Below are 57,391 nucleotides of genomic sequence, written 5' to 3'. Positions count from 1 at the left end.
GTTGGGCGTCATCTTATGACGAAACACTTGACGCTGATTATCCTCCGAATTCCGGATTCAAGAGCGATGTGGATGAGTCCAATTTCAGGCGAGAGGCTGAATCGCTGCTCAAATGTTTGAGGGCTGAGCTCGGTCCAGACGTCGACATTTCGTACACGGAAAATTGAATTGGCAGGCTGATCATTGCCGATGACGGGAATGTTGGGTTCACGGTGGGTAATGAGCCCCCTGCCAAGACCAGTGGCGGCCGCATCGACACCGAGCTCAGCAGCGGCGGTGGCATCAGCAACCCACTGGGCAGCGTGGCCGGCGCAGGACTGAGCCTGCTGGGCGGCACGAAGAAGAACGACAGCAGTACCACGCGCTCGGACATCGCCGCCGGCACGGTGGTGGTGCGCGATGGCAATGAAAGCGCCCTGACCGGACTTGATCGTACGGCCACTGGGTTTGATACCGACAGTGCACTGTCGGCCGTTGATCTGCGCAAGATGCAGGAGCGCGCCGAAGTGATGCAGTTGGGCGGGCAGCTGTTGTTCAAGGGCGTGGGTGACCTGGGCGGCTACCTGAGCCAGAAGGCGGAGACCGAAGAAGGCAAAGCGTTCTGGGCCGACGGCGGCAATGGCCGCGCGCTGCTGCATGGTATGGCCGGTGCAGCACTGGCCGCGCTGGGGGGCGATGCGCTGAAGGGCGCAGTGAGTACTGTTGGTGCGGAGAAGGCCACGAAGGCGATTTCGGAATTCCTAGTGCACGAGAAGGGTGGCTTAAGCCGGCAGAATTACCAGTCGCTTTCGGGGGAGGGCGGTCACGACATGTTTGAAGGAAAGATGGCACTGCGGATGGACCAAAATTGAGGCATGTCCAGGTTGTGAAAGAACGCCGAAATTAATGTGGGGATCTATGCTACCTGATGGTTCCATTGTTGGCGGTGGTGCAATAATTACGTGGTTTGCCATTGATATTAATGGGCGAATGGCAATGTTCATTAATAACCGATTTGGATCAGTGCCGAAGTGCGTTCAGGAGCTGGGAAATGTTTGTCAGCTGCTCCGGGAGCTTGGCGAGTTTGCTTGGGGGGACTCGGGTAATTACCCTTCATTCACAGTGGGGCAAGGCGGTGGATTCTCGGTAGACATGTATTCGTACTGGCTGAATAAGGATGCTTCGAGGTCCGATTTGACACGGGAGCTCCAGGAAGAATTTGATCGCTATGGAGTTAATTCAGATGCGTCAATTGCAATTGAAAGAGGTATGTATCTCTTCTTTGCAGTTGAGGGGAATAGCGTTGGAGATGATTGCCCGGTTGGTTGCGATCGCCCTGTAAAGATGGGGGACTACTACAGATACCTGGTCCCTGAGGTATGCTCGGGAATCAATAGCATTCCGGAAGAGCTCAGGGGCACATTCGCCCGCACTCGATCAATAGACTTCTCGAAGGATAGACTCCTGGTTAGAGAACTGATTGACGTGTACTTTCCGGAGGTATTTCCAGCGCCAGATGGAGTGGGCAGGGTAGCGGCAGCATGTGAATAGCCTTGTTGACTTGCGAGGCCAAGGCGTATTTTCCTATCAGCTTGTTTCACGACAGCTGGAGTCAAGTGCTGAAATTCCTTCGAACAATGCGTTCTCGCACGCTGGGGCTCAGGCAGGCTCGGGCTTGCAGTGATTTGAAGTGGGATTGCTTCCGTGGAGCCTCCTGCTATGTGGGAGTCATTGCTGAAGCAGCACTCAAGCAATGCGCTGTCTGCCCGCAGGAAGAATCCCTAAAGGAGGTTTGGCGATGAATGTTGGCGGGGCATCCATTCAGAAGATATTGGACGGAGAGATGGCGATATGCTTCTTCGTTCACCGCTCTGCTTTCTATTGGGTTATGGATGATAGGGCCAACTTCAGTCTTGATGCGGAAAAGGACTATAGGGCCTATCTTGATCGGGGCCATATAAGTGCAAGCCAGTACGACGCGGCCTGTCGTGAGTTCCGTGGTGGAATTCTGAGGCTCGACGAAAACAACTTTCTCGAGTACCTGCGCGCTGCTGGTGGCGGGCACACCACAGATGAAATGGCGGCGATGTTCAAAACCAACGACGCCGACGTGGGTGATCCACTTGGACTACATGCGAGGGTGGAGCGATTCAACGTATCGGGCTCCGGTCTTGCGAAGGGTGACTTTATGGCAGCTGAGCGCCTTGCCGCTCGGCTTCCAGGGTTCTATGTGAACTTCGACCGGAAGGTATTCTTGCATATGGAGTCGGATCGCTTTCACGAGGATCTGGCTTACCCTGACTGGGAAGCTGGATTCGGAGACTTCTGCCATCTTGTACCTGACGGCGCGCGCTACTGGATGGATGGCGCAGATTTCTGGAAGGTTCGATTTATTCATGGCTGAGATGAACGACTGCCAGCGCGTTGACGGCGGGTGCTACCAGTGTTTTTGCGAGTCTCAGGGTGGGTTGTACGGTGGTGGGAGGCAGCAAACTGCAGTTCAAAAAAACCTGGTTAATTGACGGGGTCCAAGTAATCAGTTCGAGTCCGCTGAAATGAAGATCAAAAATATTGATTCTACTCTTAAGCGAATGATTGAACTTCTTCGCATGGGCGGGGACGTGGAGGGGTGGGCGGTGGCTCTTGAGGGAATTCGGGCGGACTTTCACAGCGATCCTAAGTATGCCTCGTCAAAGTTGATGTCTATGTATGGTGGGATGGGCTCTCTGAATGATCTAGTTCTTTATGGCGATGGTCAGGCGCTGGTTGTAGAGAATAATGAATTTGACTTTCTGAGGGCGCAGCTTTATGAGCTTGCAAAACGTTAGCTTGATGGTGCAAAAGGTGTAGCAACAGCCGAAAGAGCCGCATTGCCAGCGGGATATCGCGAAGGATCGTCGGCAGGTTCTGGCTTTGCAGAGACTGCAGGTTTACCGGATGGTATCGCAGGGTAATCAATACCAAGGCCGGCAACACGGAGGTGCTGGCAGCAGATGGAAACTGTACCTGGAAACAGGCAATGGACTACAGCCAAAGGCGGGAGGATATCTGGCGGGTCTGGTTGAGGCGGGGAAAAGTATTGCGGCTGGCAAGGAGCCAACCCGCTTCATTGATGGCGTTACGGTTGTTGATAAGAAGGCCGGTAACGTCCTCCAAGGTGCTGTTGATCCTGCTCCAACTCAAGATTGGATAAAGTCAGGTGGATCCTACCCTCACAAAAACGATGGTTCTATATTCCAAGATCGTGCAGGAGATTTTCCGATTAAGCCAGCTGGCTACTATGCGGAGTATGTGCACCCTACCCCAGGAGTCACGGGGCGTGGAGCTCATCGTATGGTCGTCGGAAAGGGGGTGAGATGTACTGCGCTGCAGATCACTATAAGGCATCTATTCCGACCAGTAAGTGAGGGTTAATTAATTGTCGATAAAGTATTATGAGTCGATGCCGTCATACAGTGCTGCGGAAGTGTTTTATGTGAGGGTTGATCCTGGTATATCTGTTCCGGACGAGTTGTTGAAGGCTCTGTATTATTTGCTGTGGTTTCCAGGGTATTTTGGGTTTAATTGGGATGCTCTGTATGATTGTTTGAATGATTTTGAGTGGATTCCCTGCAAAAAAATTGTTGTTGTACATGAGCGTCTTCCGGATTTTGCGGACGAAGATTTGAGAATTTACTTGGAAATCTTGCGTGATGCAGTTGCCAGTTGGTCGGGAAGTGAAGCTCATGAGTTCGAAGTTTTCTTTCGAGAAAGCGATCAGCGTAGAGTGGAAAGTATTCTGGCTAGCTAGCTGGGGCAAAAGGTATCGAAATTGCGCCGGGCAAAATTAACCACCTATTTGGCAGAGTAGCCAGTAACTCCCATAATTCCGCGCGTTCGAATCAGCTTGCGCTGGAAATGATGAGGCTTGGTGTTCCCGGCAACGCTACTGGTCGGCAGATGTTAACGGACCACTTGGCCATTTCGGCTAAAAATGAAGGTAATGTGGTAGATACTTTCTCGAACCAGTGCTGTTCAAAGGGGGCCTGGGCGGCTACCTGAGCCGGAAGGCGGATACCGAAGAAAGCAAAGCGTTCTGGGCCGACGGCGGCAATGGCCTCGTGCTTCTGCATGGTATGGCCGGTACAGCAATGGCCGCGCTGGGTGGTGCGGATGCACTCAAGGGCGCGGTGAGTGCTGCCGGTGCGGAGAAGGCCAAGATCGCTATCTCGGAATTCCTCGAGAACAACAGGGGCAGCCTGAGCGGGCAGGACTACAAGTCGCTATCGAAGTCGGCAGCGCGATGGTGGGTGGGCGCTGGGTGGAAGCACGGGCGCAAACATTGCAGTGACCGGGGACCGGTTCAATCGGCAGCTGCACCCGACGGTAATACGGCAATTGCTCGTACAGGTTGGATATATGATCCGGGCTCTGCCACACCTGGGATGACGACCCTCTATGTCAAGTAAGGAGTGTAAGGTGGGCTATTCAATTCTTGATGTAGTTGTATTAATCGAGGATATCCCGGGAGAGGAGCTGCGAGCTGGTATGAAAGGGGCGATTATTGAGGTCCATAATCAGCCAGTTGAGGGCTATGAAGTAGAGTTTTGTGACGAGCAGGGGCGCACAGTTGCGCAATTGGCATTATCCTCTGATCAATTTCAACTCGATAAGTAGGTGCAAAAGCAACAGGTGGTGCAGTAGAGCTAACATTTGACAAGGCTGCCCGGACTTGGACAGCTCCAGCAGGTCTAGACTATGGACAAGGATCGGTTCAATGAAACAGAGTTTTGTATGTTTTAGAGCATGCAGAGCCGAATCCGGCCATGACGACGCATAGCGTCTTTAGTATGGACAGAAAAGAAGCTTTAGGCGCTGTTGATGAGGCATGGCTCAAGAAAGGTAGTCCCGTGGTAGGTGATCCGTGCGCATATATTGTCCCGATGGATCGTGCGATTGGTGCTTCTGGGAAAAGCGGGTACTAAATATTATTCGGCCAGGGGATAATAAGGTCATTGCCGCCTATCCTGTTAAATAGAGATATTTAATATGCTGTGTCCAAGGTGTGATCAGGGGGATGTTGTCAAGGCTAGAATTGTAGCTAACGGCACTTGCCTATTCGTATGTCAGGAGTGCGAGGCTTCATGGTTTCTGTACGAAGAAATTGGGGTTAAGGCATTTGTCGACTATGGTACTTATATGGGAAGTCTAGGGCTGAAACCACTATGGAGTGAGTTGGAAGTAATTCCTGAGTAGGTGCAAAGGGCTCTGAGCAGTCATTGAAGACCCACAGCGGCGGGATTGCTCTATCAGCCCGTTTGCGGTGAAGGAGTCGCGCGGAAAGGCAGTGACAATAGATGGCATGGCGACATTCGAGCTATCCCCCCTCAGAAATCAGGGAATTCTGGTTGTGAACACGAAAGGCAGCCTTGGAATATTCTGGACGCTTGTGGGCGATTCAGGTGATTGCTATCAGGACGAAGTGCCTGGGCTTATCTTCTACGGATACGGGTCTGGTGACCTGGGTAGGCAGCCTGTCGACAGTAGATGCACGTTTGAGGCCATCTGGAACGGTTGCGCTGACGTAAGGTTTAGGGATTGGGATGGCGATCGCATGAGTAATATGTCGGCGGAGGTAAAAATACACTCTTGGCCTGATGAGGCCGAGTGGTCGTCACTTGTCAGGCGATCGCTGGAGTGGTTTGTTGACGGTGGTGCAGCCGTTTCCTGGTGCGGGTCGGAGCTGAGTAGTCCCTCATTGGGCGTGTTCTCTCCAGTGAAGGGCTGCGGCTCGGTATACGCCGCATACAGCAAGTGTGTAGGCTTTGTTTGTGGTTCTGGATTGGGGGATGAATATCAGGATCTCAGTCCATCCCAACTTGATGGATTCAGTAAAGCAATCCTTGATTGCATGTAATGCTTGTCCAGGACTGCGTGTGACAGTGGACGTATCGTGGGCTCGAATCCACGTAATAGGTGGTTGAGCTGTGGCTGGCCTGCCACTCGCTGACATGCAATGCTGCTGAAGTCGATGTGGCGGTGCGATATCGTATGGCGGATATGGAAGTGACGTAGATCCGATGAGCATCCTCCTCGAGGCTCAGTAGTCACCACATGGGGCAAGCAATGGCGATGTACATATCCATAGGCGACGGGAATGGGCCGCCAGGGGTTGGCTGGTCCACTTCCGGCGGAGTGTTTGACTGCATCGTAGAGTCAACACGAATGCTCCTTCAGCCGGACGAACAGTGCTGCCTCAGAGATATCTATGCTCCGTTGGATGAGCAGGGACAGAATTTCATTGTCCTCGACTACGTCGATGAGAGCTGCTTCAATTTATTCTATTCACGGTGCAAGCAGGCGATGGAGGGATTTCCTTCATCGGATCGGGCGAAGATCGTTCCCGAAAGCCACATCCCAGGAATCGTGTGGAATTGGTCCGAAGTCCTGAGGATCATGCGAGAGGATCCTCGTTATCGTGAGTCCTCGTAAAAGATGATGGACGCTTGGACGAAGGTGGATATATCGAAATTGCGCCGGGTAACTTCGACTGCCTCTCACTGATAAGTTTTGTAATTTGAGGGCTACTCTGGTGGGGATTAAATGAAGCTGATTGGAAGCCTTACGGAACAATCCTATCGTGAGGGGCTATCTGCGTCATGGACTGAGCTTAGAGAGCCGGGAAATCAGTTGTTCTCTATCATGGTGGGCAGGCTCGGCTTGATTCATAGCGCTTTTGTGCTGAATTGGACGCCTGAACAATCTGAGGATCTATACACGGTCCTGGTCAATGGGGTGGAAGTGATTCGGCTTGAAGTTTCAAGACCTGGTGGGAAGGTTGTGGATTTTCAAGCTGCTGGTGTGAAGGACTACGAGAGATCGCTTCGTTCGCGACAGGGTAGGATTAAGCTGGCGGTTGCTCTTGATTTGGCAGGCAAGCGTTGAAAGCAGTCCTGATCCCGGGGACGATCCGATCGCTGGTGTAGAGGATTCGCCGAGAGGTAGGCGGTAATCTGCTGCGACGGCGGCCAAGCCCCCAGTTCTGGTCGTGACTTCCCTATGATCGGCCTTTTTCATGCTGTCAACGTAAGTACTCAAAATAGTCCAGTTCAACAGTTAATGAATTTGAAGGGGGTTTGCTGTTGAAGAAATACAGATTTGTCTATGAGCATGGAATGTTTGATGGGCTGAGCGCGCTTTCAATGGTCATTGACGTGCTGCGTGCTATGGGCTGCCCGCCTGCGTTCTCCCTGCGCGGAAATGATGTTGGCCTGAAAGCCATAGAGAGAGAAACTGCAGAGAGAAAAGCCTGGCCAAGTGGCTTGGCTTCAAGTGGATACGACCTTCGTTTCGGCTTGATTCCGGCGTGGGGACAGTGCTTTGTTCTGATGCAGGAGACGGTCGAGCATGATCATGTAGATCTGGGATCGAAATTTGATCCACTTCTTGGTGTCAGAGGGATGGTTCAGGCGTGGGTTGCCGATGTGGATTACGATTATTGGCAAAATGCGACCGATCCGCTGCAGTACGAGCACGCCGGTCGAACTCTCTCGGGCCTCTCGCTGAAATCCAATGGGCTGCCCCCTCCCTTGCATCAGATGGAAATAGATACGTCTCTGAATCCTGGGCGAAAGGTATTCAGGCAGGGATATATGGAAGCTGTTGGAAGCCTCATGTGGTTGGGTGATGCCTTTTGGAGCAAAGTTGGCACTTCCCGCGGTCGAAGTTTGTCGATGCTGAAAGAGGCGGGTGTGAAGGTATACGAATCTGGCAACGTTGATAAGATCTTTGCGTCTGACGATGTTTTCCGTGATGAATCAACTTCGAAAACCCAGAAGCTCCTTCGGAGCGCGCTTTTTGGAGTGGATTGAGGTCACGCGAGGCTGGAGTTCAAATGGCGGCGTCGTCTGCAATGGCACGGCGAATTGGCTGGTACAAAAGTCATTCTGATCTGCTGGTGAGGCAGCTGCAGGAAGGGTGGCGAAAAACATCCCGACTCCAGGGAAGAGGGGCAGTGTCGAACCCAGCGTTGCCGTCGATATTCCTGTTGCAGGGCCGAGCAGAAGCGAGCGCTAGCTGGGGATGGGTCTCCAAGGCTGGCCCAGTGCTTGTGAGGAAGCTTACGTGCGTCTAGGCGTCAACGAATTTGTGAGCTTGTTGGAGGATGTTCCTTCAGCGAGCATCTGTCGTGGCAGCCTTGGGGTGGTAGTTGCCGTGTTCTCCGAGCCGGCGGAGACTTATGAGGTTGAGTTCTGCGATGGGGATGGTACGTAAATTGCGCATAATTGTTCTTCGTGATGCCGCGAGATCATGGGTGTTACTGGGCTTCGTGATGGGTGGGTATCGACCCAAATTCGTTGTCGAGCATGCGAAGTCTGGAGGAGTTTGGTTTGATTAATCTGCTGGAAGATTGGTGTTCCTTTTGCGAGGGTGTTGCTGTTTTCGACAAGTCCCATTTTCTGGGATTGTTGAAGGAGCACTCCAGTAATGATGAGCTCAATGTTATATTCAGCCATTTCCCATTTTCAGATATTCTCGCATCGAGGGCCGCGCAGGTGATTGCGTCCGGCACTATCGAGGGGTCCTTCTATCTTTTGCCCGCATCATTTGCATCCAGGGATGAGCTTGTGCGGCTTGGGGGCGAATGGCTGAGTGCGCAGGCGTTGATATGCGGAGAGATTGACGATGTGGAGATCTCCGAGATCTGTGCCGGTGCAAGTGTGAGATTTGTTTCAGTCGATGATCTGGACTCTGCGCTTCGCCAGGACATTCCGCAGCACTGGATTTTTGACGAGGTTGGGGATGCATTGAGAGCGAGCAGGATGTCCGATTCAGATCAGATGTATGCCTTGCTTGAGGCGCTTTATGGGCTGGCTGCTGACTATTATCTGGCTTGGTATATCGCTGGTCCGCTATTTAAAATTGATGTTGATCTTGAGCCTTACTTTCGCTTTTGGAGTGCAGGTGGGCGTTGTGCGCTCACACGTAAGGAGCTGATGGTCTCCAGCCGGGCGGCATCTCTCAACTAGAGCGTGTGTTCTGAACCCTGCCATATATCTCGCATGTGTCCATAACGAATGTTGGTTTGTCAATCGAGTCGGCGCTGGTTGATGCGGCGATCGCACGGCATGCTGCTTGCAAGGAAGCTAATTGACTAGGCTTCAACGTCTCTCATCGGAGATTTGAGTGAAAGGAAGGAATGAACGGGCTGCGGACTTTTCCGGGCGGGTGGGAGTGCCCATTGAGCGGAGTCATCTGTCTGATTTCATTGATGTCATGGATGGGCTTGTTAAAGGGGAAGGCTCGTATTTCATTTTCAAGCTGGATGGAGAAAGGTCTGGTGGTAGGCTCACGTTCGTCTTCTGTGATCGCACAAGGGATGTTGTACTGAGAAGGGATACCTCCAGCATTGAGGACGGGATGATGCACATGTTTGCTGGGCTGGAAGAGGCGGGTGGGTACGCTTGATGGCGGCGCGAGGATATACGTCCTTGTTTCGGCCAGGTCCCTCTATCGCCGCCGGCGTGATGGCGCGTGATGTGATGTGAACTTCATGATCCATGACTTCGTGGGAATCGCAGTCTCTCGTCCCGATGGGATACTTCAAGAATGAGGGATACGTACGATCTGTATGGCGCTGGAGGCTTGGACCTCTATTCGGCGAAGTGCGTGGCGGAGGCCGCGCTTGGCGTGATTTTTGAAGAGAGGGACAGCGCCTACCAGGGAGGAATGTACTACCGGTATGTGGGGCGTGATTCAGAAAATATGGTTCTGAAGATCAACGTTGACCCGATTGATGGGGCGCCGGCGGAGGTTGCATTCCCGCAGTACCCCGTCCTGCTGTATGTGAATTCGACACGAAGAGCATCTGGCCTTGAAGAGGCCATCGGGCGTTGCGGAATGTTTGAATTACTCCGGCGTGAGCGCTTGTAGGCGACATGGCTGGATGCTTGGCGCCTGATGGGCCTTCCATTCAAAAGCCGAAATTTCAAGCAATTCCCCGCCAGGATCACCGGCAGTGGCATCAGCCCCCCGGCTCAGCCTCGGCGGCGCAAGGGGGCGCAGGGCCACGCGAAGATAGCGACAGCTAGTGTCCATTGATGAGATCCGAGCAATGTCGCCGATGGCAGCGCCGGCCCACGACAATCCCACCAAAGAGCACCGTCATCTCCCTCTTCATCCCGAACGGCTAGGATGAACCCGGTTCCGGATCGAAGGAGTGGTCATGAATTCCCCCTTGTCTCCCCTGTTGTCGGCGGTTGGCCGTAGCTGGTGGATCCTCCTGCTGTATGGCCTGGTCGCTCTCGGCTTCGGCATCATCGCCATCGGCTGGCCGTTGTCGGCGGCCATGGCATTGGCCTGGACGCTGGGCGTGATGGCCATCGTCGAGGGTGTCATCAGCCTGTTCGCATTGATCAGTGGCGGCAGCGGCGCTTCGCGCGGCTGGCTTGCGCTGTATGTCATTGCTTCGCTGGGCTTCGGCATCCTGGCGGTGATCAACCCGCTGGCGACGGCCAGCGTGCTGGTGCTGTTCCTGGCGGCGTGGCTGCTGGTGGCCGGCATCTATCGCATCGTGTTCGCGATCCGCGTGCGCAAGCAGATCCAGGGCGAGTGGCTGCTGATCCTCAGTGGCGTGCTGGCGGTGGTGCTGGGCCTGTTGTTTGCGGCCAACCCGTATGCCGGCGTGGCGGTCACCACCCTGTGGATCGGTATCGGCAGCCTGCTGTACGGGCTGCTGCAGGTGCTGGTGGCGTTCAAGCTGCGGAAGCTGAAGTGAGAACGGCGCTTGCACCGCTGCTGGCGGCGGTGCTGGCCGCGGCCGGATGCACGCCCGGCGCCTTGCCGGCGGAGCCGGGCGGCAAGGGGCATGCGCCACGGCCCGGAGTGGAGGTGCGCTTGAGCGCGGTTGATGCAAGCGGCAAGGGCACGCCGGCGCAGTGGCGGGGCGAGACCCTGATGCTGCGCGAGCCGCCGATTGCCGGCAGCGCGGACATTGCCGATGTGCGCTACGTGCTGGATGAGGGCCAGCAGCCGCGTCTGCAGATACGCTACCGGCCGGAGGCACGCCAGCGCATCCACGATGGCACGGCGGCGCTGGTGGGCAAGCGCGCGGCGATCAGCGTGGATGGCCGCGTGCTGATGGTGGCGACGGTGCAGGGGCCATTCGGCGAATCGATGATGCTGAGCGGGCTGCCGAGCGTTGCCGAGGCGCGGGAGCTGGCCAGGCACATCACGGGCGAATGACGGGCGCGCCAATACCCCCGCGCTGCGCGCGGAGGTCGACCCAGGTCGACCGCTACCGGGCGAACCGCGCCTCGATCTCCTCCAGTGATTTGCCCTTGGTCTCCGGCAGCCAGAACGCGGCCACCAGGAAGAACACAAACGTGCACGCTGCCCAGAATACGAACATGCTGGCGTAGCCGTAGTGGCCAACGGTGGGCAGGAAGATCGCGGCGATGGTTGTCGACACGAACTGGTTGATCAGCAGTGCGATGCTCATGCCGTTGGAGCGGATGCGGTTCGGCATCAGCTCCGACAGTGCCAGCCACACGCACACGCCGGGGCCGACCGCGAAGAACGCGACGAACACCAGGATGCAGGCGGCCACCGCCCAGCCGTGCGCCGGCGGCGGCACCGGGCCGATGCGGGCCTGCTCGATGCGCAGCGGCGCCTGCGGGGCACTGGCCGGGTCGGCGAACGGGTTCAGGTGGAGCTTGCGGAAGAACGTGCCGATCACGCTGTCCGGCTGCACGGTGCCGGCGCGTTCGATGCGCAGCTCGCGATCAATCAGGTTGTCGCTGCGCAGGGCGCGCACATTGGTGAAATCGCCGTAGGCATAGGAAACGGTGAGCTGCATCGGCCGCTCTTCGCGGTCGATCCCTGCGCCCAGGCGCTGCCACTGCGCGTCATCCAGAACCAGTTGCAGGCCATCGCCGCTGACCGCGGCCTGCAGTTGCGGCTGCACGTCGACGCGGCCACGCTCGGCCTGGAAGAACAGGGTGGCGGCGGCCAGCAGGGCCACGCAGATACCGCCGCTGCCCAGCATGAGCAGGAACTTGCGGCCCTTGCGGTCGACCAGCAGCAGCGCGACCACGGTCATCACCGCGTTGAGCAGCTTGATGGCGACGTCGGCACCGTTGGCGACCGAGCCGGACAGGCCGGCCTGGTTGAGGATGTTGACCGCGTAGGCCAGCACCGAATTGATGCCGGTGGCCTGGGTGCAGGCCAGCACCACGCAGGCGAGCAGGAACGGAACCACATAGCGACGGCTGAGCAGCGGGTCACGCTTGCCATCGCTGCTGCTCGATTCCGGTGCCTGGATCTGCGCCAGCGTGGTTTCCACCTGGGCGGCCGGCAGCACGCGTTGCAGGCTGCGGCGGGCAGCGTCGACCCGGCCACGACGGACCAGCCAGCGCGGCGACTCGGACAGCCAGAAGATGCCGGCGCAGAACAGCAGGCCCGGCGCCAGGCAGCTCCAGAAGATGGTGCGCCAGGCATGGTCCTTTACCGTGAACAGTTCCTGCGCCTGCTGCGCCAGGGGTAGCGAACGCACGGCCTCGGCGGCGGCATCCACCGCATGCGCGTGGTACAGGCCGATCAATGCAGCCAGCACCAGGCCGATGGTCAGCAGCAGCTGGAACATCGCCGCGCCGCGGCCGCGCCGCTCCGGGCTGAGCACTTCGGCCAGGTACAGCGGCACCACCACGCCGATCAGGCCGCCACTGACGCCCTGCAGCAGGCGGCCCAGCAGCAGTGGCGTATAGCCGGACGCCAGCGCCATGATCGGGATCGAGGCGGTGAACAGCAGGCCGGCCAGCAGCATCGCACCGCGGCGGCCGATCAGGTCGGCCACCATGCCGGCGAACAGCGATGACAACACGCTGCCCAGCAGCACCGCGGCCACGACGAAGCCGAGCTGCTGGCTGCTGAGTTGCCAGGCGTGGCTGGCGGTGGCTTCAAGATAGGGCAGCGCGCCGGCGATGATGCCGATGTCGATGCCGTACAGCAGGCCACCGAGACCGCCGATGAAGAGCAGGTAGCGTACGGGCCAGCGCGGAGCGGTGGAAGCGGGTACGGCAGGTGCGGCGGCTGCGGTCATCGGCGTATTCCTGGAATAACGGGGATGGTGCGTGGCTGGGGCATTGCGCTTGTGCGCTGGATGTAACGCCGAGCCATGCTCGGCTGCGTTCCGTTCCGATATCGAGGTTGCCCATGCCGCGCTTCGCGCGCAGAGCCGAGCATGGCTCTGCCGATCGTCCTGATCGGCACCCTCCGGGCCGTCGCAAGCGACGTTGGCAATGGCGCCTGCCATTGCCTTCGGCTCTACAGATTCACGACTCGCCCGCCCACCACCACCTGCTGCAGGCGCAGCTCGGCGTCCAGCACCACCAGGTCGGCGCGGGCGTCGGGCGCGATGCGGCCGCGATCGTCCAGGCCCAGGTAGTCGGCGGGGAAGGTGGAAACACGCTGCGAGGCATCGGCCAGGTCCAGGCCGACCCGCACCAGGTTGCGCAGCGCCTGGTCCATGGTCAGCGCGCTGCCGGCCAGCGAGCCGGTCGCCAGGCGCACGCAGCCGCCGCACTTGTGCACGCGCTGTTCGCCCAGTGCGTACTCGCCATCGGGCATGCCGGTGGCGGCAGTGGCATCGGTTACTGCGTACAGGCGCGGAATCGCGCGCGCGGCCAGGCGGATCACGCCGGGATGGATGTGCTGCAGGTCGGGGATGATCTCGGCGTACTGCGCATGGGCCAGCGCCGCCGCTGCAATGCCGGGGCGATAGTGGTCGACGCCGGTCATACCGTTGAACAGGTGGGTGAAGCCGGCGGCGCCGGCCTGCAGTGCGGCCACGCCTTCCTCGTAGGTACCGGCGCTGTGGCCGAGCTGCACGCGGATGCCCATCGCCGTCAGCGCGGGAATCAGCGCGGTGTGCTCGCCGATTTCCGGCGCCAGGGTCATCACCCGGATCGGCGCCAGCGCGTGCAGCTGCTGTACCAGGGCCAGCGTTGCCTCGATCGTGCGGTTGGGTTGTGCGCCCAGCCGCTGCGGGCTGATGAACGGTCCTTCCAGATGCACGCCGGCGATGCTGGCCGCTTCTGCATCGGGCGCGGACATGGCGGTGGCAACCCCTCGCAGGGCGTGCTCGATCTCGTCCAGCCCGGCGGTCATGGTGGTCGCCAGCAGGGTGGTGGTGCCGAAGCGCAGATGGGTACGGGCGATGGTGCGCGCCACGTCGCCGCCCTGCATCAGGTCCACGCCGGCCGCGCCGTGCACATGCAGGTCGATGAAGCCCGGCAGGATCACCGGCAGCTGCGGGTCATCGCCGCCACTGTGATCGTCCACCTGCAGCTTGCGTACATGCGCATCGAAGTGGACGTGGCCGCGCCGCCAGCCCAGCGGGGTGAGGATGCGGCCCTGCAGGGAACGGGTGTCGGTCATGTGGCGGGCTCGGCGATGATCACTTCGATGCCCAGCCGCTGCAGTCCCTCACGGGTCGCGTCGTCGATGCCGGCGTCGGTGATGATGGCGTGGATCTGGTCCAGGCGTGCGATGCGGTGCAGGCTGACGCGGCCGAACTTGGAGGCGTCGGTCAGCACCACGATGCGCCGCGCGCGTTCGACCATGCGGTGGTTGAGGCGGGCTTCGGCTTCGTCGTGGGTGGTCAGGCCGAACTGCAGGTCCAGGCCATCCACGCCCAGGAACAGGGTGTCGAAGCTGTACGAGTTGAGGCTGGCTTCGGCCTGGCTGCCCTGCAGCGACAGCGACTGCTGGCGCAGCAGGCCGCCGGTCAGCAGCACGGTAACCCCGGCCGCATTGGCCAGTTCCCAGGCGATGTTCAGGCCGTTGGTCATTACCGTCACGTCGCGATGCGCGCGCAGGTGGCGGGCCAGGGTCATCGTGGTCGAACCGGAGTCGATGATGATGTTGTCGCCGGGTTGCACCAGGCGCGCGGCGCGCGCGCCGATCGATTCCTTCAGTGGCAGGTTCAGCGCATCCTTTTCGTGGATGTCCTGCTCCTGCGGTGGCGTGCGCACCAGGGTGGCGCCGCCGTGGGTGCGGTTGGCCAGCCCCTGCGACTCGAAGTGGGTCAGATCGGCACGGATGGTCACGGCCGACACGCCGAAGCGCTCGACCAGATCGGCGACCTGCACCGAGCCGTGCTCGATCAGCAGCTGCAGGATCTGTTGCCGGCGGGAGCGGGTGTTGCGCATGGCCATTCTCGGTTTCGCGGGTAAAGGTAGAGATTAGCCGTTCGCAGGAACGCCAGCAGCCGAACGTGCGTTCTGCTTGCGGGTGCCAGCCTGGTTGGCACTGCAGGCGCGGGCGTACTCGCCCAGGCACAGGCCGATACGGTGCTGCACCAGGGCGGTGGGGGTGTTGGCCAGGGTGCCTTCGCGCACGGCGCGGTACTGCTCCGGCAGGTACTGGCTGAGCAGCACCAGCGGCGGCGCGTGCTGTTCCAGGTTGGCGAACAGGGTCTGCACCGCCTGCAGCAGCGCAGGTTCGCCCCAGTAGTAGCGACAGCGGTCGCTGAAGGAGTAGCTGCGCAGCAGGCGCAGCGCGGCCTCATCACCCTGGTAGTAGGACTGCCAGTACTTCGGCTGCGCCCGCATCACCTCGTCCAGTACCTGCGGCAGGCGCGAGCACCGCGCGGCCGGCAGCAGCTCGGCCTCGATCGCGGCCAGCGCGAACAGCGCCTCGCGGTAGGCAAAGGTGGCGGCCGGGCCGACCTTGAGGATGGCGAAGTGGTCGCGCACCAGCGCGTGCAGGCCGCTTTCGCGCTGGTAGTCGGTGGAGTGGGCTTCGAACACGATGCGCGGCTGCTGCTCGAGGAAGCCGGCCAGCGTGCTGGCGGCAGCGGCATCGTACTCATGCACGCTGCTGTGGTCGAAGTCCACGCCTGGCTGCACCACCATCGCGATCACGCGCTGCCAGGCATCGCGCAGCTGCGGCGTGTCGAACGCCTGCTGGTGGATGGCCAGGGTCTGCGCGGCCGCGGCCGGGGTGGTGACCTGCAGGCCTTCGGCCAGCGAGGCTTCGCCACCGGGAATCGGCACTTCGGTGCCGATCACATAGACCGGCGGCGGCAGGCCGTGTTCGGCGGCCGTGCGTTCGGCGATTTCAGCCAGCTCGGCCGAGCGCGCAGCGACGATCGCATCCGGCAGCGGCACCGGATCATCGGCGCAGGACATGCTGCAGTCCAGGTGGATCTTGTGGAAGCCGGCGGCGACGTAGGCCTCGATCAGCACGCGCGCATGGGTCATGGCTTCGGCGGCGGGACGCTTCTGCCAGGCGTTCGGGCCGAGGTGGTCGCCGCCCAGGATCAACCGCTCGCGCGGGAAACCTTCCTCATCGGCCAGCGTGCCCACGTAGTCGCGGTACTGCGGTGGGGTCATGCCGGTGTAGCCGCCGAACTGGTCGACCTGGTTGGAGGTCGCTTCGATCAGCAGCACGGTGCCGTGCGCCAGTGCGACATGCATGGCTGCGCGCAGCACCTGCTCGTTGCTGCAGCAGACGCTGTACAGGCCGACGTTGGCACCGGCGCGGTGGGAGGCAAGCAGGGTCTGCAACGGGGACATGGTCAGGCTCCGGACATCAGGAAAACGAGGGTTGGCAGGCGAGCAGGGCGGCACCGCGTGCGCCGCCGGCATCGCCGAAACGCGGCGGCACGATCGGCGGCACCTGCACGCCCTTGAACAGATGGGCGGCGATCGCGGCCGGCAGCTGCTGGTACAGCGGCGCGTACTGCGAAAGGCCACCACCGAGCACGATCACGTGCGGGTCGAGGGCCAGCACCAGCGCCGCCAGGCTGTGGCCGAGCAGGTCGCGATGGATGTCCAGTGCAAGGCGCGCGCGCGCATCGCCGGCTTCTGCCAGTGCGATCACGGCACTGGCATCGGCCGCACTGCCTCCCAGATGGCGTTCGATCATCGCCACGCCGCTGCCGGAAACATAGCGCTCCACACAGCCCTGCAGGCCGCAGGCGCAGTCGATCAGGGGCAGGCCGTGGCGCTGCAGCAGGTGCCCGGGCACGCTCCAGTGGCCCCATTCGCCGGCCAGGCCGTTGAAGCCGGACAGCAAACGGCCCTGCAGGCAGAAGCCGCCCCCGGCACCGGTGCCGAGGATGGCGCCGAACATGCTGGGGTAACCATCGGCGGCACCGCCGTGGGCTTCAGACAGGGCGAAGCACTGCAGGTCGTTGCCGAAATGCAGCGGCCGCTGCAGGCGCGCCTGCAGGTCGGCGGCCACGCTGTGGCCGGTCAGCGCCGGCACGTTGGCACTCAGCTGACGGCCGCTGCGGCGATCGCGCACGCCGGGCAGGGCGATGCCGATGGCCGCATCACTGCGGCCCAGCGCGGCATCGGCCTCGGCGACCAGGCTCTGCACCGCCTGCAGGAAGCCGTCGTAGTCACCCTGCGGCGTCGCCACGCGGCGGCGCCAGGTGACCTGCATCGCCGCATCGCACGCCACCAGCTCGATCTTGGTGCCGCCGATGTCGATGCCGTAGCAGGCGTGGGCGATCAGCTCAGCCATGATGGATGGTGACGCCCTTGACGACGCGGTTGACGGTGCCGTCGGGGAACGGGTTGTCCGGCGTCAGGCCGAGTGCGGCCGAGCGCTGCAGCGCGAACAGCTGCGCAAAGCCCAGCCACACCGGTGCCAGCCACGGGTCGTCCAGTGCCGGCACGGTGAGGGTGTACTCGTCATCGGCACCGATATCCGAATGCGGGCCGATCGCCAGCACCTGGCCGGCGACGCCATCGCGGCGCAGTTCTTCCAGCAGGTCCTGCTCGTAGCGGCGCGCCAGCGGCTGCACGCTGCGCAGCACCACCACCAGGGTGTTGCCATCCAGCGTCGACTTCGGGCCATGGCGGAAGCCCAGCGGGGTGTTGGCCAGGGCCAGCACGCGACCGGCGGTCAGTTCCAGCACCTTCAGTGCGCTTTCGCGTGCCAGTGCTTCCAGCGGGCCGCTGCCGAGGTAGATCACGCGGTTGAACGGGCGCTGTGCCAGCGCGGCGACCGCGGCATCCCACTGCGACTGGCCTTCGCGGGCCAGTGCGGCGATCTGCTTCAGGCGCGCCACGCGGGCGTCCCACGGCGAGCGGTCGAACACGGTCAGGGCGGCCAGCAGCATGCAGGTCAGGCTGCTGGTCATGGCGAAGGCACGGTCGCAGCTCGCCGACGGCATCAGCAGGGTGCAGGTGTCGGCACGGCCAGCACCGCGGCGGGCCAGTTCGCCGTCGGCGTTGCAGGTGATGTCGAGGAAGCGCGCGTCATCCACGTCGCTGCGCACGCGATCCACTGCGGCCACGCTCTCCGGGCTGGAGCCGCTACGGCCGAACGAGACCAGCAGGGTCGGGCGGTCGCGCTGCAGGTACAGCGCCGGGTGGGTCAGCAGGCTGGTGGTGTGCACGACGCGCACCTCGGCCGGCCACTGCGCGTTGATCGCATCGGCCACCATTTCGGCGATGAAGCCGGAGCTGCCGGCGCCGGTGAACAGCACGCGCTGGTTGGGATCGTTGAGGCTGTCGCCGAGGAAGGCCTGCAGGCGATCGCGGGCACGCGACAGATCCTGGGCCAGGACTTCCCACAGCGCAGGCTGCTGGGCAATTTCGGTAGCGGTATCGGCTCCGCCCAGGCGCTGCCAGGCGGACACATCGGAAAGCAGGGTGACGTCCATTCGGAGGTTCCAGTTGGGCCAGCGCACCATCTGTGTTTTCTTTCGAAATGTCAAATACCGAAAGCAAAAAGAAAGAAAATAGGGTCAGGGCTTTCCCGTGCGCGGGGGGCTCAAGAAAACGAAAGTAACGGCGGAATGCCGTATCGCACAATGCTTAACAGGCGCCTGCAAGCGCTTACACAAAGTATTGCGGCGCAACAACTTTCGTTTCAATGGAATATATCTTCCTTTTTCCTTTCAATTTGTTGACATCTTTCGAATCGCTGCCCTAGAGTCGGCCCAATCGCTTTCGAAACGCCCGGTGAACGGGTTGGGAGTCCGCGTGGAAAACTGCGTTCGTCGCTCGCCGCTGATGCTGGCCCTGCTGCCGGCATTGATGCTGGCGTCCATGCCGGCCCGCGCCGAGCCGGTCGGCAACCTGCGTTCGGTCAGCGCCAGCGCCAGCCGCGACGGCGTGCAGGGCTGGGACCTGCAGACCGACAAGGGCGCGCGCATCCGCATCGAACTGCCGGCCACCGACATCCTCCGCGTGCAGGCCGGCCGCAACGGCAAGCTGACCGGTGCCGGCGACAAGGCTGCGCCGATCGTGCTGCCGCAGCCCAAGGCCAACGTGCAGGCGCGGCTGGAAGAAGACGCGCAGGAAATCCGCGTGCGTACCGATGCACTGGTGCTGCACGTGCAGCGGCAGCCACTGCGCCTGCGCCTGGAGCGCCTGGACAACGGCCAGCCCACTGCCCTGTGGCAGGAACTGCAGCCGCTGGACCTGGATGCCACGCAGAGCGTGCAGGTGCTGTCCTCGCAGGCCGATGAAGGCTACTTCGGCGGCGGCCAGCAGAACGGCCGCTACCAGTTCAAGGGGCGCGAACTGGAGGTGTCCTACTCCGGTGGTTGGGAAGAGGGCGATCGCCCGAGCCCGGCGCCGATGCTGCTGAGCAGCCGCGGCTGGGGCATGCTGCGCAACACCTGGAGCGATGGCAGCTACGACCTGCGCCAGCCTGACCAGGCCACGCTGCTGCATCGCGAAGACCGCTTCGACGCCTACTACTTCGTTGGCGCCGATCTGCCGAAACTGATCGAACGCTACACCCAGCTGACCGGCCGCCCGAACATGGTGGCGCGCTGGGCGCTGTCCTACGGTGATGCCGACTGCTACAACGATGGCGACAACGCCAAGAAGCCCGGCACCGTGCCCGAGGGCTGGAGCGACGGCCCGACCGGTACCACGCCGGATGTGATCGACAGCGTGGCCAAGCAGTACCGCGCCAACGACATGCCCGGCGGCTGGATCCTGCCCAACGATGGCTACGGCTGTGGCTACAGGAAGCTGCCGGAAACGGTGCAGGGCCTGGCCAAGTACGGTTTCCGCACCGGCCTGTGGACCGAGAACGGCGTGGACAAGATCGCCTGGGAAGTGGGCAAGGCCGGCAGCCGCGTGCAGAAGCTGGACGTGGCCTGGACCGGCAAGGGCTACCAGTTCGCGATGGATGCCAACCGCCAGGCGTTCAACGGCATCCTCGACAACTCCGATTCGCGCCCGTTCCTGTGGACGGTGATGGGCTGGGCCGGCATCCAGCGCTACGCGGTGGCTTGGACCGGCGACCAGAGCAGCAGCTGGGACTACATCCGCTGGCACGTGCCGACCCTGGTGGGTTCGGGCCTGTCCGGCATGGCCTACGCCAGTGGCGACGTCGATGCGATCTTCGGCGGCAGCGCTGAAACCTTCACCCGTGACCTGCAGTGGAAGGCTTTTACGCCGGTGCTGATGGGCATGAGCGGCTGGTCGTCGAACGCGCGCAAGCACCCGTGGTGGTTCGATGAGCCCTACCGCAGCATCAACCGCGACTACCTGAAGCTGAAGATGCGCCTGACCCCGTACATGTACGGGCTGGTGCATGAGGCCGCGCAGACCGGCGCGCCGCCGGTGCGCGGCCTGATGTGGGACAACCCGCGCGATCCGCATGCGCAGGATGAGACCTACAAGTACCAGTTCCTGCTGGGCCGCGACCTGCTGGTCGCGCCGGTATACCGTAGCCAGGCGGCCAGCCGTGGCTGGCGCCGCGATATCCACCTGCCGGCCGGTGGCTGGATCGATTACTGGGATGGCCGCCGCGTGCAGGCCGGCGCCGACGGCCGCCAGCTCGACCGCCAGGTGGACCTGGCCACGCTGCCGGTGTTCGTGCGCGCCGGTGCGATCCTGCCGATGTACCCGTCGATGCTGTTCGACGGCGAGAAGCCGCTGGATGAAGTGACCTTCGACCTGTACCCGCAGGGCGATTCGCAGTACACGCTGTACGAAGATGATGGCAACACCCGGCGCTACCAGCAGGGTGAGTCGAGCACGCAGCGGATCCGCGTGCAGGCGCCGGCACAGGGCAACGGCCCGGTGCAGGTGCAGATCGATGCGGTGCAGGGCAGCTACAACGGCCAGCTGGCGCAGCGCCGCTATGGCCTGCGCGTGCTCAGCCGGCAGGCACCGCGTGTGGTGCAGGCGGGAGGCCGCGCGCTGCCCGCGCTGGCCGATGCCGCGGCCTTCGACAGCGCCGGCGAAGGCTGGTACTTCGATGCCAAGGAACGCCGCGGCACCCTGCATGTGCGTACCACCGCCCAGGACATCCGCCAGCCGCTGCAGCTGCAGCTGGACTTCGCGGTGGCCACGGCTGCCGCCGACGATGCCTACCCGGCGGCACCGGTGCTGGGCCGCGAACTGCCGGCCGACAGCCTGCTGGTGGTCAACCGCCCGGCCGAAGAACCCGGCCATCCGCTTGAAAACGCCTTCGACGACGATCCGGCCACCTGGTTCCGCAGCGTACGCAACCAGGCGGTGCGCACCGGCGCCCACGAGTGGGTGGTGGGCTTCGGCGAGCGCAGGATGATCGACGGCGTCGAGCTGGCCCCGCGCAACGACCAGCACTGGAAGCACGGCCAGGTGCGTGACTATGAAATCTACCTGGGCGACAGCAATGGCGAGTGGGGTGAACCGATCGCCCGCGGCCGGCTGCAGCTGAAGGAAGGCATGCAGCGCATCGATTTCCCGGCCCACGCCGGCCGCCTGCTGCGCTTCCGCGTGCTGAGCGTGCAGAACCCGGAAGGCGACGGTGCCAGCGGTGCCGACCCGATGGTCACGGCCGCACAAGGCAGCGCCCGTGCCTTCGATGCCCTGCAGCCGCGCGACGTTGGCCCGATCGCCCTGTCCACCTTCCACATCCTCGAGCACCAGGAACCGGAGCGACCGGCCCGGCAGCGCTATCTCTCCGAGCTGCCGGTGCCGGCCGCGCTGGCCAGCCAGGTGCGCACCGACCAGTCGTTCCGCGGCGATGCCGGCATGCGCATGAACGGCCTGCAGTTCCGCCGCGGGCTCGGCGTTGGCGCCAACAGCCGCATCGACCTGCGCCTGCAGGGCGGCTGGCACCTGCTGCGCGCCGACCTCGGCATCGACGACGCTTGCCGCACCGCCGGTGGCCTGCAGTTCCAGGTCTGGGGCGACAACCGCCTGCTGTACGACAGTGGCCTGGTCAAGGCACCCGGCGTGGTCAAGCCGGAGCTGGACATCCGTGGCCTTTCCACCCTGAGCCTGCGCACGCTGGGTGCGCAGGGCAGCCAACCCGCCCAGGTCTGCGCCAACTGGGCCAACGCCGTGCTGATCGGCCAGGAGGGCGACTCCGCCAGCATCGTCGCCCCATGACTCCCTCGTAACACCGCTCCTCCCCCCGCCCATTCCGACTACGGCCCTCGTGGCCGTGGCCCGGGAGCGTTTTGCCCGCCGAACGCCCATGCGCTCACTTTTTGCGCTGCACCCCTGCCAGGAGAGAACCCCGATGTTGCCCGCACGCCACCACCGCCCCCCCTGTCGTTCGATTGCTCCGCTGTCGCTGGCCATCGCCGGCGCGCTGCTCTCGGTCGCCGTACCTGCCTTCGCCCAGGAGAGCAAGGACAAGGCCACCGACCTGGCCCGCATCGAGGTCACCGGCTCCAACATCCGCCGCACCGACGTTGAAACCGCCTCGCCGGTGCAGGTGATCAGCAAGCAGGACATCCAGAACATGGGTGCGCGCACGCTGCTGCAGGTGCTGGACAACCTGCCGGCTGCGCGCCCGGCGCAGCAGGATGCACGCTCGCTGTTCACCGGCTCCGACGGTGCGTCGCAGGCCAACCTGCGTGGCCTCGGCGCGCAGGGCACGCTGGTGCTGCTGAACGGCCGTCGCCTGTCCTACTACGGTGCACCGGCCGGCTTCCAGACCCAGTTCGTCAACATCGATGCGATCCCGGCCGCGGCCATCGAACGCATGGAAGTGCTGACCGACGGCGCCTCGGCGGTGTACGGCACCGATGCGGTGGCTGGCGTGATCAACGTGATCACCAAGCGCAACTTCCAGGGCGCCGAGGTCAGCTTCACCAACGACACCTCCTCGCGCATCGACTCCTACGGCGAGCGCCAGGCCAGCATCACCGCCGGTTTCGGCGACCTGGCCGAGAATCGCTTCAACATCTACGGCGCGGTGAACATGTACCGCCGCGACGCGATTCCGCTCAGCGATTTCTACGACAAGCGGCCCAGCCAGTACTACGTCAACAACCCGAACTACCTCAACAACCTGCGCCTGGGCGTGGGCAGCAAGCCGGGCGAGTTCAACCCGGGCAGCTACTTCGCCTTCGATCCGGTCACCGGCCGCCGCGTGCAGGAAGCGGCACCGGGCTGCAAGAACGTGCTGACCAGTGAAGCGGCCGGTCCGCGTTGCGTCTGGGAAACCTGGATGAACAACGAGATCGATGCCGGCGCCAAGTCCGAGCGCAACACCGCCTACCTCAACGGCACCTTCCTGGTCGGTGACACCACCGAGATCTTTGCCGAGGCGACCTACACCGACATCGACCTGCGTGCCAACGGTGGTACTCCGCGCACCTACGGCACCACCACCGGCAACCCGACCAGCTGGTTCTCGCGCAACACCGGCAACTCGGTCAACCAGTTCCTGTACCCGTTCCTGGGCCCGAACAACGAGTACAACCACGCCAGCCCGGCCATGAAGGCGATGATGGGCGGGGTGGTCGGCCTGAACTACCTGCTGCAGGACGCCGGCCCCAACTACTTCGGACAGCGCAACACCGACAAGAGCTACCGCGTGCTGGCCGGTGCACGTGGCAACGTGGGTGACTGGAACTGGGAAACTGCGTTCGCCAGCGCCGGTACCCACTCCACCACCTACCAGACCATCAACGTCAACACCAAGGGCTTCGAGAAGGCCTTCGGCCCGTACACGATCGATCCGGGTACCGGTCGCGTGATCATCTCCGATCACCCGGCGTACAAGTTCGGCGAGATCAGCGAGGCCAACGCTGCACTGATCCGCGAGGCGTTCCCGACCTTCGACATCCAGTCGTGGACCCGCCTGCATACCCTGGACGGCAAGATCGAAGGCCCGCTGTTCCAGCTGCCGGCCGGCGAGATGCGCGCCGCGTTCGGCTTCAATGCCAGCCGCGAAACCTTCTACACCCCGGGCAACGCCGATGCCGCCAACGGCCTGATCACCCAGCAGGGCGGTTCCTGGTTCGACGGCAAGCGCAACACCTATGCGCTGTTCGCCGAGACCGTGGCGCCGATCACCGACAAGCTGGAACTGGATGCGGCGGTGCGCGTGGACAAGTACCCGAACTTCAGCGCCAACATCGCGCCGAAGATCGGCTTCAAGTACCAGGCATTCGACCAGCTGATGCTGCGCGGTACCTACTCCACCGGCTTCCGTGCGCCGAGCCTGGCCGAGTCCGGCAATGGTGGCGTGTTCGCGCAGCTCGGTGGCTACCGCGATGAGCTGCGCTGCAACGAGACCAATGCCATCGCCAACCTGCTGCTGAAGTCGCAGCGTCCGGGTGATGTCGATCTGGGCAAGAACATGCTGAATGTCGACTGCAGCCGTACCGTGGCGCGCATGACCCAGCCGAACAAGGACCTGAAGCCGGAGAAGGCGAAGATCGCCACCCTCGGCTTCGTTTACGAGCCGGCGAACTGGCTGTCGGTGTCGGCGGACTACTGGTTCATCTACCGCAACAACGAGATCGTGGCCCCGGACTACCGCCGTAGCGAAGACATCATCTCGATGTCGCGCTCGCCGATCACCGACAGCGACCGTGCCAACCTGGCGCAGCTGGCGGCGATGTGCGCCGATCCGGCCAGTGGCGTGACCTGCCCGACGGCGTTGCCGGGCTACTCCGCCGGCAACGTGGCCAGTGTGGTCGGCCAGTACAGGAACCGCGGCAAGACGCTGATCGACGGCTTCGACATCGACGCGCGCAGCCGCTTCTCGCTGGGTGACTGGGGCAACCTGAACATCGGCCTGGCCGCCACCATTGCCAACCGCAACCGCTTCTACCTGGATGAGCAGAGCGGCTGGTACTACGGCGACGTGGTGGGCTACTACAACAACCCGCGCCTGCGTGCCACGCTCAATGCCGACTGGACCTACAAGCAGGTCACCACCAGCATGTTCGTCAACTACATCGGCGGCACCAAGTGGGCCACCGACCAGGTTGACGAAGTGAGCAACAACAAGGAAACCTGCACCGGTGGCTACCTGGCCGTGCAGGAGAGCAAGTGTGATGGTGCGCCGTCGTGGTGGACCGCCAACATGAGCGTCACCTGGCGCCCGGACGACGCCTGGAACCTGAGCTTCACCGTCAAGAACCTGTTCAACCGCCTGCCGTTCTACGATCCGAACAGCTTCCTGGGTGACTCCAGTGACTACGCGACCATCTTCGGTCGTGGTTACAGTGTGACCATCGGCTACCGGTTCAAGTAATTCCGTTTGCGTGACCTGGCGTGCCGGCTGCGGCCGGCACGCTGCCAAGAGGAGAGATGTTTGCCATGAAGCGTAGGGAATTCATCGCGGCCAGTGCCGCTGTCGCCGCCAGCAGCCTGCTGCCGCAGACCCCGGCATGGGCGCGCGGGCGCAAAGTGCGCCTGGCCATGATCGGCACCGGCATGCGTGGCCTGGTGCTGCTGAAGGAGCTGGTGCGCCGCGACGACGTCGAGGTCGTTGCGGTGTGCGATATCGAGCCGATCATGCTCGGCCGCGCGGTGGAGATGATCAGCAAGGCCGGCAAGCCGGCGCCGAAGACCTACGGCCAGGACCGTGACAGCAACGCCTGGAAGCGCCTGCTGGAACAGAAGGGCATCGATGGCGTGATCATCGCCACGCCGTGGGAGTACCACGCGCCGATGGCGATTGCCGCGATGCAAGCCGGGGTAGCCGTAGGCTGCGAAGTGGTGGCTGGCATCACCCTGCAGGATCACTGGGATGTGCTGAAGACCCAGCTGAGCACCGGCACCCCGTACATGCTGCTGGAGAACGTCTGCTACCGCCGCGACGTGATGGCGGCGCTGCAGATGGTGCGCCAGGGCCTGTTCGGCGAACTGGTGCACCTGCAGGCCGGCTACCAGCACGACCTGCGTGGCGTGAAGTTCAATTCCGGCGACCCCAACCAGCCGTATGACAGCGGCGTGGAGTTCGGCCCCAAGGGCTGGAGCGAAGCACGCTGGCGCACCGAGCATTCGGTCGAGCGCAACGGCGAGCTGTATCCCAGCCATGGCATCGGCCCGTGCGCGATGTACACCGGGATCAACCGCGGCAACCGCTTCACCCACATCAATGCCTTTGCCACCAAGGCGCGCGGCCTGCACGAATACACCGTGGCCAAGAGTGGCGGTACCACGCACCCCAGCACCAAGGTGAAGTTCAAGCTGGGTGACATCGTCACCACCACCCTGGCCTGCGAGAACGGCGAGACCATCCTGCTGCAGCACGACACCTCGTTGCCGCGCCCGTACTCGATGGGCTTCCGCGTGCAGGGCACCAAGGGCCTGTGGATGGACGTCAACCATTCGATCCACATTGAAGGACGCAGCCCGCCGCACCAGTGGGAAGAGTTCAAGAAGTACCAGGACGAGTACGAGCACCCGCTGTGGAAGCAGAATGCGGAGACCGCGGCCAGCGCAGGCCACGGCGGCATGGACTGGTTCGTCATCCATGCCTTCGTGGAAGCGCTGAAGGCCAAGGCGCCGATGCCGATCGACATCTACGACGCCGTGACCTGGAGCGCGATCACGCCGCTGAGCGAGCAGTCGATCGCCAACAGCTTCCAGACGCTGGAGTTCCCGGACTTCACCGCAGGCGCGTGGAAGCAGCGCAAGCCGATTTTCGCGTTCGACGGAAAGTACTGAGACTTACCCCCTTCCACGCTGTGACGACAACGCCGGGCATTGCCCGGCGTTGTCGTCTGCGCGGTGCGTGTGCACAATCACCCCTATCCTTGGCAGTACGGCTGAAGGAGTTCGCGGATGCCCTGGCTCGGATTCTCCTGTCCGCTCTGCGGCTTCCACGGGCAGCGCTTTCCCTTCCTGTCTGCACTGAAGCGGCAGGCCAAGGTGGCCTGCTGCGGATGCGGGGTTGTTCTGCGGTCGGACCCCCGATTGGGCACGTACACGCTCTATGTGATGTGCACGCAGGTCTTCGCGCTGCTGCTGGCGTTGCCACTGGTCTGGGCCGTTTCCGCCAGGGCATGGGGATGGCGGGGGCTGATCGTGCTGACGGGGCTGGTACCGTGCTGGATGCTGGGCGCGATCCGGCACGCGCGCAGCCCGATCGTTCGCGCCACGCGGGACCCCAACCGCAGCTATGCGCGCAGGGAATCCATGAGGGATGCGGAAGCACCGTCCCAGGACCAGAACGGCCCATGACGGCGTTCGACGCGGCCTTTCCAACCTGCATGTGAGCGGGGGCCATCCTGCCGAGCAGCCGGTTCCGCACGCTGTGGAGCGGTCGGCGACGATGATCGAGGCAGGGAAAGATGGCGCGCCCGGAGGGATTCGAACCCCCGACCAATGGCTTCGGAAGCCACTACTCTATCCGGCTGAGCTACGGGCGCGTTGTAGAACCGCCACGCCGTCGACCAGTGCCGGGGCGGGCATCGCAGCGCCATGAGGCGGTGCGGGATGGGCATTCTATCCAGTTTCGCCGAACAAATCTCCCCCCGCCGGGCAAAGCCCTGCCAGAGGGGCAGGAGTATCCTATCGCCATGGCTGATACCCCCCTCACTTCGCCGCAGTCGCCGGCGACGCCGCGTTGGCGGCATTACTGGAGTCTGATGCGCGCCGATCGCCCGATCGGCACGCTGCTGCTGCTGTGGCCCACCTGGTGGGCGTTGTGGCTGGCCGCCGGCGGCCTGCCGCCGCTGTGGACCCTGTTCGTGTTCACCGCCGGTGTGTGGCTGACCCGCTCGGCCGGTTGCGTCATCAACGACTATGCCGACCGCTGGCTCGATCCGCACGTGGAGCGGACCAGGACGCGCCCGCTGGCCACCGGCGCGATCAGTGGCCGCGCCGCGCTGGCGCTGTTCGCGGTGCTGATGCTGGTGGCGTTCGGCCTGGTGCTGACCCTGAACGGGTTGACCATCGGCCTGAGCTTCATCGGTGTGTTCCTTGCCGCCAGCTATCCCTATCTGAAGCGCTACACGCATCTGCCGCAGGTCTACCTGGGCATGTCGTTCGGCTGGGGCATCCCGATGGCGTTCGCCGCCGTGCAGGGTGAAGTGCCGATGCTGGGCTGGCTGCTGTACGCCGGCAACATCCTGTGGTCCACCGCCTATGACACCTGGTATGCCATGGTGGACCGCGAGGACGACCTGAAGATGGGCTCGCACTCCACTGCGATCCTGTTCGGTGATCTCGACCTGGTCATCCAGGGCGTGCTGTACGCACTGTTCCTGGCCACCATGGCGCTGGTCGGCGTGCGCGGCGGCCTGGGCGGCTACTACCTGGCAGGCGTGGCTGTGGCCACGGCGCTGGTGGTGTACGAGTTCTGGATCTGCCGCAACCGCGAGCGCGGGCCGTGCTTCCGGGCGTTCCTGCACAACAACTGGGTGGGTGCCGCCTTGTTCGCCGGCATTGCCGTGGATCTGGCGCTGCGCTGAGCACACGAGATGGGTAGAGCCGGCCGCTGGCCGGCTGCACCCGTATGCGGTACCGAGGTTGCCGGCCAGCGGCCGGCACTACCACCCTGCCACCTACGACCAATAGGTGGCTGACAGCCTGCATCGCACCGCCCAGAATCGAGTGATCGAACCTGGGAGGGTAGGCGATGGCCTCGACGGCAGCAGTACAGGACGGCTGGATGGCGCGCGCTGCGCTGCGCTCGGCCGCCTGGGCGGAAAAGTGGTTCCCCGACGCCTACGTGTTCGCGGTGCTGGGCGTGGTCATCGTCGCGTTGGCCTCGATGGGGTTCGGCGCCACCCCGCAGGCCACTGCCAGTGCCTTCGGTGACGGCTTCTGGAGCCTGATTCCGTTCACCATGCAGATGGCCTTCGTGGTCATCGGCGGCTACGCCGTGGCGACCGCACCGGTGGTTGCGCGCTTCATCGACTTCCTCGCGCGGGTGCCGCGTACCGGTCGTGGCGCGGTGGTGTACGTGGGCCTGGTCAGCATGCTGGCCTCGCTGCTGAGCTGGGGCTTCTCGCTGGTGTTCGGCGGCCTGTTGGTTCGCGCGCTGGCGCGCCGCACCGAACTGCGCATGGACTACCGCGCCGCCGGCGCCTCGGCCTACCTGGGGCTGGGGGCGGTGTGGGCGATGGGGCTGAGTTCCTCGGCCGCACAGCTGCAGGCCAACCCGGCCAGCATGCCGCCGGGCCTGGTCGAGATCACCGGCGTCCTGCCGTTCACCGAAACCATTTTCCTGTGGCAGTCGATCGCGCTGACCGCGGTGCTGATCCTGGTCTCGCTGCTGATTGCCTGGCTGACCGCACCGGCGGCCGGCAGCGCCCGGACCGCCGAGGACTTCCCCGGTGCCGCGCAGGCCGAGCCGGAACCGCTGCAGCGACGTACGCGTCCGGGCGAATGGCTGGAATACAGCCCGCTGCTGACCGTGTTGCTCTCGTTGCTGGCATTCGGCTGGTTGTTCAACGAGTTCGCCAACAAGCCGGTGGTTACCGCCATCGCCAACCTCAACACCTACAACTTCCTGTTCATCTCGCTGGGCCTGCTGCTGCACTGGCGCCCGCGCAGCTTCCTCAACGCGGTGGCCAAGGCGGTGCCGAGCACCACCGGCGTGCTGATCCAGTTCCCGCTGTACGGTGGCATCGCGATGATCCTCACCCATGCCGCCGGTGGCGATGGGCAGACACTGGCGCATCGGCTGTCGAGCCTGTTCGTGCACGTGGCCAGTACCGACAGCTTCGCACTGGTGATGGGCGTGTATTCGGCGGTGCTGGGCTTCTTCGTGCCCTCCGGTGGTGGCAAGTGGATCATCGAGGCACCGTACGTGATGCAGGCCGCCAACGAGCTGAAGGCGCATCTGGGCTGGGCGGTGCAGGTCTACAACGCGGCCGAGGCACTGCCGAACCTGATCAATCCGTTCTGGATGTTGCCGCTGCTGGGCGTGCTGGGCCTGAAGGCGCGCGACATCGTGGGCTTCACCTTCATCCAGCTGCTGGTGCACATCCCGCTGGTGCTGGGCCTGCTGTGGCTGCTGGGCTTGACCCTGGCCTATGTGCCGCCGGTGATGCCCTGAGGGCAGCGCCGGCCTCGCGGCATGCTCCGGAGGCCAGCCTCGTTTCGCGCGCGTTCGCTGTGGTGAATGCCATGAATGCGAGCGTTGCCCGTGCTGGAATGAGTACATGAAGAACCCGCATGAATCCTTCAGGGGCTTGTGCGACAAGGGCCTTCGCGCGTTCATTCACGCGCGTACACATGGATGTAGCCGCCCGCGAACGCGCGATTAACCAATCGCTGCAGACGATGGCCCCGTCCACCGCATTCCGCGCGTGGCGTTGGAGAATCGGACATGGCACAGCAGAACCAGAACCCGAACCAGAAGCAGCCGGGCCAGCAGAACCAGCAGGATCCGCAGCAGGGACGCGGCCGTGATCAGCAGCAGCAACAGCAGCAGGACCAGCAGCAGCGCGACAAGCGCAACCAGCAGCAGGGCGGCCACGACGAAGAAGAATGATCGCGCCGCGCACGCGGTGTGACCGGAGGAGCCCCGCCTTGTGCGGGGCTTCGCTTATTCCAGTACGCCGATACGCTGCAGGACCGGCGCGGCCGACATGTCGTTCGGATTGGTGCCGGGCTGATCCTGCGGCACGTCCAGGCCCATGCCGCGGTACAGGTCGATCCAGTGCTGCGCGATCTGCCCGGTCTGCGGGTTGCGGAAGTTCATCGGCTGCAGCGCGAACACGTGGTGCGCACGGAACGCGCGCTCGATGAAGTCCGAGCAGTAGTAGCTGTCCTCGTTCAACACGTAGGACGTGTTGTACGGCTTGCCCAGCATCGTACGCGCGGTGGCGACCGCGTCCCTGATCGCTGCCTGTTGCGGCGCGCGCAGGCGGTAGACCACGATCTGCCGCTGCTTGGCCCGGGCGTCCTGGCGGAACGCGGCCAGTGACTGCTGGCGCGAGCCTTTCTCGTCCGCATGCAGAACCTGCCAGCCCTCCGCCGCGGAGGCGAGCAGGGCGACATGGTCGAAGCTCTGCGAATCCTGCCGGGCAGTGGCATCGTCGATGGCCGCGCTGAGGCCGCTGTGGCCAGCGGTGACGAACAGCAGGTCGCCTTCGCGGACTTCGACGCCCTTCGCCATCGCGGGCGACAGGGCTGGCAGCAGCAGGGCGAACAGGAGCAGCAGGCGGCGCATGGGCATCTCGGCAGGCGGAATGCGGGAAGTGTAGGCGGCGCGGTAGCATGGGGCGAACGAACCGGATTCAGGATGAGCCCATGCGTCGATACCGTTCTGCTGCCGTGCTGATGCTGGCCCTGGTTCTGGCCCTGGCTGCCTGCAGGCCTGCGCCGCAGGCCGCGCCCGCAGCCAAGGTCGCGCCCGCCGTGCCGGCACAGACGGCACTGGCAGCGCCGCCGACCGCGGCCGGGCCGACGCCAGCAGCGGGCCGCAGCGAATGCCGCTACCCGGGTTTCGACACGTTCCTGAGCCACTTCGGCAACGAGATCACGCTGCAGGAACAGGCCACTGCCGATCCGTTGCTGGACAGCTACATCGATGCAGAGGCCGAGCCGGAACCGCGCAAGGTGGAAAGCCGCCTGGCGCTGGCCGATGTCGAGTGGCCGGTGATGCCCGATCCGGCCGCCCTGGCCGGGCAGGGCCGTGAGATGCAGGTCAGCTCTACGGCGGAGGGGCAGCGGCAGGTACAGGTGCGCACGCCGGACAGCAGCGACCAGCAGACCTACACGTTCGCGCAGACCCCCTGCTGGACGCTGGTCAAGCGCGAGGATGAGTCGATCTGAGGCCGCATCCGGCACAGTCATGGCGGGCTGCGGCTGCTAGGCTCGAGGCCTGGTCCAGGCAGGGAGACGCCGATGCAGGCTCGCAGGATGCGCACCACCCCCGTCGTTGCCGTAGTGCTGGCGATGATGCCGTTCACCGGCCTGCAGGCGCAGTCGCTGCAGGCCAACGATCGCGCCTACTTCGCCACTGCGGCGGCCGAGCAGAGCGCGCGTGATGCACTGGGCCAGCGCGTGGAGGCCCTGCAGCAGGCCTCCGCCGTCGATCCTGCGGAACGCTTCCAGCAGGCCGAGGCACTGGAGTCGCAGTGCCTGCGCCATCTCGCCTATCTGCACCTGCAGTCGGCGCGCAACGCGCGCGACCACCGCCCGGCACAGGCACTGGAGCAGACGGCGGGGCTGTGCAGCCGCATCGCGCGCAGCGGTCGTGCGGCGCTGCGCGAGTCTCCCGCAGATGCGGCGTGGGCAGCGCCGTATGCCTTCCTGCGCGCGCGTGCGCTGAAGGAGGCGGCCACGCCGGCCAACGCCACGCTGGATGAGGCCGTGGAGGCCCTGGCGGATCCGGCGCTGGACAGCTTCGGGCGCCTGCGCGGGCAGATCCTGCGCAGTGCCGACTACCCGCAGATCGAACGCGATGGCCGGCACTGGGATACCGGACGCGACAAGCAGGCATTGGCCCGGCAGTCGGACCGTGCGCTGCGCGAGGCGGGCTGGAAAGGGTACTGGCAGGGGCTGCAGTCGCGGCGTGAGCCGATGGCCACGGTGCTGCTGGGGCTGGTACAGGTGAACGACGCCAGCGCACGCCTGCAGGGCGATGGCTCGGCCCCGGCGCGTGGCTACCAGCGCATGGGCCTGGATGCCGCGGCGGTGGATGCCACGCTGGTGGCGATCGAACACCACGCGGGCGATCGCCGCGCGTACCAGGACATGCTGCTGCGCCACGCCGCGCGTTCCGGCATCGATGCGCCGCAGCTCTGGGATACCACCGTACCGGACGCGGGATTCACGCCACCGGTGCTGACCCTGGCGCAGCTGCGCGACACCGCTGCCGACGCCATGCAGCACCTGGGGCCGGCCTACGTCACCGAGCTGCACGCGCTGCTCGATCCGGCCAACCAGCGTATGGACCTGGCCAGTGAACGCGGCGACCGCAGCCAGGATGCATTCTCGGTGAGCGCTCCCGGCAGCCCGGCCATGCTGTTCGTCGGCGTACGCAGGGGCGATCTGGAAAGCGACGTGGAGATCGCGCATGAAGCCGGGCATGCGCTGCACAGCGAGTGGATGCAGCGCGACCATGCGTCGCCGCTGCAGCGCAACGGCAGCAAATGGCTGACCGAGGCGTTCGCCATCTACAACGAACTGCACTTCCGCGACCAGCTGTACCGGCAGGCACAGGACCCGCGCGCCAAGGCCTATTACCTGAAGTCGCTGCTGGACGACATGGTGCTGCAGCTGTTCACCTCGTCCGAAGAGGCTCAGCTGGAGCAGTCGATCTATCGTGGCGTGGCGGCAGGCACGCTGGGCACCGCCGATGATCTGGACACGTTGACCGGCCAGGTGCTGGCACGCTTCGGCCAGCAACCAGAGCGCTATCCGCAGCTGCGCGCGACCTGGATCAACAAGCGCCTGATGTATGAAGACCCGAACTACCTGGTGAACTACCTGTATGCGGGGTTGCTGGCGGTGCAGCTGTACGCGCAGGACCAACGTGACCCGGAGGGCTTCCGCCAGCGCTATCTCGGCGTGCTGGGCGAAGGCTTCGACCGCGCGCCGCAGGAGCAGGTGGCGCAGCTGCTGGGCCATGCTGCGGATTGGCCAGCGCTGGTTGACGCCGACCTGCAGGTGTTCCGGCAGACGGCCGCGCGGCTGCAGGCGCTGCACGCACAGATCGAGGCCGGGCAGGCCACGCGCACGCAGTAGCGTGCGTCAGGCCTGCGCCGCGGGCTCAGATCGCGACGACCCGCCAGCCCAGCGCATCGTCGCGGAGCTCGCCGGCGCCCGCCACGCCGCCCACCTGCAGCTGCAGGCCCTGCGCGTTCGGCAAATCCTTCTGCTCGGGGAACCAGCGTCGATCCGCCGCAACCACGATCAGCAGGCCCTCGTCGTCGCCCATTGGGGCGAACTGCGGCGAGGGTGGGCTGATCGGCTGCAGGCCGAACTGTTGCTGTGACTGAGCGCGCACGCTGTCGACATCATGGCTGGGCAAGCCGACTTCACTCAGGCAGGTCAGTTCGCTGCCATGGAACCGGCCCGGGTGGCTGCCGTGCGGCAGGCGTCGGCGGCCGATCAGCTCCAGGATCAGGCCGTCGGGACCGGTGAAGTACACCGACTGCGATTGCCAGCTGCTTTCCAGCGCGAAGTAGTCCAGCCCTGCAGGATTGCGCTGCAGCGGTGTGCGCTCGCGCAACCAGGTGATGGCCTCGCCGAAGCGGTTGTCCGGCACGTTGAAGGCCAGGTGCACGCCGCCGACCGGTTGATCCCCCGCCGGTTGCAGTTCGATCGTGCTCCAGCCGATGTGCACGTGATTGCCGACCACGCGCAGCTGCAGCACGTCGTGGAAGTAGGCCGCGGCGGTGGCCACATCGGATACCGGCAGGACGAGATGAAGCAGGCGCATGAATGATCCTCCATCGACATGCCCACTGTAGCGCCGGGCGATGCGCGGGAGCCACTAGCGCAGGGACTGGCCGAAGAAGCGCACGGCGGTTTCCAGCGCCTGCCGCTGGGTGTCGGCCTTCGGCACCGCGGTGGCGCACAGCGCCGGCAGCTGTCGCAGGCCTGCGGGTGCACAGGCGGAGAGGAAGTCGTAGTGACCCACTCCTGGCAGGCGCTGCAGTTCGGCGCCTGCAATCGACGCCTGCGCGGCCTCGCCATTGCTCTGCGGTGGTGCAACCGTATCCGCCTCGCCCAGCATGATCGACACCGGCTGCCGCAGCGCCGCCAGTTGCCCGGGTGGGAAGGCCTGCACGATGGCCGGGGCCAGCAGGAACACCGCGCGCACGCCGGGAATCGCGCGCGGATCGTTGGCATGCTGGACCCACGGCGCCAGCGCGGGTGACGCGGCGGCAGCGAGGCGGGCATCCATCGTATGCGTGGCGGCTTCCTGCTGGGGCCGGCATACGCCGTCATCCGGATGTGCGCCGCAGAACGCCAGCAGCCGCTGCAGGTCGGGCCGTGCGCCGGCCGCCAGCAATGCGGTGTAGCCGCCGGCCGAGAACCCAGCCACGCCCAGCCGCTCAGGATCGATGTGCGCAGCGAACGCCGGGTCGGCCTGCACCGCCGCCAGCGCGGCACGCAGATCGTCGGCACGCAGCCAGCTCAGTACGCTGCCGGGCAGGGTCATCGGATCGGCACCATTGTTGCCGGGATGATCGACCGCGATCACCAGGTAGCCGGCCCGCGCCAACCCCGTACCCAGCCAGCCCATCATGCGCGCGCTGCCGCCGTTGCCGTGCGAGAGCAGCAGCGTTGGCAGGCGACCGCCGGCAATCGGGGCATCCATCGCCGCGCGGCCGACCTCGAACAGGGGCGCATCGGGCGGGCCGATCACCAGCGCGGTTTCGTCGCTGCCTGCGGGCGCCGGGTACCACACCGTATAGCGCAGGGTGTCGCGCTGCTGCGCGTCGCGCACCGCAGCGCTGGCCAGCGTGGTGGTGCCGTGGCGCTCGCCGGCCACCCCGGTACCGCCGGCGTTGGCGATCACGCTGCAGGCCATCAGGATCAATCCCAGCACGGCGGCGGGCAGGTGCATGTTCAACTCCATGTCAGCGCGGGCGTTCGTCCACCGGCAACCAGATCTCCACGCCGCCGTTGCCGGTGTGCTCATCGAAACGCGTGTCGTAGCGTTCCAGGTCCGGTGCATCGGCCAGGCCGAGACCGGAACCGGGCAGGTAGTGGTCCAGCAGCCAGAACCAGGTCGAGCGGATGGTCGAGATATGCCCGCCGTGCCAGGCCACCAGGTAGCGCCGCGCCGGAACCTCCAGCCGTTGCCAGTGCGCGGGCAGGGTCGGCAGCGAAGCGGCGGGCAAGGCGGCGATGTAATCAAAGCCACCGTCGTCATCGCTGTTGCAGCAGACGCCGAAACTGATCGGCGCCGGGGCGGGCCATTCGCGGTTGAGTTGGGCCCACTGTCCCGGTATGGCGCCACCGCTGGTGCGGGTATGGCGCATGCCGATGCCGGCCAGCTGGAAGGCGGGCGTATCGAGCAGCCGTGGTGCTTCGGTGCAGGCGGTAGGCGCATCGTCTACCCGGATCGCCTGCACCAGTGCCAGCCCACGGGTGCCGTGCTCGCGGACCCGTTCCGGGGTCTGCCCGAACTGTTCGCAGAAGGCGCGGGTGAACGCGGCATGGGTGGTGTAGCCCGCGCCCAGCGCAACCTGCAGGATGTCGCCTGCACCCTCGGCAAGCCGCTGTGCGGCTGCGGTCAGGCGCCGGCCGCGCAGGTAGCGCATCACCGACGTTCCGGTGCGCGCCTGGAACAGGCGTGACAGGTGGAACGGCGAAAGCCCGGCCGCGGCGGCGATATCGGCCAGCGCCAGTGGCGACTCTGCGTGGGTTTCGATGTACCACAAGGCCTTGCCTGCCGCGCTCATGCTGCTGTTCCGGAATCCATTGCCGGGCACAGTAGCGGATCGGCGGGTGCAGCGTTTAGCAGTTCTTGCGCTGCCAGCGCTTTGCGTCGGCTGGTGGCCCGGCAGCCCGCTCAGCCACGCCTGGCGTGGATCTACCGCGTATGCGCGCACGCGCACATCAAGCTGTCGTGCCGACGTCATGCCTTCTTCACAGAGCGCGCCGAGACTGCGCGCCTTGTCCAGGCCTGATGTGTCCGAGCAGGTGCTGGCCCTGTCGTGCCCTTCCGGAGCCCTGCCGTGCATCGTTCGAAGCTTTCGCGTTCCATCCTCCTCGCCCTTTCCATGGCCAGCGCAGGAGGCGCGATCGCAGCGGAGGCTGACGCGGTCGATGCCTCCGGCAGCCGCCACGCGGCGCCGACCCAGCTTGATGCGATGCTGGTCACCGGCACCCGCGCCTCCAACCGCACCCAGTTCGAAACGCTGGCACCGGTGGATGTCTTCAGCAAGGAAGACATCAGGTCGGTCGAGTCCACCGACCTGAAGGACGTACTGGCACAGCTGGTGCCGTCGTTCGTGGTGCAGCGGCTGCCGATGGCGGATGGCCAGGTGTTCGTGCGCCCGGCCACGCTGCGCGGCCTGTCGCCGGACCAGACCCTGGTGCTCGTCAACGGCCGTCGCTTCCACCGCAGCGCGCTGCTGGGCAACCGCGGCGCACAGGCCGCCGACCTGGCGCAGATTCCGACCAGCGCGATCAAGCGCATCGAAGTGCTGCGCGACGGCGCATCAGCGCAGTACGGCTCGGATGCCATCGCCGGTGTCATCAACATCATTCTCGAGGACGGCCCGGGTAGCGAGATCACCGCGGGGTACTCGCAGTACGCGCAGGGCGACGGTGCGTCGCGTGATTTCAGTGCGCGCACCGGCTGGTCGCTGGGGGACTACGGCAGCCTGGTGCTGTTCGCCGAGTCGTCCAACTCCAATGCCACCTCGCGTACCCGCCAGCGCCCGGATGCCATCGCCTTCCAGGCCGCACATCCGGACCTGCAGGTGCCCGATCCGGTGCAGCGTTGGGGCCAGCCGGACCTGGAGAGCCGCCGTGTCGGCTTCAACGTGAAGGCCAACGCCAGCGATACGCTGGAGCTCTATGCGTTCGGCCTGTACAGCCACAGCGAGGGTGTCAGCGACTTCAACTGGCGCAACCCGGATACCACCACCGGAGCCTACCGCACCACTGCGATCTTCCCCGGCTGGAACCTGCGCTCGTTGTACCCGGTGGGCTTCAGCCCGCAGTACGGCAATACACAGAACGACCTGCAGCTGGTCGGCGGGCTGCGTGGCGAGATCACGCCGAAGCTGCGCTGGGATCTCAGTGCGTCGTATGGCCGCAATGCCATCGACTACAGCCTGAAGAACTCCATCAATGCCTCGCTGGGTCCGGCCAGCCCGACCGCGTTCGACCTCGGCCGGCTGACCCAGACCGAGAAGAACGCCAACGCCGACTTCAACTACGAGTGGGACGTGGCTGCACTGTCCAAGCCGATCAACGTTGCCTTCGGTGGTGAGTTCCGCCAGGAAACCTACCAGGTGCGCGCCGGTGATCCGGCCTCGTACGCAGTGGGACCGGGTGCCGCTGCTGGCCTGGAGGCCAATTCAAACGGCGCGCCGGGCTTCTCGGCCAGCCAGGCCGGGCAGTGGAGCCAGCGCAGCAAAGCGGCCTACGTGGATATGGAAGTACCGCTCGGCGAGCGCTGGAGCATCGGTGCGGCCAGCCGCTACGAGGACTTCTCCAGCTTCGGCAGCACGCTGGATGGCAAGCTCTCGGCGCGCTTTGCGATCACCCCGGACGTGGCCCTGCGCGGTACCGTGTCCAGCGGCTTCCGCGCGCCGACGCCCGCGCAGCTCAATACCACCAGCACCACCCAGGGCCTGGACACGCGCACGCTGCAGATCTTCACCAGCGGCCGCCTGTCGCCGAACGACCCGCTGGCGCAACTGCTCGGTGCCAAGCCGCTGAAGCCGGAGGAATCGCGCACCGCCTCGCTGGGCCTGACCTGGCGTACCGACCTGGGCCTGTCCGGTTCGGTGGACCTCTACCAGATCAAGCTCACCGACCGCTTCAGCCAGTCCGCCAGCTTCGCCATTCCGCGCGGCACGCCGAATCCGCTGGGCTATACCTCGGTGAACTACTTCACCAACGACTTCGACACCACCACCACCGGCGTGGATGTGGTCGGCAACTACCTGCGCGAGCTCGGCGCCGGCCGCATGACGCTGACCCTGGCCTACAACTACAACCGCACCCGCGTCGACAACGGCAGCACGTCGGTGGCCACCAACGAAACCCAGCGCGTGCTGTTCGAAGACCGCCTGCCGGAGCACAAGGGCAGCCTCACCGGCAGCTGGGATGTGGGCGCCTGGTCGCTGATGGCGCGGATGCGCTACTACGGTGCCTGGACCGATTCCAGCGGCAATGCAGCGGGAGACATCTACCAGCGCTTCGGCGCGATGAGCTTCCTCGACCTGGCCGTGGGCTACCGCATCAACGAGCACCACAGCCTGCGCGTCGGCGCGGACAATGTGTTCGACCGCTACCCGGACGAGGCCACCTTCCAGGCCAGTCGTGGCCTGGTCTACTCGCGCAACGCTCCGTACGACACCGACGGTGCCAACCTGTACGCGCAGTACCGGTTGAGCTTCTGATGGACCGCAACCGCCGCTCCCTGCTGCGTGCCGGCGTACTGCTGCCGGCCGTCGCGTCCGGCCTGGATACGCTGGCTGCTCCGGCGGCCGCGCGCTACGCTGCGCCAATGGACATTCCCACTTCTTCCGCGGCGCCGGATGTGCTCGCCCGCGATGAGACGTACTGGTCCGCGGTGGCCAGCCACTTCGATATCACCGGTGAGGTGAACCATCTGGAGAACGGCTACTGGGGCGCGATGGGCCGCGAAACGCTGGCCAGCTACCAGCGCCATACCGCCGAGGTGAATCGTGGCAACGCCTGGTACGGCCGTCGTGAGTTCCCGGCGCAGTACATGGCGGTGCAGCAGCAGGTGGCGACGCTGCTGGGCGTGGGCGCCGATGAGATCGCACTGACCCGCGGCGCCACCGAAGCGATGCTGGCGCTGATCGGCGGCTACAACCGCCTGCAGCCCGGTGACCAGGTGTTGTACGCGGATATCGACTACGACAGCATGATCGGCGCAATGCGCTGGCTGCAGCAGCGCCGGGGGGCGCAGGTGGAGCGTATCGCGCTGCCCGCGGTGCCGGACACTGCGCAGATCCTGCAGGCCTACGAGGCGGCCTTCGCGCGGCTGCCACGCCTGAAGCTGGTGCTGCTGACCCAGGTCAGTCATCGTCATGGCCTGGTGCTGCCGGTGGCGGAGATCGCCGAGCGGGCCCGCGCCCGCGGTATCGATGTGATCGTCGATGCGGCACATGGCTTTGGCCAGATCGACTATGTGGTGCCACAGCTCAAGGCCGACTTCGTCGGCATCAACCTGCACAAGTGGATCGGCGCGCCGGTCGGGGTGGGCGCGATGTACGTGCGCAGGGGCCGCGTGAGCGATCTTGACCCCTACATGGGCGAGGCCGATGACGGTCGCGTGGGCAGCCGCGTGCATACCGGCACGGTGAACTTCGCGGCCTACCTGGCCCTGCCCGAAGCGATTGCCCTGCACCAGCGCATCGGTGTGGCCAACAAGCAGGCGCGGCTGCGCTACCTGCGCGAGCGCTGGACGGCACCGGCGCGGCAGATGGCGCATATCGAAGTACTGTCTTCGCCGGATCCGGCGCTGGCCAGTGCGCTGGCCAGCGTGCGCCTGCGTGGACGGGCCAGCGTGGCGGACAACATCGCGTTGCAGAAGCGCCTGCTGGATGAACATCGGGTGTTCACCACCCATCGCGACGGGTTGGAGTCGGGGGCGTGCGTGCGGGTGACGCCGTCGGTGTTCACCCGGCCGGAACAGATGGATGCGTTGGTGACGGCGCTGGCGGCGTTGGCCTGATCGCCGCCGGTCTGGTGGGTGCCGACCAATCTGGTGGGTGCCGACCGTTGGTCGGCACCCTCATGATCTGTGCATGCCATTGCCGGCCAGCGGCCGGCACTACCGCCTAGCGCTCGATCGCCGGCAACGCATCCGACAGCAACAACCGGTCGATCCGCCGCAGCGCACTCTCCAGCTGCCGGCGATCGGCCGCCAGCCCCAGCGACAGGCGCACGCCACTCTGATGCGACACCCCCGGCGGGCAGAACGCCGATGAGGGGGCAATCGCAAGCCCCTGCAGTTGCGCGGTGCGTACCAGGGTGGCATCGGTCCATGGTGCCGGTATCCGGCACCAGGCATGCAACCCTTCGGCGCGCTGCAGCAGCGACGGTGCCAGCAGATAGCGCGCCATGCGCATGCGTTCGCGGGCTTCGCTGCGCACCTGGGCCAGCAGCGACTGCGCCGAGCCGTCCAGCAGCAGCTGGCTGGCCAGTGCCGAGACCAGCGGATGACCCATCAACCGCGTTGCCCGCAGCGCCGCCGTCATCGCCTCGGCGTGCGCCGCACCCGGGCAGCGTACGAACGCGGTGCGCAGGCCGGGGCTGATCACCTTCGACAGCGTGGCCACATAGAACACGTGGCGCGGCGCCAGCGTGGCCAGCGGTGTTGGCGGCTGCTCGGCCAGGTGCCAGTACGGATCGTCCTCGATCGCCAGCAGGCCTTCGCTTTCCAGTACGCGTGCCAGGGCCTGCCGCCGCTGCAGTGGCAGGGTCAATGCGGTCGGGTTCTGGCAGGTGGGGTTGAGGTAGACCAGACGCGCGCCACTTGCGCGTGCCAGCCGGGCCAGTGCGTCGGGACACATGCCGTGTTCGTCGCTGTCCACCGGCAGCAAGCGCCGGCCCAGCGCGGCAGCGGCCTGCAGCAGGCCCGGATAGACCAGCGCATCGCACAGGATGGCGTCGTCGTCGCGGCCCTGGCTGACCAGGATCGCGGCCAGCGCGACCTGCGCGCCCTCGGTCAGCAACAGGCAGGCATCGTCCACCGCACCCAGCATCGGCTGCAGCCAGCGCGCCGCTGCGTGGCGGTCGGTCGGATTGCCGCCGCCCAGGTGATAGGTCATCAGGTTCGGTGCGTTGCTGCGCGCAAGCACGGCGGCGGCACCGCGGCGCAGCGTCTCGGCCAGTGCATCGGCGTCGGGCACCGGCGGCACATTCATGCTCAGGTCCACCACCTGCTCGAAGCCGGCCTTGGGCGGAGCGATGAAGCTGCCTTGTGGGCCGCGTGCTTCGATCAGGCCGCGCTTGCGTGCCTCATCAAACGCGCGGGTGACCGTAGTGAGATCGATGCCGAGCTGTTGCGCCAACGCGCGCTGCGAGGGCAGTCGCTGGCCAGGCGCGAGGCCACCACGGCGCACCGTGCGTTCCAGCGAGTTGACGATGCGCAGGTAGATCGGCCCGTTGTGCGCGAGCACGTCCTGCACCCACTCACGGGCTGCGACATCCGGTCGCGGCATGTACGGAGCATGTCGGGGCGTATCGTTCCTTCCAACGGCGGGAGCCTGTCCATAACCATCGGTCGGTTCGGACAGGTGACCGCCGTTGTTGTTTGCAGCGGCGGCGGCCGCTGCGGCCAGCGTCGGTGATGTCATTGCGCGTCCTCAGCGCTTGGCCTGCCAGGGGCAGTAACAGCCCACGGCAAGCAGTCCTTTCGGGCGCACGGTTTCGCCGCGCACCAGTTTGTCCAGCAGCGGTTCGACAAAGCTGTTGGCCGAGTTGCAGACCATGCCGATGCTGTATGGGCCGGCATAGGCGAGATGGCCCTGGCGGTCCCAGATGGCGACGGCGGGACTGGCCGGAATATGTTCGATGCCGTCGATGGTCGGCAGGTTGATCACCTTGCTGCGCAGCGGTTCGGGCAGCTCGCCCCGGGTGCCGGGGCGGCGGATCGCATAGAAGTCGATGCCGGCGCGGCGGTACATGCTGATCAGGTAGCTCAGGTGCGCGCCGGTTTCGCGGTTGCAGACCGCGCAGGCCGGGTCCCAGAAATGCACCACGCGGATGCGGCCGGTGTCGCCGGCCAGAGGGGCCGGCAGGCGCAGCTGCGAGTCGTCGAAGACGATCGCCTGTTCGGTGAAGCTGGACTGTGCGCTGTAGCCGAAGTACTGCCACAGTGCGCCCGCCACGCCAGCCATGAACAGGCAGGCGAGGGCGATCATGGTCGGCAGCAGCCAGCGACGGCGCGGCGCGGCTGCGCCCATCAGGAATCTGCCCCGCCGAACTTGTGCACGTACTGCTTGCGCATCTCGCGGCAGGAGTCGGCCTGGGCGCGACGCTGGATCTCGCTACGTGCCGGATCCTCGCTGCGCTGCACGCACTGCTCGATGGCGTGGCGCTCGGCGGCCTGCACATCCACGGTCTGCGGCTGCAGGCAGACCCAGGCCAGCGCGGCCAGCATCAGTACGACAAAGCCGCCGCAACCGGCCATCACCAGGTGGAACTTCAGTTTCTCGGCGCGCATCGACGCACGTCCCTTCATCCATACATTGCATACAAAATATCATCTTGTATGGATATCGCGCCATGCACCCGGTTCAGACGATGGCGTTGTGCCGGGCCTCGGGGGCTTCGGACAGGATCTCGTTCAGTTTGGCCAGCGCCCCGGCCAGTGCGCCCTGGTCGACCGCGCCGCCCAGCGACAGGCGGATGGCGTTGCCCGGTGGCGGTTCTTCCACGCTGAAGGCATCCGAGCTGGCGATGCCCAGCCCCTGCTCCTGCGCCGCCTGGATCAACCGGTACTGGTCCAGCCGCGGTGGCAGCGGCAGCCACACATGCAGGCCGGCCGGATGTGCCTGGGCGCGGGAGGGCAGGTAACGGGCGGCAATGGCCTGGCGCTCGCGCAGCTCCTGCTGGAAGCGCTGCACCATGTCCTGGGCCTGGCCGCTGCGGATCCACTGCGAGGCCACTGCCACCATCGACTGGGTCGGCATCAGCGCGATCGCGCGCAGGGCGTCCAGCACCGGCTCCATCGGTTCGCCGGTCGGTACCACCAGGTAGGCGGTGCGCAGGCCCGGCGCCAGGCACTTGGACAGGGTCGAGATGTAGTAGACCGGGCAGCCCGCGTCGCGCCGGGCGGCGAGAGGGGGCGCGGCATCGCCGGCCAGCAACCAGTAGGGATCGTCTTCGATCACGGTCAGATCGTGCCGCCTTGCAACCTCCAGCAGGGCCTGCCGGCGCTGGGCCGACATGGTGGCCGTGGTCGGGTTCTGGATGGTCGGCACCAGGTACAGCAGGCGCGGCGCACGCAGCTGGCAGGCTTCTTCCAGCGCCTCGGGCAGCATGCCTTCGGCATCCATCGCCACCGCCACCACGCCCCGCTGCAGCACCCGCGCGGCGGCCAGCAGGCCGGGGTAGGTCAGCTGTTCGGCGGCAATCAGTTCGCCCGGCTGGGTGCGGGCCAGGATCAGCGCGCACAGCGCGGTCTGGGCGCCGGGGCAGATCACCACCTGGTCGGCAGCCACCGTACCCAGCATCGGCGACAGCCACTGTACGGCGGCAGCGCGGTCCTCGCGGGTGCCGGCGCCGACGTGGTAGCTCATCAGTTCACCCTGGCCCAGCTGCTGGCCTACGTGCTGGAAGCCAGCCTCCATGCCCTGTGCGAACGGCGCGCTGCCCAGCAGCGGCGGGATGTTCATGCTCAGGTCGACCGAGGTGCTGCGGTTGCCGGCCGACAGCGCGATGAAGGTGCCGCCGGCGCCCTGCGCATCGAGTAGGCCGGCCTGGCGCAGCTCGGCAAACGCGCGGGTGACAGTGGTCAGGTCCACGCCCACCTGCTGGGCCAGGTCGCGCTGCGGCGGCAGGCGATCGCCCGGGCGCAGCACTCCGTCGTCCACCGCCTCGCGCACCTGCTGGGCAATCTGCAGGTACAACGGGCCGGCGCCCTCGCGGAAGGGGCGAACCCAGGTCCGGTTGGGGTGTTTCAGGCGGCGGCCGGCGGCAGGTGGCGTCATCGGTCAGTTTTTTCCATACGTGCAGATGCACAAGTCCATACAATCATGTATCTTGTATGGGCTTGATTGGAGTGGCTCGCCTTCTTGTAGGCGACCTCGTACCCACAGTGTAGCCGCTCCACGCCCGGGCGCTGCGCGCAGGCGAGCCGGTCAAGCGCGCTTCTTCAACAGGGTTGACCTCCAATGAATATCTGCTGGAACCGCATCCGCCTGGCGCTGGTCGCCCTGGCCTGCGTCGGCCTGTCGGGCTGTGACTGGGTGCTGCTGGATTCGAAGGGCATGGTCGGGCTCGCCCAGCGCGACCTGATCCTGATCTGCATCGGCGTCATGCTGATCGTGGTGATACCGGCCATCGTGCTGACCTTCGTGTTCGCCTGGCGCTACCGCGCCGGCAATACCAAAGCGAAATACACACCGGACTGGTCGCACTCCACCAAGGTGGAGATCGTGGTCTGGGGGGTGCCGCTGCTGATCATTGCCGGCCTGGCGGTGATCGTGTGGAAGTCGACCCACGAGCTGGACCCGTACAAGCCGCTGGACGTGGCCGGCGAGCCGCTGCACGTGGACGTGATCGCCACCGACTGGAAGTGGGTGTTCGTGTATCCGGACCTGGGCATCGCCACGGTCAACCAGCTGAACTTCCCAGCCAACCGTCCGCTGGCGTTCAACATCACCTCCAACTCGACGATGAACACTTTCTTCATCCCGCAGCTGGGCGGGCAGATCTATGCGATGGCCGGCATGCGCACGCAGCTGCACCTGATCGCCAACGAGCCCGGCCAGTTCCGCGGCATGTCCGGCAACTACAGCGGGCATGGCTTCTCGAACATGAAGTTCATCGCCACCGCCAGCAGCAACGAAGACTTCGAGCGCTGGGTGGCCGAGGTGCGCAGCGCACCGCAGGCATTGGATTTCAACCGGTTCAAGGCGCTGGCCGCACCGTCGAAGAACGCACCGGTGCAGCACTTCTCCAGCGTCGAACCGCTGCTGTTCAAGAAGGTCATCGACCAGTTCATCGGCGTCGGTGAGAACACCGCTGCTGCCACCCCGGCGGGTGCTGCCGGCGGTGCCCAGGTTTCCCAGGAGTAACGAACATGTTGGGTAAATTGACGTGGGAGGCCGTGCCGCTGCACGAGCCGATCGTCGTGGTCACATTGGCGGCGATGGTGCTGGGTGGCCTCGCGCTGCTCGGCGCGGTCACGTACTTCAAGCTGTGGGGTCCGCTGTGGCGCGACTGGTTCACCACCGTGGACCACAAGAAGATCGGCATCATGTACGTGGTGGTGGCGCTGGTCATGCTGGTGCGCGGCTTCGCCGATGCACTGATGATGCGTGCACAGCTGGCTGCGGCCGGACCGGGCAGTGACGGCTTCCTGCCGCCCGAGCACTACGACCAGATCTTCACCGCGCATGGCGTGATCATGATCTTCTTCGTGGCCACCCCGTTCGTGGTCGGCCTGATGAACATCATCGTGCCGCTGCAGATCGGTGCGCGCGACATGGCGTTCCCGTTCCTCAATGCCTTCAGCTTCTGGATCTTCGTGGTCGGCGCAGCGCTGATGATGATCTCGCTGGGTGTCGGCGAATTCGCCATGACCGGCTGGGTTGCCTATCCGCCGCTGTCGGGCATCGAGTTCAGTCCCGGCGTAGGCGTGGACTACTACATCTGGGCGTTGCAGGCCTCCGGCATCGGCACATTGCTGACCGGCGTCAACCTGTTCATCACCATCCTGCGCATGCGTGCGCCGGGCATGACCCTGATGAAGATGCCGGTGTTCACCTGGACCGTGCTGGTCACCAGCGTGATCATCATCGCCGCCTTCCCGATCCTGACCGTGGCGCTGGGTGCACTGACCCTGGACCGCTACCTGGACTTCAACTTCTACACCAACACATTGGGTGGCAACCCGATGATGTACGTGAACCTGGTGTGGGCCTGGGGCCATCCGGAGGTGTACATCCTGGTGCTGCCGGCGTTCGGCATCTTCTCCGAGGTCACCGCCACGTTCGCGCGCAAGAAGCTGTTCGGCTACAAGTCGATGGTCGGCGCCACGCTGGCGATCGGCATCCTGTCGTTCATCGTCTGGCTGCACCACTTCTTCACCATGGGCTCCGGTGCCAGCGTCAATGCCTTCTTCGGCATCATGACGATGATCATCGCCATTCCCACCGGCGTGAAGATCTTCACCTGGCTGTTCACCATGTATGGCGGCCGCGTCGAGTTCAGCGTGCCGATGCTGTGGACCATCGCGTTCCTGGTCACCTTCACCATCGGTGGCATGACCGGTGTGCTGCTGGCCATTCCGGGCGCGGACTTCCTGCTGCACAACAGCCTGTTCCTGGTCGCGCACTTCCACAACACCATCATTGGTGGCGCGCTGTTCGGCTACCTGGCCGGCTTCGCCTACTGGTTCCCGAAGGTGTTCGGCTTCACGCTCAACGAGCGCCTGGGCAAGTGGTCGTTCGCCTGCTGGGTGATCGGCTTCTACCTGGCCTTCATGCCGCTGTACATGCTCGGCTTCATGGGCATGACCCGCCGCATGAACCAGTACGACAACCCGGCGTGGACGCCGTACCTGATCGCGGCCTTTATCGGTGCGCTGTTCGTGTTCGCGGGCATCATCCTGATGCTGGTGCAGATCTACGTCAGCGTGCGCGACCGCAAGCGCAACCTGGACCTGACCGGCGATCCGTGGAATGCCCGCACGCTGGAATGGGCGACGCCGTCGCCGCCGCCGTTCTACAACTTCGCCGTGGTGCCGAAGGCCGATGAGCTGGACGCCTTCCACGAAGCGAAGAAGCGCGGCCTGCCGCCACCGCCGAAGAAGTACGCACCGATCCACATGCCGAAGAACACCGGCGTGCCGCTGATCCTCAACATCTGGATCCTGGTGCTGTGCTTCGCCCTGGTCTGGCACATCTGGTGGATGGCCGCGGCCAGCTTCATCGCGATGATCGTCACCCTGATCGTGCGGTCCTACGACGAGGACGTGGACTACTACGTCAGTTCCGAAGAGGTGGCGCGCACCGAAGCGGCCAGCCTGGCCAAGTTGAAGGAGGTACGCGCATGAACCTGTTGACCCGCCCCGAGCTGGCCAGCGATACGCAGGCGCACGAGGAACACCACGAACACGATCATGGCCACGAGCAGGGCGGCATGAAAGTGTTCGGCATGTGGGTCTACCTCATGTCCGACCTGGTGCTGTTCGGTTCGCTGTTCGCCTCGTACGCGGTGCTCAGCACCGCCTACGCGGGCGGCCCGACCGGCAAGGAACTGTTCTCGCTGCCGTTCGTGATGACCGAGACCTTCCTGCTGCTGGTCTCCAGCATCACCTACGGCCAGGCCGTGCTGGCGATGCACCGGCATGACGCTTCGGCGGTGCTGCGCTGGCTGGGCGTGACCTTCGTGCTCGGTGCCTCGTTCATCGGCATGGAGATCTACGAGTTCTCGCACCTGATCCATGAAGGTGCGGGACCGAGCACCAGTGCCTACCTGTCGGCCTTCTTCGCGCTGGTCGCCACCCACGGCCTGCACGTGGCCAGCGGCCTGATCTGGATGGCCGTGGTGATGCACCAGGTCTACAGCCGCGGACTGACCCCGACCAACATCACCCGCGTGTCGTGCCTGAGCCTGTTCTGGCACTTCCTGGACCTGGTGTGGATCTGCGTCTTCACCTTCGTCTACCTGATCGGAGCCTTCTGACATGGCCCACGTCGAAACCTCGCGCGCCGGCAATGCGCATGGCTCCACCAAGTCCTACCTGATCGGCTTCGTGCTGTGCGCGCTGCTGACCGTGGTGCCGTTCGCGCTGGTGATGAACCCGGTGCTGTCGCGGCCGCTGACCCTGTTCCTGCTGGTCGGCTTCGCGGTGGCGCAGATCCTGGTGCAGCTGGTCTATTTCCTGCACATGGACCGCAAGTCCGAAGGTGGCTGGAACCTGGCCAGCTTCGTGTTCACCCTGGTGATCCTGTTCATCATCGTCGCGCTGTCGGTGTGGATCATCTGGAGCATGCACTACCACATGATGATCAACTGACCGTGGCCGGGGGAATCGGCATGGAGCGCTCGATTCCCCTGGCACCTCCGTCCAATTCCCCCCAAGGGCAGGCCTGACCGGGACCCCGCCCACACCTGTGCTGGTGGTACCCGTGATGCGTCTTGCCGTTGTGGCCCGTTGGTTGCGTGCTCCCCGTTTCCGCCTGCCGTTGCTGGCCGGCCTGGCCGTTGGCCTGCTGGCCGGCTGCAGTGCGCAGTCGCGCATGGATTTCTACTCCAAGGACATCGCCTGCGAAGAGCTCGGCCAGCACTGGTCGATGCCCGACAGCCACGGCACGCTGCGTGGCCCGAACGACCTGCAGGGCCAGGTGACCTATCTGTTCTTCGGTTTCACCAGCTGCCCGGATGTCTGCCCGACCACGATGGTCGAGTTGAGCCAGGTGAAGCACCTGATGGGCAAGGATGCCGACCAGCTGCAGGTGGTGTTCGTCAGCGTTGACCCGGCACGCGATACGCCGGAGGTCGCCCGCACCTACGTGGAAGCCTTCGACCCCAAAGCGGTCGCGCTGGTCGGCAACGAGGCGCAGTTGGCCGCGATGGCCAGCGATTTCAAGGCGTTCTACGAGAAGGAACCCGGCCAGGTGCCGGAGACCTACACCATGAGCCATATCGCCGGTGGTTACGTGTTCGATCGCCAGGGGCGCCTGCGCCTGTTCGCGCCGTACGGCATGCCGGTGGAGAAGCTGTTCTCCGATGTGCAGCGCCTGCTGCTGGAACCCGCCCATCCGGCGGCCGGCAACGACGCACTGGCCAGCTGCAGCCTCAAGCACAGCGACACACTCGCCGCCCGCTGACCCCGGCGTTACCCGGCAGGTGCCGACCATTGTTCCGGTGGGTGCCGACCGTTGGTCGGCACTTCCCCCCCTCAATCCCCGGCCGGCCAGGAGAGCCCGCCGGCCGGGGCACCACTCAACGCCTTACTTGGTTTCTTCCCACTGAACCACGTCCGGCTCGGTGGCGCGGATGCCGGCGGTGGACAGCAGCTTGGTGCTTGCATCCAGTGCCGCGTTCACCGACGGGTATTCCACGATGGCCTGGCCCGAAGCCTTCGACACCTTCACCACGGTGCCGCCGGTGGCGGTTGCCGCGCGCTGGGCAGAGGCTGCATCGGTGAAGAACACCTTGACCCGCGAGGTCGCTACCACCGGCGCTCCGTCGTGGGATACCGCCGCCGCGAACTTGCCGGCGCCGGCATCAACCTGCGCGGCCACCGCGCCATCCAGCGAACGCTTGGTACGCGAGCTGGTGGTGCGGGGTGATCGTGAACTGACCGCCGCTGGCCTGCTTCACCGTGGTCGAGGGAGACAGCTGGAAGCGCGTGCCGCCCACGTCGAACGAGCGGCCGGTGGCAGACGCCTTCAGTTCCTGCGCATCCACGGTCGACAGGGTCCTGGCCGGAGGAGTCTGGCCCGAGCTCTGTGCCCAGGCAGGGGAGGTGATCGCCGCGAAGGCGAGCGTGCTCAACAGAATGGTGGTCTTCATCATCAGTGCCCCAGAACGCGGATCTTGAAGAATTCGAGGTTGCCGCGCGATGCAGCGGTCGCGGCCTGCCCCATGTCGGTGACTTCCAGCGTCCAGGTGCCGCTGGCGTTCTCATCCAGGAAGGCATTGCTGGACAGCAGGTCCCAGCTGGTGAAGTTGCTCTGCGCGCCCCCCGTGCCCGAACCGATCGCCGTGAACGCCGGTTGCACCACGCTGCGGGTACCGCTGGGCGAAACCAGCACGAACTGCAGCTGGCGGGTGTTGCGGTGGTTGACCCGGAAGCCCAGCTGCACGCTTTCGATGTTGCGCGCACCGTTGGCCAGCTGGAAGGTCAGGCGTGCGGCGGCGGCCGAGGTGTTGCCGATGGCCACGGTACGCGTCGTGTTGCGCCAGCCGCTGTCGACCAGCGGTCCCAGCGACTGGAAGTTTTCGGCAACCTGCACCGCACGCGCGGCGTTGACCACGCCGAAGCCGTACCAGTTGCTGTAGGCACGGTTGGCCGCATTCACCGTCCAGCCCGGCACCAGCGTGCGCCCGTCGGCCAGCGTCACCGCCGGCTGGTTCGGGTGGTTGCGGGTGGCGGTGGTGGCCAGGATGTACTTCACATCGCGATAGGACAGGTTCGGATTGGCTTCCAGCACCAGTGCCGCCACGCCCGATACCATCGGCGCCGACGCCGAAGTACCGTTCATCTTGGCGGTGTAGTTGCACGTGCTGTCGATGGCCGACAGGTTGCTGTCCAGTGTGTTCTGGCGGTTGGTGTTCTTGTTGCTGCCCTGCGTGCAGCCGGTCACGTCGGTGGTGACGATGGCCGGGTCGTACGCACGTGCCACCAGGCCGGGTGCGTACTGCGCCTGCAGGCCGTACTCGCCGCCAAAGGCCGAGACCCACAGCGCCGAGCCGGTGGACGAGTACGACGAGCGCACGCCATCGGCGCGCACCGCCGCCACGGTGATCACGTTGAACAGGTTGTTGCGCGGATCGCGGCCGGCCGGCACGCAGCCGGTGTTGCGGTTCTTGGTGTCGGTGGTGCAGACATCCTGGGTCTGGCTGATGGAGGCGTTGTTGAAGTTGTTGCCCGCCGACTTCACGTAGATGCCGCCGCGGCCACCGCGCGTGCCGGACAGTGCCTGCTCATACGAACGTATCGTGTTCTCGCTGTACGCCAACGGCAGGTTCGGATTGCCCGGGCCGGCACCCCAGCTGTTGTTGAACACCTGCACGTCGGCCGATTCCGCGCCATCCCACCAGGCGTACTCGATATTGCTCTGCTGGTTGCCCAGCGCCGTGCGCGAAATCGGGTTGAAGCCTTTCAACGTCGCCGCCGGCGCCACGCCACGCACGCCCAGGTTGTTGGCGCCCACCGCGCCGGCGATGCCGCCGACCATGGTGCCGTGGTTGTCGACATCCGGGTTGGTCGGGGTGGGGTTGTTGGAACCATTGGTGAAGTTCTTGCCGGCCACCGCCGCCACGTTGGCCGCCAGGTCCGGATGGGCGATCTGCAGGCCGTCATCGACGATGGCGATGGTGACGCCCTGGCCGCGGATGCCATTGCGGAACAGCCCATCCACGTTCAGATCGTTGCCGGCCACCGGCAGCGTATCGGCCGGTACCGTCTGCCCGGTGTTGAGCAGATGCCACTGGATGCCGGCCAGTGGATCGGCCTGTTGGGCCTGGGCGGTGGCGGCCAGGCTGCCCAGCACCAGGGCAGTGGCAAGGGCCAGGCGCGCGGAACGCGGTGGCGCGGAGCGTTGCGTGTGTCGCTTCATACACGAATCCTTCTGTTGTGAATCGGCATGGCAGGACGGCGGGGCGGGACTGCCCCATCGCAACGAGCCAAACGCGACACAACGAACAACCCCCTACCTCTTCACAGCGGCAATCTGCAGATGTGCCAAGTACGTCACAAACGCTTATGCCGTGGGGTAATGACGACTGCAGCGGCCGGCATCGGGTAGCGGTCAACCTTGGTTGGCCACGAGCATCCACGCGTGGCGTGGATCTACCGGCATCATCGCGCGTCCTCACATCCGGCTGTGCTACTACAGCCCGTGCACCCTTCCGCACGGAGCATCCTGATGGTCAACCCCCTGGCCCAGGCCCATCGTGGCCTTGGCACCACACTGTTCAGCCTGTTGAACCCGATACCGTTCGGCTTCTTCGTCGGCGCGCTGATCTTCGATGCGATCTACCTCAACAGCGCCGAAGTGATGTGGGGCAAGGCCGCCGCCTGGCTGATCACGTTCGGCCTGCTGATCGCCATCGTGCCGCGCCTGATCAACCTGTTCGCGGTCTGGCGCCGCAACGGCACCGCCACGCGCATCGACCGCATCGACTTCCTGCTCAACCTGGTGGCGGTGCTGCTGGCGATCTGGAACGCCTTCGTGCACAGCCGCGATGCCTATGCGGTAGCGGTACCGGGGACGATCCTGTCGGCGCTGACCGTGGCCCTGATCGCGCTGGGGCTGATCCTGTTGTCACTGCAGCCGCCGGTGCTGCACGGAGGTCGTCATGGCTAAGCACCCCCTGCCCGCCGTGGGCGCGCTGGCGCTGGCGGTGATGCTGTCGGCCTGTGCCGGCAAGGCCGAATACCAACCCACCGACCAGTCCGGTGCCAAACCGCCGCTGCCGGCGCCGCAGAACTTCCTGATGCCGCCGATGCAGGTGCCGCGCGGCGTCGGCTGGGCCGAGGGCCAGTCGCCCACGGTGGCTGATGGCCTCAAGATCGAGCGCATCGCCGCCAACCTGCAGCATCCGCGGCGCCTGCTGACCCTGCCCAACGGCGACGTGCTGGTGGTGGAGGGCAATGGCCCCGGCGAAGAACCGGTCACCACCCCCAAGCAGTGGATCGCCGGCAAGGTGAAGGCGCGGTCGGGCAAGGCCGGCAAGGGCGGCAACCGGGTCACCCTGCTGCGGCGCACGCCGGGCACCGGCACCTGGACCCAGCACGTCTACATCGAGGGCCTGCACTCGCCGTTCGGCATCCAGCTGATCGGTGACACGCTGTACGTGGCCAACACCGGCAACATCATGCAGTACCACTACGTGCCCGGCGAAACCCGCATGTCCGACAAGGGCCGCGAGTTCACCGACCTGCCCAGCACCATCAACCACCACTGGACCAAGGAACTGCTGGCCAGCCGCGATGGCCGCAAGCTGTACGTGGGCGTGGGCTCCAACAGCAACATCACCGAAAATGGCCTGGCCGTTGAATACCGGCGCGCGGTGGTGCTTGAAGTGGACGTGGCGACCCGTGGCAGCCGCATCTATGCATCGGGTATCCGCAATCCCACTGGACTGGACTGGGAGCCCAGCACCGGCACCCTGTGGGCGGTGGCGAACGAGCGCGACGAAATTGGTGCCGACCTCGTGCCTGACTACCTGACCTCGGTGAAGGAAGAGGGTTTCTACGGCTGGCCCTACAGCTACTACGGCCAGCACGTGGACGAGCGGGTGCAGCCGCAGCGGCCGGACCTGGTGGCCAAGGCCATTACGCCGGACTACGCCATCGGCTCGCACGTGGCCCCGCTGGGCCTGCTGTTCTACACCGGCCAGGCATTGCCGGCGCAGTATCACGGTGGCGCCTTCATCGGTGAGCACGGCAGCTGGGATCGATCGCCGCTGAGCGGCTATGAGGTGGTGTACGTGCCGTTCAAGGACGGCAGGCCGACCGGACGGCCGCAGACCGTGGTCAGCGGTTTCACCTCCAAGGATGAGAAGGCGCTGATGGGCGCGCCGGTAGGCATGGCGATGGACGCCGAAGGTGCGCTGCTGGTGGCCGATGATGTGGGCGATGTGGTGTGGCGGGTGTCGGCCCGGTAGCCGATTACCCGCCCGTCGCGATGTTTGCGTGGAGCCGAGCCATGCTCGGCCTGCGCGCGCAGCGCGGGTCTCAGGAATGCGGGCCCACAGCCGCCGAGCGTGGGCTCGGTTCTACACGTCCGAAGGCGCCGCGCGGAAGCCGCTGAACACCGATTCGGCGGCAACCCCCGCGCCGCCCAGCAGTACGCCGAAATACACCACTGTGGCCACCACGAAGCCATACCCGGCCGCCACCGCCGCGCCATCGCGCTGGATGAAGCCGATGGCGAAGGACATCAACGCCAGCGCGGGCAGGGTATTACTGAAGGGAATCGGGCCGGCCGGTGCCATCAGCAGCAGGGTCGCGAACACCAGCATCAGGTTGTTCACCCGCATCATCTTCTTCGAGCGCACCATCATCGCCAGCCGCATCGGCCGCGACAGCCGTTCCATGCGGTGCACCCATTTCAGTGCACGGCCGAGGTTGGCCTTCAGCGTGTCGGTGGCGATCTCGCGGCGCGCCAGCTTCTGCGGCACCCACAGCGGGCGGTTGCGGAGCCGGCTCAGGCCGATCAGCAGGATCGAGGCGCCGAACACCGTGCTCAGGCCCGGAATCGACACCGGAATGATGAAGATGGCCGAGAGCAGGATCACGATCAGCAGCAGGCCCTCGTCGCCCAGCGCACTGAGCAGGGTGCCGATACTGACCTGCTCGCCGGGCAGTTCGTCGATCATCTGTTCGATCTGCTGCGCCAGCGGCGCGCTGTCGTTGCTTTCGGGGGCACGGTAGGTCATGCGTCGCAAGGTTCTCCAGGGAAGGGCGGTCAGCGGGCCGTCCTGCGGTGGGGGACGCACAGGCTCCCGCAGTATCCCGGTCAATGTGGGCAAAGAGGTGAACCGGGCATGAGGGGGTAACATGGACGGCCCGCATGAAGGTAAGACGCTGATGGACATGGGCCGCAGGCAATCGACCATCCAACTGGTGGCCATCGACATGGATGGCACCCTGCTGGACCCCGCCCACAAGCTCACTCCGCGGGCCAGGCAGGCGATCGCGCAGGCGCGCGCGCTGGGCGTGCACATCGTGCTGACCAGCGGCCGCCCGGTTTCCGGCCTGGCGCCGTTCCTGCATGAGCTGGGCATCAACGGCGACGACGACTACTGCATCGCCTGCAACGGGGGGCTGGTGCAACGCATCGGCCCGCGCGAGACCGTGGTCGAGTTCCCGCTCAGCTTCGATGACTTCCTGTACTGCGAACGCGTGGCCCGCGAGCTGGGCGTGCACTTCCAGGCGCTGGACGGGGAGCGCATGTACACGCCCAACCAGGACATCAGCCTCTACACCGTGGCCGATTCGCACCTCTCGCGGGTGCCGCTGTCGTACCGGCGCGTGGATGAGATGGACCGGTCGATGTCCTTCATCAAGCTGATGATGATCGACGAACCCGACGTGCTGGACGCCGCCATCGCGCGGCTGCCTGCCGAACTGACCGAGCGCTTCGCGGTGCTGAAGAGTGCACCGTTCTTCCTGGAAGTGTTCGATCACCGCGCCGGCAAGGGACCGAGCCTGCAGAAGCTGGCCGAGCACCTGGGCATCGATCGCGCGAATGTCATGGCCATCGGCGACCAGGAAAACGACCTGAGCATGCTGCAGTTCGCCGGTACCAGCGTGGCGATGGGCAACGCCATCGCTGCGGTGAAGGCGATGGCGCGTTTTGAAACCGCGACCAATGCCGAAGATGGCGTGGCCCGTGCGATCGAGCGGTTCGTGCTGCAATGAGCGGGCATCGCCGATGAGCCAGCTCCTCATGCAGTTCGCCCAGGCCTTTGCCAGAGAGCGGATGTCGGCTGACGTCTTCGCCGAGGCCTACATCGTGCTGTGGAAGATCGAGCGCGACAGCGGTGCCTTGAACAAGGACGATGAAGCGTTGGGGCAATGCCTGTCGAACTTCTTCTGTGCTTCCGACATGTATTGCGGTGACGATGCAGATCGTCTCGACCATGAGCTCGATGCCGAGCAGTTGCATGCGATCGTCGTTGCCGGCATCGCCGCCTGGGAAAACGATACCTGCGTATAACCGCGCTGTACCACGGTGCAATGGTGCAGCCGGTACTGCAATGCAAGAATCTTCCGGGTCGACATCACGCCGGGCGCGCCGGCCACTGATCTCTGCACGAACGCGACGCTCCGTCGCTGCCCTTTCGTAGCCGCCTTCCAGCCACCGCATCGCCAGCCGGCGCTGCCACGCGCTGGGCGTGCGCCTGCGCGCTCATTCCCCTGCACCTGGATCTGGCATGAACACTCCACCCACGACCCTGCTTGCCCTGGCACTCGGCACCGCCCTCAGCGCACCCGCCTACGCTGCCGACACCGGCGAGGCCCCGATCACACTCAATGCCCTGCAGGTCATCGCCACCCCGCGCGGCGCCGCCGTCGCCCCCACCCAGGTGGTCGGCCCCAACCGTTACGTCATCAAGGCCGAAGATCTCGACGCGATGGTCACCGGCAACAATGGCCTGGCCATGCTGAAGCAGGTGCCGGGTGCCAGCTACACCGCCACCGATGGCCTGGGCCTGGATATCTCGGCCACCAGCCTGTTCGTTCGCGGCTTCCGCATGAATGAAATGGGCATCACCTTCGAGGGCGTGCCGCTGAACGACAACGGCTTCCTTTCGCTTACCGGCACCAGTGTGGTCAATGTCGGCGTGCCTGATGGCATCGGTGCGATCACCGTCAGCCCCGGCGCTGCACCGGTCAGCGTGTTCTCCAGCAGCGTCAACGGCGGCAGCCTGGAGTACCGCCTGCGCGAGCTGCAGGACACCCCCAGCCTGCGCGTGAAGCAGGGCGTGGGCAGCAACAACACGTTGGTCACCACCGCATCCGGGCAGAGCGGCCAGCTCGGTGAGCACGGCCCGAAAGTGCTGGTCGACCTGCAGCGCGTGTCCGCAGACAAGTACCAGGGCGAGGGCACCCAGAACTTCCTGCGCGGCGACCTGAAGCTGCAGCAGGACGTGGCCTGGGGTGACTTCACCGTGTTCCTGTCCGACAGCAAGGCCAAGGTCTGGGGTTACAACAACATCTCCTTTGACATGATCCACAAGCTGGGCTGGAAGGCCGATATCTTCTACCCGGACTACGCCTGGGCCTGGTACGTGGCCTCGCCGGAGAACGCCGACAAGTCCTGCGGCGCCTATACCTGCGGTGAGCTGTCCGGGCTGATTCCCTATGACACCGGCCAGATCACCCGTGATCGCGTGTCCTCGATCAACCATCGCTTCGAGATCACCCCGGCACTGCGCGGCAACGTGCAGCTGTACAACGCCAACAGCCACACCCAGGCCACGCTGACCGACCCGACCGTGCCGTCGCCCAATGGCGCGCCGTTCTCCGAGCAGGTGCAGACACCCCGCCTGAACCGGCTGGGGGGCATGTTCAACCTGCAGTTCGAGGCCGGTGCGCACACCTTCACCGCGGGCTTCTGGCAGGAGAAGAGCAAGGCCGCGGCCAGGACCGAGTGGTACCAGCAGCCACTGCTGGGCGAGGGCCCGCCGCTGAAGGCGACCGGTCCGTTCGATGTGTA

General features: G+C 64.9%; 50 protein-coding genes, 1 tRNA gene and 1 pseudogene (1 of these 52 running past the window's edge). 34 read left to right on the top strand and 18 right to left on the bottom strand.

All coding sequences use genetic code 11. From position 1 onward, the window contains the following. The first annotated feature begins 212 nt into the window (after positions 1-212). From Q0P60_RS10560 to Q0P60_RS10500, 13 genes are all read left to right on the top strand, one after another. Entirely contained in the window at positions 213-851 is a 639-nt protein-coding gene (locus Q0P60_RS10560; protein ID WP_294992442.1) for a hypothetical protein, read from the top strand. 118 nt (positions 852-969) lie between these two features. After that, positions 970-1,530: a hypothetical protein gene (locus Q0P60_RS10555; RefSeq protein ID WP_294992439.1), complete on the top strand. Its 561-nt coding sequence runs from the start codon at positions 970-972 to the stop codon at positions 1,528-1,530. Positions 1,531-1,777: 247 nt separating this feature from the next. Further along, positions 1,778-2,383, top strand: a complete 606-nt coding sequence (locus tag Q0P60_RS10550; RefSeq protein ID WP_294992436.1) for a hypothetical protein — start codon at positions 1,778-1,780, stop codon at positions 2,381-2,383. Between the two features lie 151 nt (positions 2,384-2,534). Then, positions 2,535-2,807, top strand: a complete 273-nt coding sequence (locus Q0P60_RS10545) for a hypothetical protein (protein ID WP_294992433.1) — start codon at positions 2,535-2,537, stop codon at positions 2,805-2,807. Between the two features lie 614 nt (positions 2,808-3,421). After that, a complete protein-coding gene (locus tag Q0P60_RS10540) occupies positions 3,422-3,769 on the top strand; it encodes a barstar family protein (protein WP_294992429.1) in 348 nt (115 codons plus the stop codon). A 217-nt stretch (positions 3,770-3,986) separates the two neighbouring features. Next, a complete protein-coding gene (locus tag Q0P60_RS10535; protein ID WP_294992426.1) occupies positions 3,987-4,427 on the top strand; it encodes a hypothetical protein in 441 nt (146 codons plus the stop codon). Between the two features lie 10 nt (positions 4,428-4,437). Beyond that, complete coding sequence (locus Q0P60_RS10530) at positions 4,438-4,635, top strand: DUF4926 domain-containing protein (protein ID WP_294992422.1); 198 nt, start codon at positions 4,438-4,440, stop codon at positions 4,633-4,635. Positions 4,636-6,561: 1,926 nt separating this feature from the next. Next, positions 6,562-6,903: a hypothetical protein gene (locus Q0P60_RS10525; protein ID WP_294992418.1), complete on the top strand. Its 342-nt coding sequence runs from the start codon at positions 6,562-6,564 to the stop codon at positions 6,901-6,903. Positions 6,904-7,100: 197 nt separating this feature from the next. Further along, a complete protein-coding gene (locus Q0P60_RS10520; RefSeq protein WP_294992415.1) occupies positions 7,101-7,829 on the top strand; it encodes a hypothetical protein in 729 nt (242 codons plus the stop codon). A gap of 495 nt (positions 7,830-8,324) precedes the next feature. Further along, positions 8,325-8,987, top strand: a complete 663-nt coding sequence (locus tag Q0P60_RS10515; protein WP_294992411.1) for a hypothetical protein — start codon at positions 8,325-8,327, stop codon at positions 8,985-8,987. Positions 8,988-9,603: 616 nt separating this feature from the next. Continuing rightward, complete coding sequence (locus Q0P60_RS10510; protein ID WP_294992406.1) at positions 9,604-9,891, top strand: hypothetical protein; 288 nt, start codon at positions 9,604-9,606, stop codon at positions 9,889-9,891. 292 nt (positions 9,892-10,183) lie between these two features. Beyond that, positions 10,184-10,735, top strand: coding sequence for an HdeD family acid-resistance protein (locus Q0P60_RS10505; protein ID WP_049444286.1), 552 nt, complete (start codon positions 10,184-10,186; stop codon positions 10,733-10,735). After that, a complete protein-coding gene (locus Q0P60_RS10500) occupies positions 10,732-11,202 on the top strand; it encodes a hypothetical protein (RefSeq protein ID WP_294992397.1) in 471 nt (156 codons plus the stop codon). The genes Q0P60_RS10505 and Q0P60_RS10500 overlap by 4 nt, the downstream gene beginning before the upstream one ends. A gap of 52 nt (positions 11,203-11,254) precedes the next feature. Here Q0P60_RS10500 and Q0P60_RS10495 read toward each other — a convergent pair whose 3' ends face one another. From Q0P60_RS10495 to Q0P60_RS10470, 6 genes are all read right to left on the bottom strand, one after another. Further along, positions 11,255-13,057: an MFS transporter gene (locus Q0P60_RS10495; RefSeq protein ID WP_294992394.1), complete on the bottom strand. Its 1,803-nt coding sequence runs from the start codon at positions 13,055-13,057 to the stop codon at positions 11,255-11,257. Positions 13,058-13,281: 224 nt separating this feature from the next. After that, a complete protein-coding gene (nagA, locus tag Q0P60_RS10490; RefSeq protein ID WP_294992391.1) occupies positions 13,282-14,394 on the bottom strand; it encodes an N-acetylglucosamine-6-phosphate deacetylase in 1,113 nt (370 codons plus the stop codon). After that, the gene (locus Q0P60_RS10485; protein WP_294992387.1) at positions 14,391-15,167 is read right to left on the bottom strand and encodes a DeoR family transcriptional regulator; all 777 of its coding nucleotides are present in this window, start codon (positions 15,165-15,167) and stop codon (positions 14,391-14,393) included. Before Q0P60_RS10485 ends, nagA begins: the two co-directional genes overlap by 4 nt. Positions 15,168-15,200: 33 nt before the next feature. Then, the gene (locus tag Q0P60_RS10480; protein ID WP_294992382.1) at positions 15,201-16,535 is read right to left on the bottom strand and encodes a D-tagatose-bisphosphate aldolase, class II, non-catalytic subunit; all 1,335 of its coding nucleotides are present in this window, start codon (positions 16,533-16,535) and stop codon (positions 15,201-15,203) included. Positions 16,536-16,551: 16 nt separating this feature from the next. Then, positions 16,552-17,490, bottom strand: a complete 939-nt coding sequence (locus tag Q0P60_RS10475; protein WP_294992378.1) for an ROK family protein — start codon at positions 17,488-17,490, stop codon at positions 16,552-16,554. Then, complete coding sequence (locus Q0P60_RS10470; protein ID WP_294992374.1) at positions 17,483-18,637, bottom strand: SIS domain-containing protein; 1,155 nt, start codon at positions 18,635-18,637, stop codon at positions 17,483-17,485. The genes Q0P60_RS10475 and Q0P60_RS10470 overlap by 8 nt, the downstream gene beginning before the upstream one ends. A 322-nt stretch (positions 18,638-18,959) precedes the next feature. Between Q0P60_RS10470 and Q0P60_RS10465 the strand changes: the two genes are divergently transcribed. The 4 genes from Q0P60_RS10465 to Q0P60_RS10450 all read left to right on the top strand — a co-directional run bounded on the left by Q0P60_RS10465 (position 18,960) and on the right by Q0P60_RS10450 (position 27,365). Continuing rightward, positions 18,960-22,319, top strand: coding sequence for a TIM-barrel domain-containing protein (locus Q0P60_RS10465; RefSeq protein ID WP_294992371.1), 3,360 nt, complete (start codon positions 18,960-18,962; stop codon positions 22,317-22,319). Between the two features lie 133 nt (positions 22,320-22,452). After that, entirely contained in the window at positions 22,453-25,428 is a 2,976-nt protein-coding gene (locus Q0P60_RS10460; protein ID WP_294992368.1) for a TonB-dependent receptor, read from the top strand. Positions 25,429-25,493: 65 nt separating this feature from the next. Beyond that, on the top strand, positions 25,494-26,849 hold the full coding sequence (locus Q0P60_RS10455; protein ID WP_294992363.1) for a Gfo/Idh/MocA family oxidoreductase: 1,356 nt from the start codon (positions 25,494-25,496) through the stop codon (positions 26,847-26,849). 117 nt (positions 26,850-26,966) lie between these two features. Beyond that, positions 26,967-27,365, top strand: coding sequence for a hypothetical protein (locus tag Q0P60_RS10450; protein WP_294992360.1), 399 nt, complete (start codon positions 26,967-26,969; stop codon positions 27,363-27,365). Positions 27,366-27,476: 111 nt separating this feature from the next. Here Q0P60_RS10450 and Q0P60_RS10445 read toward each other — a convergent pair. Continuing rightward, positions 27,477-27,553: transfer RNA gene (locus Q0P60_RS10445), tRNA-Arg, on the bottom strand. A gap of 150 nt (positions 27,554-27,703) precedes the next feature. Between Q0P60_RS10445 and ubiA the strand changes: the two genes are divergently transcribed. From ubiA to Q0P60_RS10430, 3 genes are all read left to right on the top strand, one after another. Beyond that, positions 27,704-28,597 carry a 4-hydroxybenzoate octaprenyltransferase gene (gene ubiA / locus Q0P60_RS10440; protein WP_294992357.1) on the top strand — a complete coding sequence of 298 codons (894 nt, stop codon included), beginning with the start codon at positions 27,704-27,706 and terminating at the stop codon, positions 28,595-28,597. Between the two features lie 167 nt (positions 28,598-28,764). Beyond that, positions 28,765-30,189 carry a TIGR00366 family protein gene (locus Q0P60_RS10435; RefSeq protein ID WP_294992354.1) on the top strand — a complete coding sequence of 475 codons (1,425 nt, stop codon included), beginning with the start codon at positions 28,765-28,767 and terminating at the stop codon, positions 30,187-30,189. Between the two features lie 273 nt (positions 30,190-30,462). Beyond that, the gene (locus Q0P60_RS10430) at positions 30,463-30,627 is read left to right on the top strand and encodes a hypothetical protein (protein WP_294992352.1); all 165 of its coding nucleotides are present in this window, start codon (positions 30,463-30,465) and stop codon (positions 30,625-30,627) included. 54 nt (positions 30,628-30,681) lie between these two features. Here Q0P60_RS10430 and Q0P60_RS10425 read toward each other — a convergent pair whose 3' ends face one another. Then, positions 30,682-31,308, bottom strand: a complete 627-nt coding sequence (locus Q0P60_RS10425) for a YiiX/YebB-like N1pC/P60 family cysteine hydrolase (protein ID WP_294992350.1) — start codon at positions 31,306-31,308, stop codon at positions 30,682-30,684. A gap of 80 nt (positions 31,309-31,388) precedes the next feature. Between Q0P60_RS10425 and Q0P60_RS10420 the strand changes: the two genes are divergently transcribed. Together Q0P60_RS10420 and Q0P60_RS10415 are read left to right on the top strand one after the other, a co-directional pair. Beyond that, positions 31,389-31,913, top strand: a complete 525-nt coding sequence (locus Q0P60_RS10420) for a hypothetical protein (RefSeq protein ID WP_294992347.1) — start codon at positions 31,389-31,391, stop codon at positions 31,911-31,913. A 72-nt stretch (positions 31,914-31,985) separates the two neighbouring features. Continuing rightward, positions 31,986-33,830 (top strand): M3 family metallopeptidase, encoded by a 1,845-nt coding sequence (locus Q0P60_RS10415; RefSeq protein ID WP_294992344.1) that lies wholly within the window; start codon positions 31,986-31,988, stop codon positions 33,828-33,830. A 25-nt stretch (positions 33,831-33,855) separates the two neighbouring features. Here the strand turns inward: Q0P60_RS10415 and Q0P60_RS10410 are convergent, their stop codons facing one another. From Q0P60_RS10410 to Q0P60_RS10400, 3 genes are read right to left on the bottom strand one after another with little or no spacing between them, the layout of a single operon-like run. After that, positions 33,856-34,527, bottom strand: coding sequence for a VOC family protein (locus Q0P60_RS10410; RefSeq protein ID WP_294992341.1), 672 nt, complete (start codon positions 34,525-34,527; stop codon positions 33,856-33,858). 54 nt (positions 34,528-34,581) lie between these two features. Further along, entirely contained in the window at positions 34,582-35,661 is a 1,080-nt protein-coding gene (locus Q0P60_RS10405) for an alpha/beta fold hydrolase (RefSeq protein WP_294992338.1), read from the bottom strand. A gap of 13 nt (positions 35,662-35,674) precedes the next feature. After that, positions 35,675-36,502, bottom strand: a complete 828-nt coding sequence (locus tag Q0P60_RS10400; RefSeq protein ID WP_294992334.1) for an AraC family transcriptional regulator — start codon at positions 36,500-36,502, stop codon at positions 35,675-35,677. A gap of 276 nt (positions 36,503-36,778) precedes the next feature. On the opposite strand from Q0P60_RS10400, the gene Q0P60_RS10395 reads away from it, so the two are divergent. After that, positions 36,779-39,181: a TonB-dependent receptor gene (locus Q0P60_RS10395; protein ID WP_294992331.1), complete on the top strand. Its 2,403-nt coding sequence runs from the start codon at positions 36,779-36,781 to the stop codon at positions 39,179-39,181. Continuing rightward, a complete protein-coding gene (locus Q0P60_RS10390; RefSeq protein ID WP_294992327.1) occupies positions 39,181-40,485 on the top strand; it encodes an aminotransferase class V-fold PLP-dependent enzyme in 1,305 nt (434 codons plus the stop codon). The genes Q0P60_RS10395 and Q0P60_RS10390 overlap by 1 nt, the downstream gene beginning before the upstream one ends. A 106-nt stretch (positions 40,486-40,591) precedes the next feature. On the opposite strand, the gene Q0P60_RS10385 is transcribed toward Q0P60_RS10390, so the two are convergent. Genes Q0P60_RS10385 through Q0P60_RS10370 form a run of 4 tightly spaced genes read right to left on the bottom strand, consistent with a single transcriptional unit; the run spans position 40,592 to position 44,470 of the window. After that, on the bottom strand, positions 40,592-42,112 hold the full coding sequence (locus tag Q0P60_RS10385; RefSeq protein ID WP_294992324.1) for a PLP-dependent aminotransferase family protein: 1,521 nt from the start codon (positions 42,110-42,112) through the stop codon (positions 40,592-40,594). A gap of 9 nt (positions 42,113-42,121) precedes the next feature. Next, positions 42,122-42,721, bottom strand: a complete 600-nt coding sequence (locus tag Q0P60_RS10380) for a DUF6436 domain-containing protein (protein ID WP_294992320.1) — start codon at positions 42,719-42,721, stop codon at positions 42,122-42,124. Beyond that, positions 42,721-42,999 (bottom strand): hypothetical protein, encoded by a 279-nt coding sequence (locus tag Q0P60_RS10375; RefSeq protein WP_294992316.1) that lies wholly within the window; start codon positions 42,997-42,999, stop codon positions 42,721-42,723. Before Q0P60_RS10375 ends, Q0P60_RS10380 begins: the two co-directional genes overlap by 1 nt. Positions 43,000-43,054: 55 nt before the next feature. Next, a complete protein-coding gene (locus Q0P60_RS10370; RefSeq protein WP_294992313.1) occupies positions 43,055-44,470 on the bottom strand; it encodes a PLP-dependent aminotransferase family protein in 1,416 nt (471 codons plus the stop codon). Between the two features lie 183 nt (positions 44,471-44,653). Between Q0P60_RS10370 and cyoA the strand changes: the two genes are divergently transcribed. The 5 genes from cyoA (at position 44,654) to Q0P60_RS10345 (ending at position 49,321) form a co-directional block, all read left to right on the top strand. After that, complete coding sequence (gene cyoA, locus Q0P60_RS10365; protein WP_294992310.1) at positions 44,654-45,559, top strand: ubiquinol oxidase subunit II; 906 nt, start codon at positions 44,654-44,656, stop codon at positions 45,557-45,559. A gap of 5 nt (positions 45,560-45,564) precedes the next feature. Continuing rightward, on the top strand, positions 45,565-47,541 hold the full coding sequence (gene cyoB / locus Q0P60_RS10360; protein ID WP_014038802.1) for a cytochrome o ubiquinol oxidase subunit I: 1,977 nt from the start codon (positions 45,565-45,567) through the stop codon (positions 47,539-47,541). Continuing rightward, positions 47,538-48,173, top strand: coding sequence for a cytochrome o ubiquinol oxidase subunit III (gene cyoC, locus Q0P60_RS10355; protein WP_294992304.1), 636 nt, complete (start codon positions 47,538-47,540; stop codon positions 48,171-48,173). Before cyoB ends, cyoC begins: the two co-directional genes overlap by 4 nt. A gap of 1 nt (position 48,174) precedes the next feature. Continuing rightward, positions 48,175-48,507 carry a cytochrome o ubiquinol oxidase subunit IV gene (cyoD, locus tag Q0P60_RS10350; protein WP_005411473.1) on the top strand — a complete coding sequence of 111 codons (333 nt, stop codon included), beginning with the start codon at positions 48,175-48,177 and terminating at the stop codon, positions 48,505-48,507. A 115-nt stretch (positions 48,508-48,622) separates the two neighbouring features. Further along, entirely contained in the window at positions 48,623-49,321 is a 699-nt protein-coding gene (locus Q0P60_RS10345) for an SCO family protein (protein ID WP_294992297.1), read from the top strand. Positions 49,322-49,444: 123 nt separating this feature from the next. Here Q0P60_RS10345 and Q0P60_RS20630 read toward each other — a convergent pair. Continuing rightward, a pseudogene (locus Q0P60_RS20630) lies at positions 49,445-50,012 on the bottom strand (DNA breaking-rejoining protein). Then, positions 50,012-51,778, bottom strand: a complete 1,767-nt coding sequence (locus Q0P60_RS10330) for a S8 family serine peptidase (RefSeq protein WP_294992285.1) — start codon at positions 51,776-51,778, stop codon at positions 50,012-50,014. The pseudogene Q0P60_RS20630 and the gene Q0P60_RS10330 overlap by 1 nt, the downstream one beginning before the upstream one ends. A gap of 309 nt (positions 51,779-52,087) precedes the next feature. On the opposite strand from Q0P60_RS10330, the gene Q0P60_RS10325 reads away from it, so the two are divergent. Together Q0P60_RS10325 and Q0P60_RS10320 are read left to right on the top strand one after the other, a co-directional pair. Then, the gene (locus Q0P60_RS10325) at positions 52,088-52,528 is read left to right on the top strand and encodes a DUF2231 domain-containing protein (protein WP_294992280.1); all 441 of its coding nucleotides are present in this window, start codon (positions 52,088-52,090) and stop codon (positions 52,526-52,528) included. Then, complete coding sequence (locus Q0P60_RS10320) at positions 52,521-53,831, top strand: sorbosone dehydrogenase family protein (RefSeq protein WP_294992276.1); 1,311 nt, start codon at positions 52,521-52,523, stop codon at positions 53,829-53,831. The genes Q0P60_RS10325 and Q0P60_RS10320 overlap by 8 nt, the downstream gene beginning before the upstream one ends. 111 nt (positions 53,832-53,942) lie before the next feature. On the opposite strand, the gene Q0P60_RS10315 is transcribed toward Q0P60_RS10320, so the two are convergent. Continuing rightward, entirely contained in the window at positions 53,943-54,605 is a 663-nt protein-coding gene (locus Q0P60_RS10315; RefSeq protein WP_294992273.1) for an exopolysaccharide biosynthesis protein, read from the bottom strand. A 151-nt stretch (positions 54,606-54,756) separates the two neighbouring features. Here Q0P60_RS10315 and yidA point away from each other — a divergent pair, with 151 nt between their 5' ends. From yidA to Q0P60_RS10300, 3 genes are all read left to right on the top strand, one after another. Further along, positions 54,757-55,590: a sugar-phosphatase gene (gene yidA, locus Q0P60_RS10310; RefSeq protein WP_294992670.1), complete on the top strand. Its 834-nt coding sequence runs from the start codon at positions 54,757-54,759 to the stop codon at positions 55,588-55,590. 13 nt (positions 55,591-55,603) lie between these two features. Beyond that, positions 55,604-55,888, top strand: coding sequence for a colicin immunity domain-containing protein (locus tag Q0P60_RS10305; protein ID WP_294992268.1), 285 nt, complete (start codon positions 55,604-55,606; stop codon positions 55,886-55,888). A gap of 217 nt (positions 55,889-56,105) precedes the next feature. After that, positions 56,106-57,391, top strand: partial view of a TonB-dependent receptor gene (locus Q0P60_RS10300; RefSeq protein ID WP_294992265.1) — the 5' portion only. The gene runs 1,021 nt beyond the window's last position; only the first 1,286 of its 2,307 coding nucleotides appear in the window; it begins with the start codon at positions 56,106-56,108; its stop codon lies beyond the right edge, outside the window.

Origin of the sequence: uncultured Stenotrophomonas sp. (assembly GCF_945952405.1) — a bacterium.
In the GTDB taxonomy this organism is placed as follows: Bacteria; Pseudomonadota; Gammaproteobacteria; order Xanthomonadales; family Xanthomonadaceae; genus Stenotrophomonas.
This window is presented reverse-complemented; position numbering and strand designations above follow the sequence as displayed.

Coding starts and splice junctions, on each gene's coding strand:
- Q0P60_RS10555 (WP_294992439.1), top strand. CDS start 970: ATGGCAATGTTCATTAATAACCGATTTGGATCAGTGCCGAAGTGCGTT.
- Q0P60_RS10550 (WP_294992436.1), top strand. CDS start 1,778: ATGAATGTTGGCGGGGCATCCATTCAGAAGATATTGGACGGAGAGATG.
- Q0P60_RS10545 (WP_294992433.1), top strand. CDS start 2,535: ATGAAGATCAAAAATATTGATTCTACTCTTAAGCGAATGATTGAACTT.
- Q0P60_RS10540 (WP_294992429.1), top strand. CDS start 3,422: ATGCCGTCATACAGTGCTGCGGAAGTGTTTTATGTGAGGGTTGATCCT.
- Q0P60_RS10525 (WP_294992418.1), top strand. CDS start 6,562: ATGAAGCTGATTGGAAGCCTTACGGAACAATCCTATCGTGAGGGGCTA.
- Q0P60_RS10515 (WP_294992411.1), top strand. CDS start 8,325: ATGCGAAGTCTGGAGGAGTTTGGTTTGATTAATCTGCTGGAAGATTGG.
- Q0P60_RS10505 (WP_049444286.1), top strand. CDS start 10,184: ATGAATTCCCCCTTGTCTCCCCTGTTGTCGGCGGTTGGCCGTAGCTGG.
- Q0P60_RS10495 (WP_294992394.1), bottom strand. CDS start 13,057: ATGACCGCAGCCGCCGCACCTGCCGTACCCGCTTCCACCGCTCCGCGC.
- nagA (WP_294992391.1), bottom strand. CDS start 14,394: ATGACCGACACCCGTTCCCTGCAGGGCCGCATCCTCACCCCGCTGGGC.
- Q0P60_RS10485 (WP_294992387.1), bottom strand. CDS start 15,167: ATGCGCAACACCCGCTCCCGCCGGCAACAGATCCTGCAGCTGCTGATC.
- Q0P60_RS10480 (WP_294992382.1), bottom strand. CDS start 16,535: ATGTCCCCGTTGCAGACCCTGCTTGCCTCCCACCGCGCCGGTGCCAAC.
- Q0P60_RS10475 (WP_294992378.1), bottom strand. CDS start 17,490: ATGGCTGAGCTGATCGCCCACGCCTGCTACGGCATCGACATCGGCGGC.
- Q0P60_RS10470 (WP_294992374.1), bottom strand. CDS start 18,637: ATGGACGTCACCCTGCTTTCCGATGTGTCCGCCTGGCAGCGCCTGGGC.
- Q0P60_RS10460 (WP_294992368.1), top strand. CDS start 22,453: ATGTTGCCCGCACGCCACCACCGCCCCCCCTGTCGTTCGATTGCTCCG.
- Q0P60_RS10455 (WP_294992363.1), top strand. CDS start 25,494: ATGAAGCGTAGGGAATTCATCGCGGCCAGTGCCGCTGTCGCCGCCAGC.
- Q0P60_RS10450 (WP_294992360.1), top strand. CDS start 26,967: ATGCCCTGGCTCGGATTCTCCTGTCCGCTCTGCGGCTTCCACGGGCAG.
- ubiA (WP_294992357.1), top strand. CDS start 27,704: ATGGCTGATACCCCCCTCACTTCGCCGCAGTCGCCGGCGACGCCGCGT.
- Q0P60_RS10435 (WP_294992354.1), top strand. CDS start 28,765: ATGGCCTCGACGGCAGCAGTACAGGACGGCTGGATGGCGCGCGCTGCG.
- Q0P60_RS10430 (WP_294992352.1), top strand. CDS start 30,463: ATGGCACAGCAGAACCAGAACCCGAACCAGAAGCAGCCGGGCCAGCAG.
- Q0P60_RS10425 (WP_294992350.1), bottom strand. CDS start 31,308: ATGCGCCGCCTGCTGCTCCTGTTCGCCCTGCTGCTGCCAGCCCTGTCG.
- Q0P60_RS10420 (WP_294992347.1), top strand. CDS start 31,389: ATGCGTCGATACCGTTCTGCTGCCGTGCTGATGCTGGCCCTGGTTCTG.
- Q0P60_RS10415 (WP_294992344.1), top strand. CDS start 31,986: ATGCAGGCTCGCAGGATGCGCACCACCCCCGTCGTTGCCGTAGTGCTG.
- Q0P60_RS10410 (WP_294992341.1), bottom strand. CDS start 34,527: ATGCGCCTGCTTCATCTCGTCCTGCCGGTATCCGATGTGGCCACCGCC.
- Q0P60_RS10405 (WP_294992338.1), bottom strand. CDS start 35,661: ATGCACCTGCCCGCCGCCGTGCTGGGATTGATCCTGATGGCCTGCAGC.
- Q0P60_RS10400 (WP_294992334.1), bottom strand. CDS start 36,502: ATGAGCGCGGCAGGCAAGGCCTTGTGGTACATCGAAACCCACGCAGAG.
- Q0P60_RS10390 (WP_294992327.1), top strand. CDS start 39,181: ATGGACCGCAACCGCCGCTCCCTGCTGCGTGCCGGCGTACTGCTGCCG.
- Q0P60_RS10385 (WP_294992324.1), bottom strand. CDS start 42,112: ATGACATCACCGACGCTGGCCGCAGCGGCCGCCGCCGCTGCAAACAAC.
- Q0P60_RS10380 (WP_294992320.1), bottom strand. CDS start 42,721: ATGGGCGCAGCCGCGCCGCGCCGTCGCTGGCTGCTGCCGACCATGATC.
- Q0P60_RS10375 (WP_294992316.1), bottom strand. CDS start 42,999: ATGAAGGGACGTGCGTCGATGCGCGCCGAGAAACTGAAGTTCCACCTG.
- Q0P60_RS10370 (WP_294992313.1), bottom strand. CDS start 44,470: ATGACGCCACCTGCCGCCGGCCGCCGCCTGAAACACCCCAACCGGACC.
- cyoA (WP_294992310.1), top strand. CDS start 44,654: ATGAATATCTGCTGGAACCGCATCCGCCTGGCGCTGGTCGCCCTGGCC.
- cyoB (WP_014038802.1), top strand. CDS start 45,565: ATGTTGGGTAAATTGACGTGGGAGGCCGTGCCGCTGCACGAGCCGATC.
- cyoC (WP_294992304.1), top strand. CDS start 47,538: ATGAACCTGTTGACCCGCCCCGAGCTGGCCAGCGATACGCAGGCGCAC.
- cyoD (WP_005411473.1), top strand. CDS start 48,175: ATGGCCCACGTCGAAACCTCGCGCGCCGGCAATGCGCATGGCTCCACC.
- Q0P60_RS10345 (WP_294992297.1), top strand. CDS start 48,623: ATGCGTCTTGCCGTTGTGGCCCGTTGGTTGCGTGCTCCCCGTTTCCGC.
- Q0P60_RS10330 (WP_294992285.1), bottom strand. CDS start 51,778: ATGAAGCGACACACGCAACGCTCCGCGCCACCGCGTTCCGCGCGCCTG.
- Q0P60_RS10325 (WP_294992280.1), top strand. CDS start 52,088: ATGGTCAACCCCCTGGCCCAGGCCCATCGTGGCCTTGGCACCACACTG.
- Q0P60_RS10320 (WP_294992276.1), top strand. CDS start 52,521: ATGGCTAAGCACCCCCTGCCCGCCGTGGGCGCGCTGGCGCTGGCGGTG.
- Q0P60_RS10315 (WP_294992273.1), bottom strand. CDS start 54,605: ATGACCTACCGTGCCCCCGAAAGCAACGACAGCGCGCCGCTGGCGCAG.
- yidA (WP_294992670.1), top strand. CDS start 54,757: ATGGACATGGGCCGCAGGCAATCGACCATCCAACTGGTGGCCATCGAC.
- Q0P60_RS10305 (WP_294992268.1), top strand. CDS start 55,604: ATGAGCCAGCTCCTCATGCAGTTCGCCCAGGCCTTTGCCAGAGAGCGG.